50 protein-coding genes (2 of these 50 only partly in view) are annotated in these 57,671 nt (G+C 24.0%); 44 read left to right on the forward strand and 6 right to left on the reverse strand.

Annotation, left to right across the window (positions count from 1 at the left end; all coding sequences use genetic code 4):
- The 3 genes in view from SCULI_RS02175 to SCULI_RS02185 are tightly spaced (at most 11 nt apart) and all read left to right on the forward strand, a layout consistent with a single transcriptional unit that may run on beyond the window.
- A protein-coding gene (locus SCULI_RS02175; protein ID WP_025362998.1) for an ATP-binding protein crosses the window boundary here: on the forward strand, positions 1-477 show its 3' end. Its footprint begins 1,305 nt before the window's first position; 477 of the gene's 1,782 nt are visible here — the last part of the coding sequence; the start codon falls outside the window, past its left edge; its stop codon occupies positions 475-477.
- 1 nt (position 478) lies between these two features.
- The gene (locus tag SCULI_RS02180; RefSeq protein ID WP_025362999.1) at positions 479-1,888 is read left to right on the forward strand and encodes a Z1 domain-containing protein; all 1,410 of its coding nucleotides are present in this window, start codon (positions 479-481) and stop codon (positions 1,886-1,888) included.
- Between the two features lie 11 nt (positions 1,889-1,899).
- Entirely contained in the window at positions 1,900-2,862 is a 963-nt protein-coding gene (locus tag SCULI_RS02185) for a PD-(D/E)XK motif protein (protein WP_025363000.1), read from the forward strand.
- A 22-nt stretch (positions 2,863-2,884) separates the two neighbouring features.
- On the opposite strand, the gene SCULI_RS02190 is transcribed toward SCULI_RS02185, so the two are convergent.
- Positions 2,885-3,232 carry a hypothetical protein gene (locus tag SCULI_RS02190; protein WP_025363001.1) on the reverse strand — a complete coding sequence of 116 codons (348 nt, stop codon included), beginning with the start codon at positions 3,230-3,232 and terminating at the stop codon, positions 2,885-2,887.
- A gap of 158 nt (positions 3,233-3,390) precedes the next feature.
- On the opposite strand from SCULI_RS02190, the gene SCULI_RS02195 reads away from it, so the two are divergent.
- From SCULI_RS02195 to pgmB, 21 genes are all read left to right on the forward strand, one after another.
- Positions 3,391-4,257 carry a viperin family antiviral radical SAM protein gene (locus SCULI_RS02195; protein WP_025363002.1) on the forward strand — a complete coding sequence of 289 codons (867 nt, stop codon included), beginning with the start codon at positions 3,391-3,393 and terminating at the stop codon, positions 4,255-4,257.
- Positions 4,258-4,390: 133 nt separating this feature from the next.
- Positions 4,391-5,815 carry a hypothetical protein gene (locus tag SCULI_RS02200; protein ID WP_025363003.1) on the forward strand — a complete coding sequence of 475 codons (1,425 nt, stop codon included), beginning with the start codon at positions 4,391-4,393 and terminating at the stop codon, positions 5,813-5,815.
- Between the two features lie 494 nt (positions 5,816-6,309).
- Positions 6,310-7,371, forward strand: coding sequence for a TroA family protein (locus SCULI_RS02205; protein WP_025363004.1), 1,062 nt, complete (start codon positions 6,310-6,312; stop codon positions 7,369-7,371).
- Positions 7,371-8,390, forward strand: coding sequence for a FecCD family ABC transporter permease (locus SCULI_RS02210; RefSeq protein WP_038648310.1), 1,020 nt, complete (start codon positions 7,371-7,373; stop codon positions 8,388-8,390). The genes SCULI_RS02205 and SCULI_RS02210 overlap by 1 nt, the downstream gene beginning before the upstream one ends.
- The gene (locus tag SCULI_RS02215) at positions 8,383-9,147 is read left to right on the forward strand and encodes an ABC transporter ATP-binding protein (protein WP_025363006.1); all 765 of its coding nucleotides are present in this window, start codon (positions 8,383-8,385) and stop codon (positions 9,145-9,147) included. The genes SCULI_RS02210 and SCULI_RS02215 overlap by 8 nt, the downstream gene beginning before the upstream one ends.
- Complete coding sequence (locus tag SCULI_RS02220; RefSeq protein ID WP_158499957.1) at positions 9,125-9,865, forward strand: HAD-IIB family hydrolase; 741 nt, start codon at positions 9,125-9,127, stop codon at positions 9,863-9,865. Before SCULI_RS02215 ends, SCULI_RS02220 begins: the two co-directional genes overlap by 23 nt.
- A 283-nt stretch (positions 9,866-10,148) precedes the next feature.
- Positions 10,149-12,098 (forward strand): pentapeptide repeat-containing protein, encoded by a 1,950-nt coding sequence (locus SCULI_RS02225; RefSeq protein WP_025363008.1) that lies wholly within the window; start codon positions 10,149-10,151, stop codon positions 12,096-12,098.
- Between the two features lie 103 nt (positions 12,099-12,201).
- A complete protein-coding gene (locus tag SCULI_RS02230; RefSeq protein ID WP_025363009.1) occupies positions 12,202-12,972 on the forward strand; it encodes a hypothetical protein in 771 nt (256 codons plus the stop codon).
- A 13-nt stretch (positions 12,973-12,985) separates the two neighbouring features.
- The gene (locus SCULI_RS02235; RefSeq protein ID WP_025363010.1) at positions 12,986-15,310 is read left to right on the forward strand and encodes an ATP-dependent DNA helicase; all 2,325 of its coding nucleotides are present in this window, start codon (positions 12,986-12,988) and stop codon (positions 15,308-15,310) included.
- Between the two features lie 2 nt (positions 15,311-15,312).
- Complete coding sequence (locus SCULI_RS02240; protein WP_025363011.1) at positions 15,313-15,651, forward strand: hypothetical protein; 339 nt, start codon at positions 15,313-15,315, stop codon at positions 15,649-15,651.
- Complete coding sequence (locus tag SCULI_RS02245) at positions 15,636-16,130, forward strand: hypothetical protein (RefSeq protein ID WP_025363012.1); 495 nt, start codon at positions 15,636-15,638, stop codon at positions 16,128-16,130. The genes SCULI_RS02240 and SCULI_RS02245 overlap by 16 nt, the downstream gene beginning before the upstream one ends.
- Complete coding sequence (locus SCULI_RS02250; RefSeq protein WP_025363013.1) at positions 16,130-18,667, forward strand: Z1 domain-containing protein; 2,538 nt, start codon at positions 16,130-16,132, stop codon at positions 18,665-18,667. The genes SCULI_RS02245 and SCULI_RS02250 overlap by 1 nt, the downstream gene beginning before the upstream one ends.
- A 360-nt stretch (positions 18,668-19,027) precedes the next feature.
- Positions 19,028-19,705, forward strand: a complete 678-nt coding sequence (locus SCULI_RS02255) for a hypothetical protein (protein WP_025363014.1) — start codon at positions 19,028-19,030, stop codon at positions 19,703-19,705.
- A gap of 28 nt (positions 19,706-19,733) precedes the next feature.
- Positions 19,734-20,177: a dual specificity protein phosphatase family protein gene (locus SCULI_RS02260; RefSeq protein ID WP_025363015.1), complete on the forward strand. Its 444-nt coding sequence runs from the start codon at positions 19,734-19,736 to the stop codon at positions 20,175-20,177.
- Positions 20,178-20,331: 154 nt separating this feature from the next.
- Positions 20,332-22,458: a fructose-specific PTS transporter subunit EIIC gene (locus SCULI_RS02265; RefSeq protein ID WP_025363016.1), complete on the forward strand. Its 2,127-nt coding sequence runs from the start codon at positions 20,332-20,334 to the stop codon at positions 22,456-22,458.
- Entirely contained in the window at positions 22,448-25,162 is a 2,715-nt protein-coding gene (locus tag SCULI_RS02270; protein WP_025363017.1) for a glycoside hydrolase family 38 N-terminal domain-containing protein, read from the forward strand. The genes SCULI_RS02265 and SCULI_RS02270 overlap by 11 nt, the downstream gene beginning before the upstream one ends.
- Before the next feature lie 29 nt (positions 25,163-25,191).
- On the forward strand, positions 25,192-26,046 hold the full coding sequence (locus SCULI_RS02275; RefSeq protein WP_025363018.1) for a MurR/RpiR family transcriptional regulator: 855 nt from the start codon (positions 25,192-25,194) through the stop codon (positions 26,044-26,046).
- Between the two features lie 85 nt (positions 26,047-26,131).
- A complete protein-coding gene (locus tag SCULI_RS02280) occupies positions 26,132-26,698 on the forward strand; it encodes a lipoprotein (RefSeq protein WP_025363019.1) in 567 nt (188 codons plus the stop codon).
- A gap of 103 nt (positions 26,699-26,801) precedes the next feature.
- Positions 26,802-27,395, forward strand: coding sequence for a flavin reductase family protein (locus SCULI_RS02285; protein WP_025363020.1), 594 nt, complete (start codon positions 26,802-26,804; stop codon positions 27,393-27,395).
- A 103-nt stretch (positions 27,396-27,498) separates the two neighbouring features.
- Complete coding sequence (locus SCULI_RS02290; protein WP_025363021.1) at positions 27,499-29,763, forward strand: glycoside hydrolase family 65 protein; 2,265 nt, start codon at positions 27,499-27,501, stop codon at positions 29,761-29,763.
- Entirely contained in the window at positions 29,763-30,419 is a 657-nt protein-coding gene (pgmB, locus tag SCULI_RS02295; protein WP_025363022.1) for a beta-phosphoglucomutase, read from the forward strand. Before SCULI_RS02290 ends, pgmB begins: the two co-directional genes overlap by 1 nt.
- A 45-nt stretch (positions 30,420-30,464) precedes the next feature.
- On the opposite strand, the gene SCULI_RS02300 is transcribed toward pgmB, so the two are convergent.
- The 4 genes from SCULI_RS02300 to SCULI_RS02315 all read right to left on the reverse strand — a co-directional run bounded on the left by SCULI_RS02300 (position 30,465) and on the right by SCULI_RS02315 (position 33,855).
- On the reverse strand, positions 30,465-30,803 hold the full coding sequence (locus tag SCULI_RS02300) for a hypothetical protein (RefSeq protein WP_025363023.1): 339 nt from the start codon (positions 30,801-30,803) through the stop codon (positions 30,465-30,467).
- Between the two features lie 23 nt (positions 30,804-30,826).
- Positions 30,827-32,479 (reverse strand): PTS transporter subunit EIIC, encoded by a 1,653-nt coding sequence (locus SCULI_RS02305; protein ID WP_025363024.1) that lies wholly within the window; start codon positions 32,477-32,479, stop codon positions 30,827-30,829.
- Positions 32,479-32,979, reverse strand: coding sequence for a lipoprotein (locus tag SCULI_RS02310; protein WP_025363025.1), 501 nt, complete (start codon positions 32,977-32,979; stop codon positions 32,479-32,481). The genes SCULI_RS02305 and SCULI_RS02310 overlap by 1 nt, the downstream gene beginning before the upstream one ends.
- A gap of 180 nt (positions 32,980-33,159) precedes the next feature.
- Positions 33,160-33,855 (reverse strand): GntR family transcriptional regulator, encoded by a 696-nt coding sequence (locus SCULI_RS02315; protein ID WP_025363026.1) that lies wholly within the window; start codon positions 33,853-33,855, stop codon positions 33,160-33,162.
- Positions 33,856-34,000: 145 nt separating this feature from the next.
- On the opposite strand from SCULI_RS02315, the gene SCULI_RS02320 reads away from it, so the two are divergent.
- The 3 genes from SCULI_RS02320 to SCULI_RS02330 all read left to right on the forward strand — a co-directional run bounded on the left by SCULI_RS02320 (position 34,001) and on the right by SCULI_RS02330 (position 36,144).
- On the forward strand, positions 34,001-34,516 hold the full coding sequence (locus SCULI_RS02320; protein WP_025363027.1) for a hypothetical protein: 516 nt from the start codon (positions 34,001-34,003) through the stop codon (positions 34,514-34,516).
- Between the two features lie 24 nt (positions 34,517-34,540).
- A complete protein-coding gene (locus SCULI_RS02325; protein WP_025363028.1) occupies positions 34,541-35,308 on the forward strand; it encodes a hypothetical protein in 768 nt (255 codons plus the stop codon).
- 62 nt (positions 35,309-35,370) lie between these two features.
- Positions 35,371-36,144: a hypothetical protein gene (locus SCULI_RS02330; protein ID WP_025363029.1), complete on the forward strand. Its 774-nt coding sequence runs from the start codon at positions 35,371-35,373 to the stop codon at positions 36,142-36,144.
- 294 nt (positions 36,145-36,438) lie between these two features.
- Here SCULI_RS02330 and SCULI_RS02335 read toward each other — a convergent pair whose 3' ends face one another.
- A complete protein-coding gene (locus SCULI_RS02335) occupies positions 36,439-37,242 on the reverse strand; it encodes a phosphotransferase family protein (protein WP_025363030.1) in 804 nt (267 codons plus the stop codon).
- 54 nt (positions 37,243-37,296) lie between these two features.
- Between SCULI_RS02335 and rdgB the strand changes: the two genes are divergently transcribed.
- The 17 genes from rdgB to fib form a co-directional block, all read left to right on the forward strand.
- A complete protein-coding gene (gene rdgB, locus SCULI_RS02340; protein ID WP_025363031.1) occupies positions 37,297-37,893 on the forward strand; it encodes an RdgB/HAM1 family non-canonical purine NTP pyrophosphatase in 597 nt (198 codons plus the stop codon).
- 273 nt (positions 37,894-38,166) lie between these two features.
- A complete protein-coding gene (locus tag SCULI_RS02345; RefSeq protein ID WP_025363032.1) occupies positions 38,167-38,931 on the forward strand; it encodes a hypothetical protein in 765 nt (254 codons plus the stop codon).
- Between the two features lie 180 nt (positions 38,932-39,111).
- Positions 39,112-40,476, forward strand: a complete 1,365-nt coding sequence (locus SCULI_RS02350; RefSeq protein WP_025363033.1) for a glycoside hydrolase family 1 protein — start codon at positions 39,112-39,114, stop codon at positions 40,474-40,476.
- Positions 40,466-41,353, forward strand: a complete 888-nt coding sequence (locus SCULI_RS02355; protein ID WP_025363034.1) for an ROK family protein — start codon at positions 40,466-40,468, stop codon at positions 41,351-41,353. Before SCULI_RS02350 ends, SCULI_RS02355 begins: the two co-directional genes overlap by 11 nt.
- Before the next feature lie 11 nt (positions 41,354-41,364).
- Positions 41,365-44,013, forward strand: coding sequence for a PTS glucose transporter subunit IIABC (locus SCULI_RS02360; protein WP_025363035.1), 2,649 nt, complete (start codon positions 41,365-41,367; stop codon positions 44,011-44,013).
- Positions 44,014-44,457: 444 nt separating this feature from the next.
- The gene (locus SCULI_RS02365; RefSeq protein ID WP_025363036.1) at positions 44,458-45,342 is read left to right on the forward strand and encodes a hypothetical protein; all 885 of its coding nucleotides are present in this window, start codon (positions 44,458-44,460) and stop codon (positions 45,340-45,342) included.
- Between the two features lie 106 nt (positions 45,343-45,448).
- Positions 45,449-45,739, forward strand: a complete 291-nt coding sequence (locus tag SCULI_RS02370; protein WP_025363037.1) for a hypothetical protein — start codon at positions 45,449-45,451, stop codon at positions 45,737-45,739.
- Between the two features lie 46 nt (positions 45,740-45,785).
- Positions 45,786-46,301: a tRNA (cytidine(34)-2'-O)-methyltransferase gene (locus tag SCULI_RS02375; RefSeq protein WP_038648043.1), complete on the forward strand. Its 516-nt coding sequence runs from the start codon at positions 45,786-45,788 to the stop codon at positions 46,299-46,301.
- Positions 46,302-46,357: 56 nt separating this feature from the next.
- On the forward strand, positions 46,358-47,719 hold the full coding sequence (locus SCULI_RS02380; protein ID WP_025363039.1) for a DEAD/DEAH box helicase: 1,362 nt from the start codon (positions 46,358-46,360) through the stop codon (positions 47,717-47,719).
- 230 nt (positions 47,720-47,949) lie between these two features.
- On the forward strand, positions 47,950-48,807 hold the full coding sequence (locus tag SCULI_RS02385) for a hypothetical protein (protein ID WP_025363040.1): 858 nt from the start codon (positions 47,950-47,952) through the stop codon (positions 48,805-48,807).
- A gap of 135 nt (positions 48,808-48,942) precedes the next feature.
- Entirely contained in the window at positions 48,943-50,508 is a 1,566-nt protein-coding gene (locus SCULI_RS02390; RefSeq protein WP_025363041.1) for an AAA family ATPase, read from the forward strand.
- Positions 50,509-50,539: 31 nt separating this feature from the next.
- Positions 50,540-52,210: a vWA domain-containing protein gene (locus SCULI_RS02395; RefSeq protein ID WP_025363042.1), complete on the forward strand. Its 1,671-nt coding sequence runs from the start codon at positions 50,540-50,542 to the stop codon at positions 52,208-52,210.
- Positions 52,211-52,224: 14 nt separating this feature from the next.
- Positions 52,225-52,587: a hypothetical protein gene (locus tag SCULI_RS02400; protein ID WP_025363043.1), complete on the forward strand. Its 363-nt coding sequence runs from the start codon at positions 52,225-52,227 to the stop codon at positions 52,585-52,587.
- A gap of 137 nt (positions 52,588-52,724) precedes the next feature.
- Positions 52,725-53,675, forward strand: coding sequence for a hypothetical protein (locus tag SCULI_RS02405; protein WP_025363044.1), 951 nt, complete (start codon positions 52,725-52,727; stop codon positions 53,673-53,675).
- Positions 53,675-54,922, forward strand: coding sequence for an SGNH/GDSL hydrolase family protein (locus SCULI_RS02410; protein ID WP_025363045.1), 1,248 nt, complete (start codon positions 53,675-53,677; stop codon positions 54,920-54,922). The genes SCULI_RS02405 and SCULI_RS02410 overlap by 1 nt, the downstream gene beginning before the upstream one ends.
- A 1-nt stretch (position 54,923) precedes the next feature.
- Positions 54,924-56,801: a hypothetical protein gene (locus SCULI_RS02415; protein ID WP_025363046.1), complete on the forward strand. Its 1,878-nt coding sequence runs from the start codon at positions 54,924-54,926 to the stop codon at positions 56,799-56,801.
- 139 nt (positions 56,802-56,940) lie between these two features.
- On the forward strand, positions 56,941-57,671 hold the beginning of the coding sequence (fib, locus tag SCULI_RS02420) for a cytoskeletal motor fibril protein Fib (protein WP_025363047.1). Its footprint extends 808 nt past the window's final position; 731 of the gene's 1,539 nt are visible here — the first part of the coding sequence; it begins with the start codon at positions 56,941-56,943; its stop codon lies off the right edge, out of view.

Consider the following 57,671-nt stretch of genomic DNA (forward strand, 5'->3'; position numbering starts at 1 on the left):
ATTTTATATAAAGATGAACAACATGCATCTGATGAAGCTATAAGAATTGAAAATGAAAGATTTGCAAAAGAAATTAATAAACATAACATTTTAGAAAATTGTTCAGTTGAAACTGAAAATTTAAATGTACATGAAAATGATGGAGAAAGACCTGTTAATTCTTTTAAAGTATTAGATAAAGTAACAAATGAGTATAAATTTAATTTTATACATTATTTACAGGATTTAGATGATCAAAGAAGAATTTTTAGAGCAAATGTAGAAGTAGATAATACAGAAGGCAAATATTTATATATTTTATTTGTAAACAAGAAATTTGTTGGCTTTAAACCAACTATGAAAGATGAAGATTTTTCAGTATTAGTAAATCCGATTATTAAATTAATTATTCATAGTTTAAAAGATGTTAAAGATCATGAAGCAAGAGTTGAAAAATTTTATAATATAGTTGAAGTTATTCAAGGTGATGAAAAATAATATGTTTAAATTTATAAAAGATTTAACTATTGAATATAGAAATAACTTTGTTGAAAATGATCACTATAAAAAATTGAAAAATAATTTTTTAGAATCAAATCCCCATTATATGAAAGATGCATATCGTGATGTTTATGAAGTAAATGTTAAAAATACTTTAAGTGTTTTTAATGATGAATTAAAAAGAAGTAGTATCTTATTAGCTGGTGAAGTGCAATCGGGTAAAACAAATAATATGTTATTTATAACTGCAGCATTAATTGGTCTTGGTTTTAATAAAATTATTTATTTTACAGGTACAAAAAATAATTTAAACAAACAAAACATAAAAAGATTTAAAGATTTTTTTAAAGATGCAGAATTTAAAGATTTTTCAAATGCAAAATCTTTATTTAATAATTCAAATAAGGTTGAGATATTTTATGGAATTAAACAAAATCTTGGAAATATTAACTCGTTATTAAATGATATGGATATAAGTCAATATGAAAACTGAAATGTTTTAATTATTGATGATGAATGCGATGAAGCCTCATCTGAAAAAACTAAAGAAAATAGAACCGTTAATGCAAATATTTTAAAATTATATGAAACAAATTTTAAAAAAGTTGTTTATTTGCCAGTAACTGCAACACCTTATGCAAATTTAACTTCATTTACTGATGGTTTAGCACCAAATTATGTAATACCACTTGTTTCATCAACTTCATATTGTGGATTAAAAGTATTTTCTGATAATGACTTATATAAAATTATAGATAAAAGTATTGTAGATAAAATTTATGCTAGGAATTTTGATGTTCAAACTGAAGAAATTTTTATGAAATATATAATTGATTTTTTAATAGAATGTTATCGAGATGAAAAGAATTATCAATTCCTTATCAATATAACTGTAAACACAACTCCAATAAAAGACTATGATAAATATATTAGAAAAATCATTTCAAAATTAAAAGTTAAAAATAAAGCTTTTTATAATAATTTTATTGGAAATGATGAGTATATTAGTTTTAAGCAATGACTAGATAAATTAGAAGTTAAAATGATTATTGAAGGTTTTGAATATATAAGAACAACTAATCCAGAAATAATAATTGGGGGCAATTTATTGTCAAGAGGTATAACTTTTGATGATCTAATTTATGAAATAATGTTAAATCACTCTGAAAGTGGAATTTTTTCAAGTGATACTTTATTGCAACGTGCTCGATGGTTTGGATATAGACTTCGCTATATTTATAAGATGAGAATTTATACATCTAATATTGGCTATAACTTTTACAACAATATTTATGAAATTGATACACGTATAAGAAGTTTATATGAAAATGATTATTCAAATTCTAAAGATAAAATTATGCGAATAAAAGATATTTTTAAAGAATATTCATATAAATGAACAAATTAGGAGAATAAAATATGAGCATAAATGATACAGATATAAATATTATTGATCAAAAAAATGGATATATTTTTTTCACTACAACTGATGTTAAAAATTTTTATATTTTAAAACCAACTATGTATAATGCTTCTCTACCTAAATCAATTAAACCTTTGAAAAAACCTAATTTTTCTTATTATCCTTCTGTGAATTCAATAACTAGTTTTCAAAAAGAAGATGCTAGAATTAGAGTTTTACCCAATTATAAAGTTGCAATCGAATATAATGATAAAAAAATGGATGGAGAAGTTTTGGCATTTGAAAAAGGTATAAATATAAGAGTTGCTGAATTAATATATACAACATTTATAAATACTCATGAAATAGCAAATTCAATGTTTGAGATTGTAAAAGAATTTGAAAATATATTTGGTCTTATTTGAAAAATTGATAAAAAATTTCAAATAGGTTTAATTGGTGAATTACTTGTAATGCAAAAAAATGAAGATTATATAGACATTTTAATGGAAGGTTTTCATGGAGAAAATATAGCTGATAAAAATTTTGAATCAATTACAGATTTTGAACTAAAAACAAAAAAGGGAATAAAAAATATAGAAGTTAAAACTTCTATATCAAATGAAGGGCTATTTACATTAAAAAATAATCAATTAAATACAAGTATTAATGATTATTTTGCAGCTGTTACTATAGAAATAGTTAAAAAAGGGGGTCAAACATTAATTGATTTAATCGATTGATATTTAGAACTTCCTTCCTTAAAAAGTGAATTAAAAAATATGTTTTTAGATTTGAAAGAATCACATGATAGTAGAAATTTATTAAGATTCGATCCAAGAACTGTAAAATTAAAATTTATTGATATACACAAATTACCAAAAATTCAAAATACAGATGATAGAATTAAAAATATTAAATTTCAAATTGATCTAAACCATTTTGAAGATATCCAGTTAAAAAGCATTATTGCCTCTTAAAAGTCAATAATGCTTTTTAAAATTATTTTTCATAAAAATAGCTATGACTTTTTACAAAATCAATAACTTTTTTTATTTCAGATTTTGTTTCATTAAATATTGCAGCTTCAATAGCCATATCCAAAGTTTTAAGTAAATCGTTTAAACCGCTGTAAGAATCAAATTCAGGATCATATTTTTTAGCTGTGAAATCATATAATAAAAAATATGAATAATAAATTCTTGCTTCATCATCGATACTTTCATGATATTCTTCTGAACTATTATTCTTTTTTTCAGAAAGGTTGAATTGTTCATTATTATATCTGCTTTTTAATTCTTGAGCTTCATTATTATCTTTTGGAATAATTAATGTTTTTTTTACTGCCATTAAAATGCCTCCTATTCTATTTATATTATCTCCAACAAATTACTAAAAGTAAATAACTGGGTGTTTGTTTTGGTCATTTTTTATTAAAATATTAATTTCTACATTATAAATATATGAAGTTATTTTGATAAAATATCTTATATAGAAAGATAAAAGATATGTATACAATTGAACAATTAAATAGTATTAAATTGAATTTTCACTTTAGTATGTTTTGCAATATGAGATGTAAATTTTGCTTTTATGCTCCATTGATTGCAAAAGCAAAACGTGAAGATAATTTAAACAATTGATTAGAAATAATTAAAAAAGTTGCCTTTTTTAAAGCAATTAACTTTGCAGGTGGAGAACCTACACTTTATTGAAATCAATTAAAACAAATGGCTAAACTATGTAAAGAATTAGGTCTTAAAGTTACTTTAATAACAAATGGAACAGTAATTAAAAATAAATCTCAAAATGAAGTAAATGATCTATTACAGTATTTTAATAGTGTGGGAATTAGCATGGATTCAATTGATTTAAATATAAACCAAAATTCAGGTAGAGCGATTGGCAATAAATCTGCATTATCTGAAGATGATTATTTAGAGGTTGGAGCAAAAATAAAAAAAGCAGGGTGTCAACTTAAAATTAATTCTGTAGTTCATTCTTTAAATAAAAATACAAGGATGATAGATTTTATAGAAAAAATTGATCCATATAAATGAAAAATAATGCAAGTTAGTTCTGTTGGTCAAGAATTTCATAAGGATTTCATTATTTCTAAGTCTGATTTTGATAAATTTTTAGAAATAAATGATATTAAAAATAAACATAGTTTTGTAAAATCAATTGAAGATGAAACTACTGTTACATCAACTTATGTGATGATTGATGGAGAGGGATATTTCTATAATTCAGATCAAATATATAATAAGAATAATAAAAGTATTTTAAAAGAAAATGTAGATGTATTAGAAGAATTTAATAAATGTAATTTTGATATAAATTCTCAATTAGATAGATATAAAAATGAAAAATAAAATTTATGGTAAAGAACATTGGCAAAATTACTATTAACAAATAACATATTCAGTTTATTAATAAAAAAATATTAAGATAATAACAACATTAATTATTACTTTTAAATATTAGAAGTTTTAAAGTGAGGTAAAGATGAAACAACTTATAGTTAAGATGAAAACAATTATTAATGATGAATTATTGGCTTATGAGAAAAAATCAAAAATAACAAATAATAGAATAAAACAATCATTGTATAAAAAGAATGTAAATTTTTTAAATGAAAGAAGTATTGCATTTCAAATAACTAAAGCTTTAGAAAGTCACTTAAACTTGTTGAATTTAATTATTTACTCTGAATTTCATTTGAAATCACAAGTAACGCTGACTCAGAAAGCAAAAAAAGATATATCATTGGAAATACCTGAGTATAAAAAAGAGTCTAATAAATATGATTATTATCCTGATACATATCTATCTTTTAAAAATAATAAAGGAATTATTACTGACATTTTTATTGAATATAAAGTAGATAGTGCTTTTTCATTTAGAAAATTGGCGGGAGATTTTTTGAAATTTAAATATTATACTTGAAAGGGCAAAGGCAATAATAATTTTATATATATTCTTTTTGGTAAGAAAAATACTGCGGGAATTGAAATCCCATGTATGTATCAAGTTCATGACAATAATAATATTCAAGAAATTAATAAATATTTAATTGAGAAAGATTTAAACAAGAAAGCGAATATTTTTTATTACATTAATGATAAAGGCAATTCAGTTGAAATAAAAGAAAATACGCTTATTAATGCTAATAAACTATTGGATGAAATTATCAAACTTGAAGAGGAAAATTTATATAATGAAATTCATGATTATTCACAAAAAGATTATTTCTCAAATATAAATCAATTTATTTTTGGAGAGAAAGTTTTACTATCAAAGATAATTCAAAATAATTTTTATCAGATTAAACAACTTTATAAAGAAATAATAGAAAGAAAAAATATTAATCTACTATTACCTAAAAAAACATATTTATCAATTAAAGATTTTGTAAAAAATGATATTTCAAATATTAGTTTAACAGTTAAAGAAATAGCAAATCATTTCAATAAACAAATTATTAGAAAGTCTACTAGTTCAAAAAAAGGTATAAACCAAGCTGAATTTACTATTAGGCTAAAAAGATCACTTTGAATGTTAATAATATTAGATAAATTTTCAAAGGATAATGATTTTAAAACTAGAATTTTAAATGAAAATAGTTTTAGTCAAAGAGAATGAAATGAAATTGAATTATTGAAAGAACGTCTTGATGAAATATATAAAAGTAAAGAAAATTTTAATATTTTATCATTGGGATTAATTTATTATATTGTTAATTTATATGAAGAAGTTGGAGCACTTGAAGGTAATGAATATGTATTATCAAAAGAATTTAAAGCATTTAGAACTAATAAGAAAATTGAAAAATATATAAGAAATATATGTGAAGAATTAAATATAAAAAATGAATCTGAAGACATTTCTGATAAAGAAATAGGATTAAATATCATTAATGCGTTATTATAATAGTTATTTAGTTATCTATATTTATCATTTTTCAATATCATTATTTTAACGAAACCAGAAAAATATTGATAGGATAATACATTCAATATAAATAGAATATAATCAGTTATTAGAGGTTAATTTATCCAAGAAAGAATAACAAATATAATAAGATATTATCTTGACTATTTACAATATTATAAAAAAAATGAATCTCAAAATATAAAAGAACAGCAAGAAGTATTTAATAAAGATAATTTAATCAATATCCTTGGAGATAAAGAATGATTAATAGTAATAATATAAGTTGATTTAAACAATCTAAAAAAGAAAATAAATGACTTAAATAGATTTAAAAATCACATCAAATAAGAATAGTAACTTTAAGGGGAGTAGTTCAATATTGAGATAAATATTGAGTTTTTCGTGAAAAGTTGCTTTTTGTTTGTAAAAAATAATTGTGAATTTGATAAAATAAAAACAGTTTAAATTTTAAGTTAATAGGAGAAAAGAATATGAAAAAAATAATTATGTCTGTATTAATTTTATTAAATTGTTTTTTAATAACTACATTTGTATTGGGATGTAATCCATTAAGGGAAGGTAAAATTCTAATTACTGATATGGCAGGTGATGAAGTATATATTGATGAAAATCCCAAAAAAGTAGCTGCAGTGTCACCTTCTACGGGAGACTTAATGATTGCTTTTGGTATGGGTGAATATCTTGATGGTACTTATTATAGTGTTCTTGATAATTCATGAGCTAAAGAAATTTATCCAACCTCAATTGAATTATTTGGCTATGATTATGACACAAGTGTTGAAACATTTATTGTAAGAGATGTTGATTTAATTTTTATTCCAGAACCTACAACTGCAAGAAATCTTAGAAAACATGGCCTTAATGCTTTGTGTATTAGACAATTTGCTGAGACTGGCTATGATGAATATGTATTTACATTTTCAAATATAGTAAAACAAATATGGCCTGTTGAAACATCAGAAATTGTTGACTACTGACAAAATGATTTTTTAACAGCTGTTAGAGAAGTTAAAAAAGTTTTAGACGATCATGAAGTAGATATAAGAACATTATATTATATATGCGGTGATAAAGATCGCGGATTAGGTTATACAGATTTAGGAAAATCAATGTTAGAATATGTTTTTGATATTTTAAAAATTGATTTTATTTGTGATCGTTTTGAAACTAATAGACCTAGTGTAGAAGCAGTTGCAAAAGAAGATCCAGACTTGGTTGTAATTGGTGGAATTTATCAAAGAAGTTTGTTTGAAAGAATTCATAAAGAAAATGTATGGAAAGACTTAAGAGCAGTAAATGAAAATAATGTATACACAATTCCATTAAGTTTTGTAAGTTGAGAGCAAACTTCAGCTGAAAGTTCATTGTTTATTTATGATATAGCGAATAAACTTTATCCAAATCTATTTGATTTTGATATTGGAGAATTAACTAAACAAACTTTAAATAAATATTTTAATTATAAAATAAACGATCAAAATTTAAACTATATGTTACAAGGATTGGATAAAAACGGACAATGATTAATTTAATGGTTATAAAAAAGAAACCTAAAAAAATAAATATAATATTTTATTTTATACTTTTTTCATTGATATTTACTTTACTATTTTTTTCAAGTCTTTATTTTGGCAGATTCTCAATGAAAATTAATGTCTTTTTTGAAGCTCTATTCAATGCAAAAACAAAATATACGATTGAGAGAAGTATAATTATTAACTTGCGTTTACCTAGAACAATTGCTGCAAGTTTAATAGGAATATCTTTAGCATTATCTGGACTTGTATATCAAGAAATTTTTCAAAACAAATTAGTTTCACCTGATTTATTAGGTGTTTCAAGTGGTGCAAGTGTTGGTGCATGCTTTGCAATACTCGTTGGTTTAGGTGGGATATGAATTTGTACATTTTCTTTTGTTTTTGGAATTATTTCAATGATTTTAACGTTGTTTATTGCAAAGGTATTTAGAAATGATTCGCCAATAATTTTACTATTATCCGGAATTATAATTTCAGGATTTATGGGAGCAGTATTAAGTTTAATAAAATATTTAGCAGATTCAGACAGTCAACTAGGTGAAATTACTTTTTGATTATTGGGTTCATTTTCCAAAGTTATTATGAGTGATGTTTGAATAATTTTGCCAATAGTCAGTATTTGTTCAATTATACTCTTAATTTTGAGATGAAGAATTAATATCATTTCATTAGGTAGAGAAGAAGCTACAACTAGGGGATTAAATTATAAAATACATTTATTAGTACTGATCATTGTTGTTACAATTTTAACTTCTATTTCAGTTGCCTTTGCTGGAGTCATTGGTTGAGTAGGATTAGTGATACCACATATAACTAGAATTATTGTTGGAAGAAATAATGTATTTTCTATTCCAATATCAATATTTTTAGGTGCAATTTTTTTATTATTATGTGATATTATATCAAGATCGTTTACTAATTCTGAAATACCTTTATCTGCAATAACTGGCTTTATTGGAACACCAACATTTATTGTGATTTTAGCACTAAAAAAGGGGAATATATATGAATAATATAGTTTTAAAGGAATTAAATTTTTCTTATAAGAATAAGCAGGTATTAAATAATATAAGTGCTAATTTTGAAGAAAATGAAATATCAGTTATTTTAGGTTTAAATGGATGTGGCAAAACTACTATTCTAAAATTAATAACAGGTTTACTAAAAATAAAAGAAAATACAATTAGTTTAAATGAATTAAATATTAATGAAATTAAAAATCATCAATTATCAAAATTAGTTTCTTATGTGCCACAGTTAATAAATAATAACAATACTTTTCTAGTTCAAGATTTTTTAATGTTTAGCTTTGCAAATAGATTAAAATTTTATTCACAACCAAGTAAAGAACAACTTGGTATTGTTAAGGGCATAGCAAAAGAATTCTTAATTGAAGATTTATTAGATCAAAGTATTGCCCACTTAAGCGGAGGACAAAAACAAATGGTCTACATTTGTAGTGCAATTATTCAAGACACACCAATAATTGTATTAGATGAACCACTTTCAGCACTTGATTTGAAAAATCAATATAAAATAATTGAAATTCTAAAAAAATTAAAAGATAAAGGAAAAACGATTATTTTATCTTGTCATAATCCAAATATTTGTTTACATTTAGATGCAAAAGTATTTCTAATAAAAGAAGGAAAACTAATTAATCAAGGTCCAGCACGCAAAATTATAACTCCAGTAATTTTAAAAGAGATTTATGGCAATAATCTTAAATATAGTAAGGAATCAGATTATGATGAAATTACATTCAGATAATGATTATAAGTTTATAATTTTTGATATTGGAAAAACTCTATTTGATAAAAATGAGCAAAAACATATTTCAAAAAATATTATTTCTTCAATTTTAACCTTAAAATCTAAAGGAATAAAAGTAGGAGTATGTACTATGAGAACTTATGATTGATGTAAAAAAAATGTTAATATAAATTTTGATTTTTATATTTGTTTAAATGGATCATATATTGTATGCAATAATAAGGTGATATTTCAAAGTAGAGTAGAAAATGTTTTTTTGAATTTTGATCAGTTAACCTATGGGTCAAAAACAGCATTCTTTAAAAACTATTCATCCCAAAACCTTGCTGTTTCAAATGGTTTTGTAAATGATCAGATGGGAATTTTAAAATGGCCTTTTGTTATTGTATTATTTAATATCAATTCTTCTTCTATAAAAGATTTTGAGAATAAATATAATATATATCATTGAAATGAAACAAATTCTGTGGCTTTACAAAATAAAAAATGTTCAAGGGTAAATGGTATTTCTAAGGTTTTAAAATATTTTAACCATAATGAAAAATTTTTATATTTTGGTGATGGACCAAATGATTTAGAAATCTTTCAAAAATATGATTATTGTATTATGATGGGAGATGGATATCATAATTTAGAAAAATTTGCTTTTGCTAAAACTGATTCATGCTCTGAAGAAGGAGTATATAAATATTTAAAACAAATTTCAATTATTTAATAATACGTAAAAAGAATTATCTTTGATTTTAAATAATTTAGTTAAAAATAAGTCGAAATAACAACATTAAGGGGGACAATGATTATATAGATACTAATTAATTCGTGTATTTAAAGCTATAAATTCCATATTAAAACTACTATAATATACAGTAATCTTGTACAATTATAGTAGTTTTAATATTTATATTTAAATAGATTACTTTAAATTTTAAAAATAGCTAATAAAAAAATCAATAATTTAGTAAATAAAAATTGGTTTTTTTCTGTTGGGAGAATAAGATATGGTTTATAACGAAGGGAATATAAAATCATTTTATGAAATTTTAGACAATAATAAAGATGAATATATATCTTCTTTTGATTTAAAAGATGTAAAATTATTTAATCTTAATTTGTCAAATTTGCATTTAAAAAATATTACATTTTGTAATGTGTATTTTTGAAAAGTAAATTTTGTCAATATTATTTTTGAAGATTGTTTATTTGAAGACTGTATTTTTGAAGATACAACATTAAATTTTGTAACATTTGATAAAGATGAACTTATTAAAACCAAATTTTTAAACGCTAAGGGTAAGGTACTTAATATATTAGATACAATTTCTGAAGAATTGATTTTTGAATCTATTGGCATTGAAGAATTAAATATTGTAAATTCAAAATTAGATATTTTTAATATTATTAAAAGTAATATAATTGAGTTTAAATTATATAGAAATAAATTTAATGAATTGTATTTAGAAAATAGCGTAATAGATTTAAAAATAAAAGAGTGTACTTTTATTCAATTAATTGCTAAACAAAATATATTCAATTACTTACTATTGAATAAAATTGTATTTGATATTGTAGATATTATAAATAATACAGTGTATGATTTAAAAATATTTAATTCAAAATTTCTTAATAGTGAGTTTAGACAAAATTTAATTTTATTAACTAAAATAACAGAGTTACAAACTAGTAAAACGTTAGTTAAAAATAATATTATATTTTTAAATGAACTTAGAGATATTGATGAAAGAAAAGTATTACTTTTAAAATCTAATTATCAAGATTTTGATCATGTGGACTTGTATAAAACTGGGGATAGATATTTGAATATTTATTTATTTGATAATCAATCAATTACTAAAAGTCTATTTTATTTAAGAGCTATTAATATCTATTTTTATGAAATTAAATCTAATTTTCAAAAATATAAAATAGTAAATGATCAAAATTTTATAGGATTATGAAAGAAAATATTTCTAGAAATTATCAACATTAAATATAAAGAATTTAATGTTGAAATTGATTATTTTAATGAAGATATACAATATGATATTTTAAATTTATATGATTATTTAATTTTTGGAGACCTTGATTTGCATAAAAATTTAATGAAAAAAAGAAATAAATATATAATTGATGAAGATGTTGAAACAGACCAAAAAGTTCTAAAAGATGAATATGGATACAGGTCATCAATATACTATAAATATTCAAAAGGTTATGAAGATGATGAAGCTTTTGAAGAATATGAAGAAAAACAAATTCATTTTGATAAAGATAAAAAAGATATTCTAGAAGAGAAAACAAATAATTGTAAAAAAGAGATATTGTCTAGGGAATATGGCTTAAAAAATGTTAATAATATCTTTAGTAAAAGAATTATGGTATTAACAATTGATCTGCATGGAACCAAAAATGATGTAGATTCAATATATAAAATTAATATGAGTATATTCTCGAATAAAAAACTTGTAGAAACTAAATATATTGTTTTTAAGCCTAAAAACTATGATTTATATCCAAATTCATATTTAAAGAGTTCTTTTATTGAAAAAAATGATAATCTTTCAGGGTTTGAATCATATAAAAAGTTAGAACATCTCCCAAAACTTGAAGATTTTATCAATGATATTTTAATTATTTTTAAAGATATTGATTATGTAATCACATATAATTCTTCGTATCATTTAAGAATATTTTTAAAAGCAATTGAACCTTATTGTGAAGTGTATATTAACTATTTTGATATATATACAATTGCAAAGTATAAATATATGGACAAAGATATTTCTAAAAAAATGTTTGATATTGCTCAATATTTAAGTATTACTTCTGATGAATTTGAAGGTGATTTTGGTAGAAATTTTACAATATTTAAGATATTTATAAATTTATATTCTGAAAAAGAATATGAGGAAGTTTTTTATTTAAAAAAACATTATTTAAAAGAAACTTAGAAATATATAATATTTTTAAATTTTATAAACATTAAACCTACTATAATGTACATTATTAATGTACAATTATGGTAGTTTTTTATATTTGTGGGGGTATAAAGATATGCATGTAATTAAAAATGATAGTTATTTTTTTGCGTTTAATAAAAGAAGCGCCTATAACATTATAGAAAGATTTAAAAATAAAAGATTGGTGGTAATTGACTTTGAAGCTTTTCAGTTTCACATGAGAAATAAAAATAAATTTAAACAAATTACAATAAATGATATACCATATACAGTTTGTTTAAACACAATGACATTTAATTTTGATTTAAATCAATTTATTTCAACAAACGAAAAAGTTTATCAATTTAGAGATGAATGAAGAAGTGAAAATGAATTATTATTAGAACTTGAGAAAATGGCTATTTTTATTGCAAATTATGTTAAAACTAATGAAATTGACTATTTTTTATTTATGGCAGATTTTTTAGAAAAACGAGCATTAGAATTTTTTGTTACTAAATTTGGTGCTGAAATTAACTTGGATAAATACTTGAACATAAGGGGTTTTGATTTATATAGTGGTTTCTTTTTTAATGAATCAAATTTTAAAATTTTATCCTATAAACATAAAGTTCAAGACATGATAAAAACTTTTATGTATAAAAATGGTGATGAATATGAAAATTTTGAAATCGGAAGAGATGGGATGAAACATTTTGAAGAAATTTTAAAAGGTAGAAATTCTGATGTATTAAATTTTGAAAAAGTAAAGAAACATAGCTGAATTGATTTACAGAAGGGTACTGAGTTAATGAATTATATTTGTCAATTAGCAAATTGACCAGAGGAACTAATTTTAAATATAGATTTATTAAAAAATGAATAAAGAGGATAAAAATATGTATGTTAAAAAGTTTGAGAAAGCAAAATTTATTGAATTTCATAATGGATATGAATGAAAATGAAAATTTGAATTAAATTCTGGAAAACACATAATTGTAGAACAAGGGGTTTTAAAATTTATTCTTGGACGTGTTCCTATTAAAAATGAAGAACTTTTATTAGAATTTAAAGTTAATCATATTGAAAACCCAAATGAATTAATTAAAATAAAAAGTATTTATTTGGTTCATGAATATAAAATTAAAATTCTAACTGAAATGATAAGTGATATATTAAATCCAATTGGGATTAATCCATGAGATGTATATAACATATTAAAAAAAGTAGAACGAAAAATGTATGCAAGTAATAGTGAGAGTTCTACTTCTTATAACTATTTTGTTAAGCAATTAGAGAAATTTGCACAAAATATTGAAAGTGAAAATAGAGATATAAAAACGGGAATCGATAAATTAATACCTCTAAAAAATAAAATTGAATCTATTAAAAAATATGAAAAAATGATTTTATTTTATTTAGATAATTCAATTAAACCTTTATATATAAATCAATTATTGTTTTCTTTGAATTACCAAAAAATTGAATTTGATCTTTCTGATAATTTAATTAATTATATTACTAACTTTTTTTATGATCAACACAATTATGATCTAAAAAATGAATTTACATATATTAATGATTTGTTAATCAGTTTAGGTGTTTTGGTTAATGATAAACTTAGAATGGCTTATGAAATGCGATATCTTTGTACTTTGAAAGCATTTGATACTGGAAATACTTATTTAGAAAAAGATGAATTTAATTCATTATTCGAATATAAATTATTATTTGAAAATAGAAATGAAATAACTCAAACATTATTCAATAAAAAATGAATTATAGAAGAGAATAATGTAATTTTTGAAAAATTAATCTATATACAAGAAAAAAGTGTCTCTGAAAAATTGGTTCATTTTCTTATGGAAAATAATGAATTAACTAATAATTTAGATGAATTTTTATTTAATAAAACAATTGAAGAAATAAAATTGTCTGATGAACAAAAAGAAGCTTTAAAGTTATTTTCAAATAATAAAATACTTTTAATAAACGGTGGCGCTGGAACTGGAAAAACAACTGTTATAAAAGCTATGATTGAATTATTTTTAAAAGCTTATCCAATGTCTTCTAAAAAAATATTTGTTGCAGCTCCAACAGGGATGGCTGCAAATAATATTAAAGAAAAAATGAATGATGATATATTTAGGAACACTAAAATTGGTACAATTCATTCAATTCTTGAAGCAATTGATTTCCATACATTTATGAGAAATGAAAATAACAAAATTGAAGCTGACTTATTAATTGTTGATGAATCATCAATGATTAATTTATTTGCATTTTATAGTTTATTTAAAGCAATTCCAAATACTATTAAAAGAATTGTGTTCATTGGAGATAGCAATCAATTACCACCAATTGAAGTTGGTAATGTTTTTGAACAGATGGTTAATTTTGATTTCATACCAAAAGTAACTTTAAAACAAAATCATAGGCAATTAAATGGTAAAGGTATTATTGAGTTATCACAAAAAATATTAAGCAATGATCTTAATAGAACAAATGTTTATGAATTTATTGATTCATTAAAAAAATATTCAGATATTGAAATGATGTTTGATATCAAACCTGATGAATTATATGAAATGATGTATGAAAAATACAGTGTACCAAAAGAAGAATACATTCAACAAAAATTTCAAATAATTACTCCAGTCACATCTTCAGAAAAAGAATATTCTTATAATGATTCAAAATTAAATACAAAAATTTCAAATAAAATAAATACTGATAAAAAGTTTCATAAAAATATTAAATTAAATGATAAAATAATGATTTTAAAAAATGATAATAATATTGAAATTTATAATGGACAATTGGGATGAATCAATCCAAAAGAAAATAAAATAGATGATGTAATATTTTATAATATGAAAATGAAAAACAAAGATTTACCTATATTTGATAATTCAAATCAAATATATACTTTTGCTTCATCTTCAACAGTTCAAATGAAATTGGCCTATGCAATAACTGTTCATAAATCTCAAGGAGGAGAATTTGATGAGTTAATGTATTGTGTTGAAGGCAAAACAAGTAATGAAAGATTATTTCACAATAAAAGAATGGCATATACTGCAGTAACACGAGCAAAAAATAATCTAATTCTTTGTGGAAAAAAGGAAGTTTTTGTTGAACAAATATTGACAAATTTTAAAAATATAAAATCAATGATGATTTATTTTATCAATAATTGTTTAACAGTAAAAGAAGGAGAATAATAATGAATTTATTTATTGGGATTGGAAATATTTCAAATATATCTGAATTAAAAATAGCTAAAAATAATCAACCATTTGTAAATGCAACATTATGAACAACAAATATTGGTGCTGAAAAATTACAAAAACAAATCATGGTGATGTTTCAATCATTTGGAAATATTGCATATGAACTTGAACATATTAAAAATGATATTACTAAAACTGATGAATTCTTAGTAATTGGGTTTGCAAATATATCTTCAAATTTTAAAGGTATAAGTATAGAAAAAATTATAAAAATAAATGATAAAACTGATATTAACAATTTCTTTGAAAATGAATTATGGAAAATATTATAGATATAAATGTTTTATTTAATAAATATAAATTGAAATATCCTATTAGTGAGATTAACCAAAAAATTAATCAATTAGTATTGGATAAAAAAATATATTTATTAAATAATGCAAAATTTTCGTATTCTTTTATTAAAGAATACGAAAAAAATGAAGAAAAAATAAATGATTTTGTTAATAAAATCTTAGAATACAGTTACTTTGCTACATTTGTAGACGATAGTCTTTTAAGAAAATATTGTATAGATCTCTATGAGTTTATACATACAGTACAAAAAAAAGATTATAAATTTGAAATATATGGAAATATTATTACTAAAGGATGTAAAATACATATTTGAAAAGAAAATAAATTATCTTTTGAACAAGTTATGAAAATAATTGAAAACTATGATGAAGAAAAACAATGTGAAATACTAAAAAATGAGTATTTTTCATCAAAATTTGAATATTCAAAATATATAGAAGGAAGGTTTAAATAATGACAAATAATGCTGAAACAATATATAAACAGTATTTAGCTTTGGAAAATTTTAATATGTTTTCAAAAGCTGAAATTATTGATAAATTAGCTATTAAATTTGAATTACCAAAAGAGCAAATTTTAAAAATAGTATCTGAGGATCCAAATAGAAATATTTTTAATTTTAAAAATTCAAAAATATTAAAATATAAACCAATTGAGGAATTGGAATTAACAAATTTTACAAATTATTTACAAGGTTTAAATAGAAATTATATTGATTTAAAAAACCTTAAAGAAGAAACTGTTGATATTTTAAAACAAATTAGTGTTGCTGATGAGGTTGAAGAATTCAAAATTAAAGGATTAGTAATTGGAGATATTCAGTCAGGTAAAACTTCTTCAATGGTTGGTTTGATTAATGGAGCTTTTGATATAGGTTATAAATCAGTAATACTTTTATCTGGTTTAATTAATGATTTGCGTGAACAAACAAGTAAAAGGTTAAATCAAGGTTTTGGTGTTGAAAAAGATGAAATTAATTCTTGATTTGATTTAGAAAAACAAGACATTGTAAATCAAACAATAGATGGAGAAATTTCAAAATCAAATTCAACACGTTATATGTTAAACGAAACTAAAAAAACATATTGAGTAACTAAAAAAACAGTTCCTATTTTAAAAACACTAAATTCTTTATTTGATCAATATCATGAGTTTTCACTTAAACCTACAAGCGATGGCAAAGAATCTGATTTAACTAAAACATTAAACTCAAAAATATTAATAATTGATGATGAAGGGGATTTAGCATCTCAAGATGCTTCTTCTGCTTCTTCAGAAAATGTTACAAAAACAAATGCATTAATAATTGAATTGATGAAAAAATTCAAAAAAGTTTCTTATGTTTCTTATACAGCAACTCCGTTTGCTAATTTATTAACAGATAGAGATAAAACTCATGAGGGAGAAACATTATTTCCTGATAAATTTATTTCGTTAATTACACCAGGAATAAACTATACTGGTTTTTCTAAGTTTAATCGTTTATATTCAGAGTTTAATAGTGTTAAATTTCTTAATGAAGAAAAACTAAAAGAATTTAAAAATGATAATTTTATAGATTTTGATAAATACAATGATTTTATTGAGACCATTAAAGTATTTTTATTTACAACAAGTTTATTCAAATTAAACGAAAATTCAATGGTTGTAGAAAATGAATATTTTAAAACAATGTTAATAAACATTGACATAAAAAATGATAATCAAATTCTTTTTAGAAATCATGTTCAAAATATTTTAATGCAAATTAAAAAAGAATTTATGTTTAATACTGAAAGTTTTAAAAATGAATTAGAACAAATTATAAAAGATAAATATTTTAATTTATATTACTTATTTATTGAAAAATTTAATTTTGACTTTTGAAATACTTTTGAACATGTTTTAGATAATGCGGAAATTAAAATTGTTAATAAAGATAATATAGATTCAAAAGTATTTGAAATTGAAACTTCAAAGATTGAAAAGATACAAATAGTAATTGGGGGATTCAAATTATCAAGAGGACTTACAATTCCTGGACTATTCACAACTGTATTTTGAAGAAATACAAATACTTTTGACTCTGCAATGCAAATGTGTAGATGATTTGGTTATAGAGATAATTATTTGGAATACATAACTGTATTTACAACTAAAAAAGCTTGATCAGATTTCTACAGTATGTTTGAAACATATGATGACTTTAAAAAAGAAGTTACGTTCCAAGAAGAACAAGGCCTAAGTGCAGATGAATTTATAATAAAAATTAGTTCTGCTCACAGATTATTACCTACAAGTAAAAATAAAATGAAGGGTGCTGATAAAATATATGATAAATGATCAAAAACTGGAAGAAATCAAATCTATAATTATGATTTAGATGAAAAAATTTTGGAAAATAATTTAAATGTCTTGAGTGAATGAACAAAAGAGATAGAGTTTACAGAATATAAACATAACTTTATAGCACAAAACGTAAAATTTAATAATATTAAAAACTTACTTGAAAACCTAACTTTTGAAAATATGGCAAAACAAAAAATTGATAATCATTGTATGATTTTTGATAAAAATCAATCTGATAAATGAGATGTTGTAATTAAAAATATTCATAGTAAAGCAAATGGTATACATTATTTAAATGAAAATATATCAATCAATTTAAGTAAAAAAAGTTTTGTTTGAAAACATATTGATAATAAAAATATTGCTCATGTTAGAACAATTTTAACAACTGATTTTGAAAATTATTTTTTTGATTTAGAAGATAATAATGTTAACAATCAATATGAATTTAAAAGTAAGTTATTGGATTTAAATCATCCTGTGTTGTTTATTTCATTACTGAAATTTGTAAATGAAGTTGAGGATGAAAATAATCAATCACAATTGCCAGTAGTAGCAATTGCATTTTATAATCCGCATGAAAAGGAAATATATAAATCAAATAAAATTGTTTATATAAATACTTCAGGCCAAGAAATTACTGAGGAAGAAATTTTATCTTAAAACAATAATTCTTTAATTTTATTATTAAAAATATATAAGTAAAAACAAATTAATTTCTAAGATAATATTTTATGAATTATATGAGATATGATAATTAAATGCTTTTAGAATAAATAATGATAAAATTTAAATATCGACTAATTTAGAAAATTATTTGATATTCTATTTGATAATTATTTAAAGATAAATTCTTCAGGTTTTTTGAAGATAGTTTAAATGAGTGAACTGAATCAATTATATTTGCTTATTGGAAATGACTTGATTAACAAATATTAAATAAAGATTTGTTAGAAAATGAATAATGATTAATTCATTTAAATATTTTTATGTTTTAAAAAGTATAAATAGAAAAGAAAATATATGAATAATAGTAAAATAATTAAAATTGGGAATAAAATTAGTATAGAAATATTTTTAGATAAATATAAGGAAATAATTAAAAATATTAATAACTCAAGATCTGCAATTATTGATATTGAAGCTTTTTCTTGAAATGATGATTCAAAGAAAAATGTTAATGATAGAAATCCTTTTATGATTGGTATTGTATTTTTTGAAATCAAGAATTTCAAAATAAATAATGTGCAATATCAACAGCTAATAATTGAACAATTTAATGATAAAAATGATTATTCTGTAAAATTGCAAATTCTTAAAAATAAATTATATTCTTTTATAAAGGAACAAAATATTAATACAATCATTTATTTTGGTGGTCTTTTAGAAAGAAAAAATTTTAAATTTTCTTCAAATAATTATTTTGTTTACGATATATATGATATTTATAAACAAAATTCAGGAGTTGATATTTTAAATAATAAAAAAATTAAAATTAAAAAATTATTAGAAATAATTACTGAATTTAATTTTTCTAATAATATTTCAAGTGACTGAGTTCGTTTAAGTGCAAATAAAGTTTTTAGAGATAAACAAGAATTAGAATTAAAGGATAAAATCTTAAATTATAGTAGAGAAGAATTAGAAATTAATGTAAAGGTGATTGAGATTTTATTGTTAAAATATAATTGTTTAATATAATTGAAGAATAATTTAATTAGGAGAATATATGAAAAAAATTATTGATAATTTATACTTAGGAGATAGACATAGTGCACCAAATGATACACAATTGCGTATTAGTTGTGCTGAGGAAATCTTTTATAATGTAGCAGATGATACAAGTAAAGATATTTATTGAGATAGAGATGAACCTGCAGTTTATTATAAATTTGAAGATTATCCAGATTTTAATAATATGGATATAAATATAATTAAAGATGCTATTAATCAAATAGAAGAAAATATTGATACTAAAAAGATTTATGTTCATTGTTTGTGAGGAGTTAACAGAAGTGCTTCAATAGTATTTATGTATATGGTTCGCAATAACTTAATTGCTGGAAATACATATAAAGAATCACAAAAAGCATTTTGAAGCATTTATCCAGATCACAGTCCAAATCCAGGATGAAAAGAGTTTTTGATTAAAAATTATCCATATAATTTTTAATAGATACCTTTAGTTCTCGATATTAACTAAAATTATCATTATAGATATTATCCTTACAGTTAGTAAGGATTTTTTATTTGTATATAGAAAAAATTTTAAAATTATCTTAAAATTTGGAAAATATAAGATAAAATATCTATGAGGAGGGATGTTTATGGATAAATTATCTAAAAAACAAATTATATTAGATTTAGATGTAAAAAGTAAGGAAGAAGCTTTTACTCAAGTTTCTATTATAGCTAAGAAATTAGGTTTTATAAAAAATGAAAAAATTCTTGAAAAATTATTTTTAGAAAGAGAACTTGAAATTTCGACTGGATTAGAGGAAGGATTTTCAATTCCACATGCAAAGGGACCACAAATATTAAAAAGTGGTATATTTTTTGTAAAATATAAGAATAATTTAGAGTGAGAAACTTTTGATAATAAAGGTGTTAAATTTTCAATTTTTTTATTAATTTCAGAAAATGATTATAATAGCAACCATTTAAAAGTATTAAGTCAGATCTCTATGAAATTGGTTGACAAAGAATATAGACAAAAATTATCTACAACTAATAATGTTGATGAAATTATAAAGTTGTTAGAACATACATTTGAAGAGGAAAAAGAAGAAAAAAATACAAATGATTTAATAACTATATGTGCAATTGTAGCATGTCCAGCAGGATTAGCACATACATATATGGCAAAAAAGTCACTTGAACAAGCAGGTGAAGAATTAAATTTAAATATTATAGTTGAAGCGCATGGCGCAATGGGAATTGAAAATAAAATTAATAATGAAACTATTAATAATTCTCAAGGAGTTATATTAGCAACTGATGTGGGGGTTGATTTAGAAAAACGATTTGATGGTATATATAATTTAAAATCTTCAACAAAAGAAGTAATAAAAGATTCAAAGAAAGTAATTAATACTTTAATTGAAGACTCTAAAAATTTTACTAAAGGTGAAATTAAATTTGATTTAAAACAAAAAGAGGTTCCCAAAGGAAAAAATAAATTTACTAGGTCATTAAATTATGCAAAGAAAGATGTTACAAAACATTTAATGACTGGTATTAGTTATATAATCCCTTTGGCAATTGCAGCTTCAGTATTGATAGGGATATCAAGACTTTTGGCACTAGCAACAGGTTATAATGATTTATGGGCTGAATTTGGAGACAAAACACCTCAGGAAATCTGAGATAACCAAGGATGACTTGCATGATTATGGTCATTGGAATATATGGGGACAAAAATTGGATTAGGAACATTATTTGTACCATTTATTACTGGTTTTATTGCATTTTCAATAGCAGGAAAAGGTGGTTTGACTCCTGGATTCATCGTTGGTTTTATTTGTGTATTTAGAGAAATGGGATTTGTTGGTGGAATGGTTGGTGGACTTACAACTGGTTATATAATTCTGTTAATACAAAAATATGCAATTATTAAAGGCAGTTGATCTTCATTAACTCCAATATTATTTGTACCAGTTTTAGGAACATTACTTGGGGGAACAATTACTTGATTTGCTTATGGTTATCCATTCTACCAATTAAATGTTATATTGAGAGATTCATTAACTAGTTTGACTGATTCTAATGCTGGTGGTGCATTAGTTGCAATGATTTTTGCAGGAATGATTGCATTTGATTTAGGAGGACCAATTAATAAGGCAGCTTATGGAATTAGCGCAGGATTTTTAGCAGAAGCTACACAGCAGGATTTATCTAGTTTTATACCTAATACTGGAGTTCAAATTGCCATTATATTACCACCGTTAGGTTTAGGAATAAGTTCTATAATTGGTAAATGATATTATAGCGATGATTTAAAAGAAAGTGGAAAAGCTGCTTTCATAATGGGAATTGTTGGAGTAAGTGAAGGAGCAATTCCTTTTGCAATCAAAAATCCAATTAGAGTTACTTTATTAAATGTAATTGGATGTATGGTAGCTGCAGCTATGGCTATTACACTTGGAAGTATCAATACAGTAAATCTAAGTGCTGTTTACGCATGAGGATTTCCAATAAAACCCCATTTTTATATATTATCTATTATGGTAGGACTGTCAATTATTGTTATAGGAAATCTTTTCTTTCAAAAAATTTCTTGGCATAAAGAAAACCAAATAAAATTTAAATTATATAGCCCAATTCCAGAAATTACTAATTTTGGAATTAGTATACAAAATATTTTTAGAAAAAAAGATAATAAAAAAATAAAACATTTATCAAGTATTCAAATAGATTTAAATAAAAAAAAGGAGTCAATTGCTAATGAAAAATAAAAATTACTATATTGCCCATACTCATTGAGATAAAGAATGGTATAAAACTTATGAAGAATTTCGTGTTAAATTTTTAAAATATTTTAGAGAAATTTTAGATACTTTAGAAAAAGATAATAATTTTACATCTTTTATGTTTGATGGACAATCATCTGTTATAGAAGATTATCTTCAAATCAATCCAAATGAAATTGAACGAATTAAAAAATTAGTTAAAAGTAAAAGATTAAGATTAGGACCGTGATTTACGCTTCCTGACAATTATTTAACAAGTGGAGAGTCTCTCGGTAGAAATTTACTAATTGGTTCAAATATAGCAGAAGATTTTGGTTATAGCCAAGAAGTTTGTTATATTCCCGATTCTTTTGGACAATGTGCAAATATGCCACAATTAATAAAATCGATGGCATTAAAAGGAGCAATATTTTGAAGAGGAGTTGATTCAAAATCAACTGAAAAAGGATATTTTAAATGAAAAGGTTCTGATAGTACTGAAGTGATAGCTGTTCATTTACCATTAGGATATGGATATTCTAAAAAAATTCCTGAAGATGGTACTCATATTGAATATATTAATGAAATTGAATCAATGTTACAAAAAAAATATGTTGATAATAAACTTCTATTTATGGGTGGTTCAGATCATGAACCAATTCAAAAGAAATTACCTGAATTATTAAAAGAAATTAATTTATATTATAAAGAAAATGATATTGATTCAGAAATATTTATTTCAAATATTGATGACTATTTTGATGATTTAATAAAAGATATCGATGAAAGAACTTTGGAATACGTAGATGGAGAATTAAGAAGTGCTGGTGATCAAAGAATTCATTATGGAGATGCTTCAAGTAGAATGGATTTAAAACAGTTAAATCGAAATATAGAATTTAAATTATCTGAACTTCTTGAACCAATTTTGACAATTGGAAAAATATATTTTGATATAAAGTATGATAATAATTTAGTTAACTACATTTGAAAGTTATTATTTGCAAACCAAGCTCATGATTCTGCTTGTGCAACTTGTACTGATGAAGCTCATGAAGATATTAAAAATAGATATAATCGCGCAAATCAAATTATTGATGAATTAATTTTAACTACTAATAAGGAAATTTTTTCAAAAATAAATTTTAAAGACTTTGGGAAACCTATTATTTTATATAATACAAATGTTGCAAAGAGATTATCTGAAATTGTAAATATTGAAATTATTTCTAAAACAAGTGATTTTAGAATACTTGATGAAATTGGAAATTTAATTAATTTTGATTTAGTAGAACAAGTTGAAATTGATATGGTTCAAGAAAATATTGATTATTGTAACTATTTAAGCATGGTTTCTGCTGCAGAAGATTATAAAAATGAAAATAAGGGAGAAAATTTTTCAAATTTTTCAAACGTTATGTATAAGAGTTTAATAGCAATTGACTCAAATAAAATTTCGGGATTATCTTTTAAAATAGTCTATATAAATGAACAACCTTCAAATAGCAAAATAATTCAAACAATTGATGCAGATACTACATTTGAAAATAATTTTGCAAAGTATTTAATTCAAAAAAATGGAACTCTTAAGATTATTACAAAAGATATGACTTATGATAATTTACTTTATTTTGAATCTGTTGGAGATGATGGCGATTCATATGATTATTCTCCACCATTAAAAGATACAAAATTCAATACTTTAAATAGTGAACCAAAAATTGAAGTTATTAAATCAAATGATTTTCTAAAAAAAATATCTATTAAACATGAAATGTTATTACCAAAATCATTAAATAAGGATAGGATTTCAAGATCAAATGATTTAATAAAAAATGAATATGAATTAATAGTTACTTTTTGAAAGAAAAAAGAAACTGTTGATGTTGAAGTTAATATTAAAAATAATTCAATTGAGCACATGTTATCTTTAAATTTAGGAATTAATGAGAAAGTCTTAACAAATATTGCAGGACAACAATTTGGAAATATTAAAAGAATAAATACACTTGAGATAAAAAAAGACTGAAAAGAATCACAAAGGAATATAGATTATGGTCTTTACCCATTTCAAAAATTTGTTTCATTACAGAGTGAAAAGAATGGATTGATAATTGGTACTCATGATTCAAGTGAATATAATATATATGATGATCAAACATTAAGAATAATATTATTTAGATCTTATGAATATATGGGTAAACCAAATTTAGAATTCCGCCCAGGAAGACCATCTGGAATATTTTGAAAAACTCCAGAGTCAAAAATGTTAAAACCTTTAAACTATAAAATTAAATTACTATCTTTTAACGGTAATAAAGAAAGTAATAAAGCAATAACATTAATAAAAGAAGAAATTAGACAACCAGTAAATTTTGAAGTTATTGAAGATATATTTTTCAAAAAAGCTGAAGAATCAATTAATATTTTTTCAGAGACATTAATTTCTACAAATGAAAGTGGCATTAATATGTCAGCTTTAAAAATATCTGAAAAAAAAGATAAAGAAATTATTTTTAGATTTTATAATCATTCAAATGCAGATATTAATGATGTAAATTTTAATTTAGATAAAAAGATTAAGAAAATATCATTCTCAAACTTTAAAGAACAAAGTTTTAAAAATAGAGAACTTTCTTTAGAAGAAAATAAAATTGTTATTCCAAAAATTCGTAAAAATGAGTTTTTAACTTTAAAATTAGAATTCTAAAAAATGATATAATATCAAAGGTGAAATAAATGAAAAATAATTTTAGTAGTCTTATAAAGAAAAATACAGATAAATTTTCAAAAAAAGAAAATAAAATTATTGAATATATAAATAATAATTTAGATAAGATAGATTTTATTTTATTAAATGATATTATAGAAAATTGTGATATTGGTTATTCGACATTCTATGGATTTTTAAAAAAAATTAAATTAGATAATTTTAAAGCATTGATTTTAAGTGTAAAAAAAGATCTTATTGATAATGAAATAGCTTCAAATTTTATTAAAAATGGAGCAGAAGAATCACTTATTTTAGTTCACTATTTTAAATTACTAAAATTAAATTCTGAAAAATTTAATCATGATTTAATAGAAGCAATAATAAAGAATATTTTTAAAGCAAATCATATATATTTTATAGGTCTTGGAGAAAGTTACCTTACAGCAATGCTTTTTTCAAATAGACTCTCAAGATTTGGTTTTAAAACTTCAGTTATTGATAGAGAAAGTGGTCAGATGCTTGTTAAAGCAATGACAATGGATAAAAATGATTTGTTATTTGCAATATCAATGAGTGGAGAAACAAAAATAATCTTAAATGCAATTGAAATTGCAAAAGAAAATGGAACAACTATAATTGGTTTAAGCGAAAGAGGAGGTCATATGGAAAAACTATGTGATATATCTGCTCTTTTACAATTTATAGTTTCTGATAAGATGCTAGATGAAGCATATATAAGTAATATGCTTCCAATGATTTATTTTATAGATGTAATATCAAAATTTATTGTTGAAAAAGATGAAAAGTTTATAAAACATAGACAAAAAACATCTGATGTAATTTCATTGAAAACAAAATTTTCAAATAATAAAAATAACTAATAAGTAAGAATTGAGTATAAATTTATACTTATAACTTGCTTTTTTTTTTTTTTTTCTAAAATTAGTCTTATATTTAGGAGGAAATATGAAAAGAATATTAAATTTATTAGCAATTACAGGTTTGCTTGCAACAACCAGTGCAACAGTAATTTCATGTAAACCAAATGAACCTATCAATAGTGATCCATATGAAAATATGTCAGTTGACCAATTAGAATTAATTTTAGAGCAAAAACAAGACCAAGAAAATGATTTTGATTTTGAATCTTATTTTAAAGAACAATATAATTATTTAATTGAAATTGGTTATGAAGGTAAAATAATATGAAATGAAGAAAATGGGATTTGAGAACAAAGTGATGATTGAGAAGAAACACCAGAAGAATGATCTATTTTTATTAAGCAAATTGGAACTTTTGAAAAAAATAGTAAAACTTTAGCAAATTTACAAAAAATTCAATTAGATATTGACGAAGTAAATTATAGAATCTATTTATTGGATGATTCTCATGAAACTAATATGGTATCAGCAGAAGTCTTAATTAATTATATTTCAGATTGAAAAACAGCAGAAACTGAAGATAATTATGAAGTTCTTTTATCTGAATATGCTTATTCATATGCAGATAAAATTATTGAAAGATATTCATAGAAAATTATTTAAATAAATCAAAGTTTTTTTAATAAAACCACTTTATAAAGTGGTTTTATTTTTATATAATATAGAAACAAATAGAGAGCATTGGTGAAGTTTTATGTCCAATTCATTTAAAAGAATTAAAAATCAAACATTATTTGTAGGTTTTCCATTAGCTTTAATTTCAAGTTTTGATAATAAATACCAAGAAAATATTACTCCAATTTCAAGTTTTTTTTCTTTAAATAATACAATAGTTTTTGCAATTGGAAAGAAATCACAATGTTATGAAAACATTAAATTTTCTTCAAATGTTATTGTAAATATTCCTGACTTTTCAAGTTGAGAAAAAGTTGAAAAAATGGCAGAGATCTATTATCGTTTTTCAAAAGAAGAATCAAAAAATAATGATCATTTTAAAAAAATTAATGATGAATTTGATAAACTTGGTTTTACAAAGTTAGAGTCACCATTTCAAGGATTATCAAGAATTGAAGAATGTCCAATTTCAATTGATTTAAGGATTAAAAAAATTATTCCAGATAATGAATTCATGTTAGTAACTGGAGACATTTATGGAGTTCATGTTCATCAAGAACTATTAGATGAAAATGATAATATTGATTCAAAAAAATGAGAACCTTTAATTTATAAATTAAAAGAATATACAAAAACAGATCCTAATCCTTTAGGAAAACATATTGCAAAATAAACTTCTAAGAAAGTTTATTTTTTATTTTGTATATACAACTTAAATTTATTAAACTAATCTAATTATTTATATAAATATAAAATTATAAATAGGAGGAAAGTATATGAATTTAAAAGTCGAATATACAAATTTTAATCCAAATAATCGTCGTGTTGAAGAATCAAATTTAACAATAGCTAACGGTTATATTGGAATGAGAGGCTCATTTGAAGAGGGTACTGCTTTAAATATTGATTCAGTTGAAGGAACTTACTTAAATGCTTTTTATGATTTTTTTGATATTACTTATGCTGCAAAGTATACTGGATATCCAGATTTATATCAAAGAATGGTTCCTTTAGTAAATATGCAAAATCTTGAATTATTGATTGACAATCAACGTTATTTATTTGATGGTAAAAATATTGAAAACTATAATTTAAGATTGGATATGACAAATGGACAATTAATTAGAACTTATAAATTAAATTTAAATAATAATGAATACATTGAATTTGAGTTTAAAAAGATGTTAAGTCAAGTAAACTATGAATTATTTTTACAAAATATTAATATTAATTTTTGTTTTAATAATCCAAAATCAGTGCAAATTAATTTTCCAGTTATTTTTAAAGAATTAGATGTTGATAAAGGAATTCCAAATGACCCAAGAAATAAAGTAAAGGGTGATGATGCTTTTAAACAATTGAACAAAATTGTAGAAAAATCATATCAAGCAATTGAATATCAAACAATTAATAGTGATTTAAAAATGGTATATGCTACAAAAATTAAAGGTTTAGAAGATTTTGAATATAGTGAAACTGTAGAAGGAATGAGTTTTTCAAAAACTATTGAAAAACAATCAATAAATATTGAAAAAACTTCAATCATGTATGATCAAAGATTTGAAGAAACTAACTTAAAGAATGCTTTAACTAAATTAGAAGAATATTGTCAACAAAACTATTCATTTTATGTTGCAAAAAATGAACTATTCTTTAATGAATTTTGATTAAAAGCAAATTCATTTTTTGGAACTAAAAATGATAAATTACATACTGCCAATAACTTTAATATGTTTCAGTTATATACAAATATTGGAAAATTACCTTGAACAAATGTAGCTGCTAAAGGATTAAGCGGAGAAGGATATGCAGGTCATTATTTTTGAGATTCAGAAATTTATATCATTACTGCTTTAACTTTATTTGATCCACAACTTGCAAGAGCCATGTTAATGTTTCGATACAATACTTTAGATGGAGCTCGCAATATTGCTCGCCTATTAAATCATCCAAAAGGAGCTTTATATCCTTGAAGAACAATTAATGGAAATGAAACAAGTACTTATTATCCAGCAGGAACTGCTCAATATCATATTAATGGTGATATTTCATATACTATTATCAATTACTTTAAAGCAACTAAAGATGAAGAATTCTTATTCAATTATGGAATTGATGTTTTAGTAGAAACTGCACGAGTTTGAGCAGATAAAATTGTAGTTTATAATGGACAAGCTCATATTAACTCTGTAACTGGGCCTGATGAATATCAAATTATTGTCAATGATGATTATTGAACCAATTGTGTAGCTCAATTTAACTTAAATTGAGCTGTCAAAGTATTGGAAATGTTAAAAGAAAGTAATCAAAATTTATATGAACAAAAAATTAAAGATTTAAAGATTGATATAGGAGAAGTAAATCTGTGAAAATCATTGGCACCATTAATTTACTTTAATTATGACCAAGATTTAGATTTAAATCCTCAACATGATAATTTTATGAAACGAAAACCAGTTACAAAAGAAATTATTGAAAAACATAAACCATTTTTAAGAAAATTACATCCTTTATCAATTAATAGTTATCGAGTTACTAAACAAGCTGACGTTGTTCTTGCCAATTTATTTTTCTATGATAAAAATAAACTTAAAACTATGGAAAACAACTGACATTTTTATGATTCAACAGATACAGCAGATAGTAGTTTATCAAAATGTATTTATGCAATAATGGCTGCTAGATTAAAAATTGATGATTTTGGCTTTGAATATTTTAAAGAATCAATCAACTTAGATTTATATGATACTCATAAAAATACTGATAGAGGATTGCATATGGCCAATATGGCAGGAGTTAGAATGTTTATCATTTATGGACTGTTGGGAATTAATATTGAAAAAGAATATTTAGAAATTGATCCACGATATAATGACATTATTGATGAATACAACATTAATGTAGTTTATCAAAATGTACTTTTAAATTTTAGTGTTAAAAATAAAAAAATAATGATTACTACAAATGAAAAACAATCAATAAATATTAAGTTTAAATCACAAATATATACTTTAGAAAAAGAACTTGAATTGACAATTTAATGAAATTGCCCAAGTTAGCGATTTTTGATTGTGATGGAGTTATTACAAAAACAGCTCACCTTCATTATTTCGCTTGAAAACAAATTGCACTTGAAAAATTAGGTATAGATTTAGATGAAACTTATTTAGATATTTTTAGAGGTCTTTCAAGAATTGATAGTTTAAAAAAAATATTAGCAGCTTTTCCAGAGATTAAATTAACTAAAAAAGAAGAACAAGAATTTATTAATCTTAAAAATGATTATTATAAAGAATTAATTAAAGATAAAAATAATATTGAATTATTGACAAATACAGTTGAATTTATAAAGCAATTAAAAAAACAAAAAGTTTTAATTGCTTTAGCTTCAACAAGTCGCAATTCAAAAACTTTGTTAGAATTGTTTGAAATTGACAATTTGTTTGACTATATTGTTGATCCTGATGATATTGCCACTCACAAACCAAACCCTGAAATCTTTTTAAATGCTGCACAACATTTTAACATTAATCCCAGTGATTGTTGAGGGATTGAAGATGCCAATGTTGGAGTTGAAGCAATTAAAAGAGCAAATATGTTTTGTATTGGAATTGGTAGTAAGAGTGAAGTAGGTAATGCCGATATTGTATTTGACAATTGTGATCAATTAAATTTAGATGAAATTTTAAATCAATAATAAAAAAATCAAACTGTTTAATAAACAGTTTGATTTTTTATATTTTTATAATGTATAGAAAGATTTTTTATAAAATATGGTTCCAATATAGCCATAGGCAAATAGGGGGAAGTTTAAGGTTAACAGTTGGATAAAAGATAATCATTGCAAAACTGTAATGTTATGTTCTTGATCAATATTGTGTAGAATTCTTTGAGTCAATATTATATGAATAATAAATAATATTAAACTCACAAGTGAAATGATAATTAAAATTCATCAAAAATCAAATGGTTTTGTAACTGCCACAAATATTGTTCCCAAGATTAAACTTCCAGTTCATATACCCCCAAGTGCATAACCACCTTTAGTTACTTGTTCTGATTTATCAACTAATCTTGCCATATTTTACTTCCATTCTATATTTATTATAATGTAGCTGTTTTTAATTTAGATTTTTTTTCTTTTTTTGCTTCAAGTTTTTTTAAGTCTGCTTCTGTTGGAATATAGTTTGGATCGTATTTTTTAAATACAGGCATTTTTCCAAAGATAATTGATAAAATAATTGCCACAGAAGCATTAATAATATTGGCAATAAAGAACCACAAGTAACCTGTACCAGGTCAAGTTGTAACCCCATCAGCTTTAGAAGTGATTTGCACACTTAAGAATCCCAATCAACTACCATTTCCAATTGATTGAGCAGTAACTCCAGAGATTACAAGCAATTCTAATGAAATTGCTGCTGAAATTGATCCTGCCAAGAATGGGAATAAGTATTTTAGATTTACTCCATATAAAGCAGGTTCAGTAACTCCTAAATAAGCTGCTACAACTGATGATGAGCCAATTTCTTTAGCTTTTGGATCTTTACGATTTAAGATCATTCACCCAATTACAGCACTACCTTGACCAATTGCTTGGGCACAAACTGACATAAAGATGAAATCTCCTCCGTTATTGGCAACATTTTGAATCATTACTGCATTTAGTAAGTGATGCATTCCCGTAATTACAAGACCTGCATGCAATCCCCCAATTATAACAGCAAAGAAATATTTGGCAATTGAGTTTGTTAATGCTCATTTGAAAGCTAAACCAATTGCACTACCAACAATATAACCTGCTGGACCAATTAAGAATAATCCAATAGTGTAAGTGGCCAAAACTGTTACAGTTGGTACAGAAATTTGATTGATAACATTTGGACTAACTCTTTTAATCCAATTATTAATATAGGCTCCAATGACCCCAATTCCAATTGCTGGAATTACTTGAGACGTATAGGCTATTTTTCAAGGATATTTCATAAATCCTCAATCAAAACTAACATCTTTTCCAGCATTTTCAAGTTCTTTTACAATATCTCAAATCCATAAACTCTTAATATTGGTATCATTAAAGACGTCATAAACGTTTAACATTGGTGAAATTAACAGAGTTAATCCAACAATGATTCCCAGGATTTCGTCTGCTCCCATTTTTTTGAAGATACTTCAACAAATATGAACGGGTAGCCATCAAAAACAGGCTTGGGCTGGTATTCATAAAAATCCATTTAATCCATTCATAAATTGTGACATTGCAACCATACTTCATCCAACTAAAGGATTTCCATTTTCATCAAATCCTCTAAAGAATGTTTCACTAAAGGTTGCTTCAAAAATATTTCTTATTCCAAGTATAATACCCCCAGATACAAGGACTGGTACTATTGGAATAAAGATATCTGACATGTAATTTAAAAATCTTTTAAAGAAATTTTCTTTTTGATTTAGAATACCTTTTACATCACTTTTTGTAGATTTTTCTAAACCAAATCTTGCAATAAATTTATCATAAATTTTTGCAACATCAGTTCCAAAGACAATTTGATATTGACCTGAAGCTGTAAAAGCACCTTTTACTCCTTCAAGGTTTTTAATAATATCTTCTTTAATTAATGTACTGTCTTTTGGAACAATTCTAAGTCGAGTTAAACAGTGAGTTGAATATGATATGTTGTCTTTTCCTCCAAGTGATTGCATTAAAGTATCTAGATATTTATCATCAACAATATCTAATAATTTAACTTTAGCCATTATTTATTGATCATTGCAAAACTTGCAAAATCCTCATCTAATGTTTCAATCACTTTTGAGTCTTCTTCAAATGAAGTTCCATTTTCATTTAAAATTCCTACAACTTTTGTTTTTAAATATTCAACTTTAAGATACATTCTATCTCCTGACTCACCTCAAAGGATAACTCCATCCTTATCTACTGCAGGTTTTCCACTAGAATTTAGTACTGAGATGGAATAAGTTTCAACTATGTAAATAGCTTCTCGTTCTATATACTCATTACTATTTGCGGGTATTATTGAATTTTGATCTTTAATTTCTTTATAAACATCATCATATAAATCTTTTATATTGTCATATGCTTTTAGATCTTCTAAATTAATGTTTATAATTTCTTGTAATTTACCATCATCTTGCTTATATTTGACACTATAAACATCTCCCGTACAAGCAACTACAATTGCTGAACTGCTTGAAATTAGTGAAAAACTTGCCAATAATGTTAACAACTTTTTCAAAATATTTTTTTCCTTTCCTTGGTAACTTATACCTAATATTATTGTAAGAAACTAGGGGGTTTTTACAACAAGTAGTGTTTAAGGGGTTTTAATAAAAAAAAAAAAAAAATACCAATAAATAGGGTATTTTTGGAAAAACATTTTATTTATGAAATATAAATTTGTTGTATATACAAGCATTTAAACTATTTTTGAAAAACTTAATTCAAAATATTCTTGACGATAATGGCGTTCAAAGATTTCAATAATATCATTGTCCTTACTACATACAATTCCATAAACAACTGGAACTTTTTGAATATCATTATAGTTTAAGATAGTTTTATCAACTTCATTTGGAATTTCTAATTTAATATTGTTTATTTGATTATCCAATTCAATATTATTAAAATCAATGAAATCAATTAAACTATTTTTTATATGATCTAAGTTAATAGTTTTGAATTTTGATTTTAAAATAAAAGAATTGATATATAGAATAGATTCGTTTATATCATTATAAAAAATTTTTCGATAGCCATAATAATCTTCAATGTTATCAATTAAAATATAGTTATTTTTTTCAATAATGTTTTTTAAAATACTTAAGTCAATTTCACTAACTTCTTTTTGATTATGTTTATATTTTTTACCAATACTTGTCATTGTCACTCAATTAATATGTGGATTGATATAATAGCCACTACCTTTTTTTGCTTTAATAAATCCCTTGTGAAGTAATTTTGAAAGTTCAATTCTGGCTGTTTGACGTGAAGTTTTAAATTTAGTTGCCAAAAAGTTTTCACTTGGAAGTGGTTTTGAAAGATCTACTTTCTCATTTTGAATAATTTCCAATAGATATTGTTCAATAGTTTTATTTATATGTTGATCACTCATCTCATTTTTCACACTTTCTTTAATCATTACTTTTAGTTTAACATTGACTTAATAATAACCAAGTAGTTAAATGTTTTTTATTTAATAATGTTTAAGTAAATTAAAGGTTTATAATGTTAAAATAAACATAGAGAGGGTGATCTAGATGGAGATTAGTAATTATTTAAAATCAATTTATAAAGTCTTAAATGAATCTGGATGTACTCAAATAGAATTTTATGAATCTCAAGATGCCAAGTTTAATGCTAAAAATGGTTTTCGTGTCATTAAAGATGTATATAAAATTAGATATATGAATTCAAACTACAAATTTATTAATTTTTATTTAACTTTTAATAATAACAATCTAATATATCGCGCAAGTAACAGACAAACTGTTTCATTTGCAATTAATGCTGAAAACAAAACTAACCAAGAAATAAATGAAATTATTGAAATGTATTTAGAAAGAGATAGTCATTTAGGTTTTGATCCAATGGAGTTTTCACTACAATCCAGTCCTGTAAGATTTCTTGACAGTTTAGATCCCAAAGAAATAAATATCTATGTCGAAATCTTACGTTATAAAAACACCACACCACAATCTTCATCGATTAGTGATTTTATGTTTTTTGACAATTTCTTAACTTTTGAAACTGAATTTTTACCACTATTTCTGTAATAACAACTATGAGGAGTGATAAAAATGTATTATGAAAAAACTTGTTGTGTATGTAACGAACAAATTGATCCCAGAGAAGCTTGAAGTATTATTAAAATAAAATGATTGCTTCCAAGAAGAGAAATTCACCACAATGTTTATGTGCAATTAAAATGTATTGTAAATGACTTAGACACTGAGGACTTTAGAATGAGCCATCCTTTATTTGATATAACAATGTTTGTTAGAACCAAATGAAAAGGAGAATTTGAAACAACGTTAAATATTAACTATAACCAACCAATTTATGTTGAGGGTAAAAATTTAAATGAAAAAGTAGACCACCATGAAGTTGATCCAACTTTAAATAACCATAAAATCCAGCTAAATTTCTTTATGTATTTTGCAAAATTGACCAATTTTAAAGAATGATATCGAAATATGTTGTATTTTATGATGCCAATTTTAAATAAAATGTTAAAACTAAAAGAAGGCAAAAAAGCAATTGAAAGTAAATTCAAAAAAATCACTAAATACTTTGATTTTGATCACGTTTATGAAAATGTAACAGGATTAAAACGAATTAAATATAATTACAGTGTTTTTGAAAGATTAAATGATGAAGAATTTCAAAAATGTTATACCAATAAAGAAGTTGATTGTTTTACATTTAAGTTGTCTTCAATTGAAGCAATTTATACTAAAGTGGCACGAAAAGTGACAGATGATTATAAAACAATTGTAGCTCCTTACTTAGAAGCACGCAAAAATGCCAAATTTAAGCCAACTCGTGTAAGAGCATTTGAAATGTAATAGTAATTACATTTTTTTATTTATAAGATTTAATCTTATTTAACCAAAAGGGGCATAAAATTATGAAAAAATTATTATTAACTTTAACAACTGCAATTGTACCAATTACAACAATTACAACAGTAGTTTCTTGTTCTCCAGATGCAGAAGATTTATTTTTCAGAAATGCTGAAGTTATAGAAGAAGTGACAGATTTATTAAAATCAATTCCAAAATCTCAAACTTTAAAGGAATTTAAAAATGATATTGAAGATACTTTAAATCAATATCTTGAAACTAAAAATTTAACTAATAAAATGAAAGAATTTTATGTTGATGATTTATATTGAGTCTATACAAATAATTCAAAAAATAAAATAACACAAGATTCGTTTGTTCAGCAAGATTTTTCAACTGTCAATTATGTAGTTAAAGTTGATTTTGAAGAAAAAGATGGTTTAGAATGAGAAAGTGAAACTGAAGAATTTAGTATTTATAATACATCAATAAAATATGAAGAAAATAGACTACATTTTGATAATGCTTTAAATACTGTTGATCAGCGTTATGAATATGAAACTAATGAAAGTCTATTTGAATTAAAACAAGAAATCGTTGAAGAATTTAGTGAACAATTGGCAACAGAATTTAAAGACTCAAATGAAACTGCATATAATTTAATGTCAGGTGATTTTATTGCCGATTATCATCTTAAAGTTGAAATTGAAGGAATTGAATCTGTAAAAGATATTGATACTTCAAAAAGATATGATGTAAAATTTTTATCAGGAACAGCTGTTGATTTTGGTGATAACGATTTTATTTTAGAGGAAGTTAAATTTAAAAAAGATAATTAAAATAGAAAATAAGCACAAAAAAACATTCCATGGCTAAAAGGAATGTTTTTTATTATTTAAAATATCTATAACTTAATTGATCGCATCATATTTTAAAAAGTATTAATACGTTATTTAATATGATTTATCTGCAAAGTAATTAAGAGTATATCTATCTATATTATTTACTACGTCATTATAAACATTGGGAGGGCTTACAATAACTGCGTCTGCTAGATAACTAACAGACATATATAATATATCAAATAATAGTAAGAATAGCAATCATAATAAAAATATAAAATAATTTTTATGCTATAAAAAATGTTTTATAGCTTGGCGTGAATTAATTCTTGAGTATTTTTCTTGATAAATTACGTGATAAATATTTTCATTGGTAGTTATAAACATATAATTGGCTCATAATGTTCATAGCAAATCTTGATAATTAATACATAAATCCAATAAATCTAGTTCATTTTCATTTAAATAATTGATTTCAATTAACTTTTTAATAAATAATTGAATGGCATTTTGATCATCATTGCAAGTTTCTGTAATAAAACTTGCAATATCAAAGAATTTATCATTTAGCATTACATAATCATAATCAATAAACATAATTTTGTCATTGTTATGTAAGATATTGCCAGGAACTAAATCATTGTGACTAATAGTTTTTGCTAAACTTTGTAGTTGATCCAATTGACTACTAATCATTTGATATTTTTCTAACAATAATTTGTCTTTAACTTCTTGATTATGAAAGAAAAAATCTAAAAATTGTTGATAACTAAATGTTTTGATATTATTTTGATTTATTTTGATATTGTGAAAATCAACTATTGCTTGAACAATTAAATTGATTAATTTTTCATCAAGTTGGCAGTTTTCGATATTTTCAAAACCAATTAAAATTTTAAATTTTGAGACTAAATGATCATTTTCAAAATGAAAAGCTCTCGGTTTAACCATAATTGTTTGACTATTAAGTAAAAATTCTAATAAAACATTGGCTTCATTTTGTTTGTCTAAATACATTTCAGTATGACTTAAAGATTGTTTAATAACATCAAGACCTTCGACTTTAATATCATTTGTTAATCCTTTAAATTCCATATTTATCACCTCTATTTTAAGTTATTATATATTAATAAAGGGTGAAAAGAATTTATGAAAACAATTTGAATAGCAACTAATAATCCTTCAAAAGTTAAGGAATTTAAATATTTATTACCAGAATATGAAATTAAAACTTTAAATGATATTGATCCCAATATCGATATTCCTGAAGATGGAGCAACTTTTGAAGAAAATGCTTTAATTAAAGCAAGATATTTAAAAGATAAAGTTAAAGGAATCATCCTTGCAGATGATTCAGGCTTGTGTATTGAAAGTTTAAATAATTTTCCAGGAATCTATAGTGCTCGTTGAGCAAAACCAGAAACTGATTGAATTAAAATTGTTGACTTATTACTTGCAAAAATGAAAGAAGAAGGTTTAACAGATATTGATCAAAGAAAAGCGTATTTTAATTCAACAATTGCTTTAATTGATACAAAAAATAACATTGAAAAGTTATTTAGTTTTCAAGTTCATGGCCATATTTTAGATAAACAATATATTCAAAATGGCTTTGCATATGACACAATTTTTCGTCCACTAGGAAAAGAAATTACTTTTTCACAAATGAATTTTGAAGAAAAACAAACAATGTCTCACCGATTTGGTGTTATTAAACAAGTTAAAGAATATCTTGATAAAATGTAATTATTAAATGCTTTAGTATGAAAAAAAAGATTAATTAAGTTTTTATAAATATAACAATTATTTTTAGAAAAAAAGAAATAAAACTTTCTTTTTTTTTTTTTTTTTTATGATTTTCTTGTAATGTAACTTTACTTAGTTTATATCTACTTTAGTTTTAAGTTTTTAAAAAGGTTACATTATAGATTTTTTAGCATTTTTAAGAAAAATTTACTGGTTATTCTATTAAAAAAAATATTTTAAAATATAATGATTTAGAAAAGGAAAGATGTGAGAATGAAAGCTATTAAGGAATTTTTATTAAATACATTAAAATTTGATAATTCAGATATCAATAAAAAAATTGCAAAAAATTTACTTGAATCATACAATACTGATAAGTATTTAAGTCTCAAAGAATTATCTTTAAAATCATATTGTTCAGAATCAGCAATTACAAAATTTTGTAAAAAAATAGAGCTTAGTGGTTATAAAGAATTAATTATTTGTTTACAAATTGAAAAAGAAAAGTATTTAAGAAATAATGTTGAAAATATATCATTTGGTCAAAATTATATTTTTGATTATCTTGATTTTATTAAATCAGAAATTACATTAAATAGACAGTGAATTGAAAACTTTAAAATTTCTTTACAAGAAAAAAAGAAATTGTATATTTTTTCGTGCTATCAGTTAATGGATATTGCTAATTTTTTTAGAGAGTATAGTGAATTTAAAGGCACTAGGACTATTTTTTCAGCTATTAGACATTTTGAAGGTAGAAGTATACAAAATGCTATTAGTGAAAACAATTCAATAATTCTTATTTTTTTAAGTGGACAAGATAATAATTGATTAATTGATGAAATATATAGTGTTATTAAAAAAAATAGAAACAGTAAAGATATTTATATTATTTCTTCTAAGTCTCAAAGTAATAAAATAGAGCAAAAAAATTTATATCAATTAAATTCTTATAAAATGTATTCTGGATATGAGTATAGAAGAATATATTTGGATATATTGTGTTTAACAATATTTGAAGACTATAAAAGAATTTAATTTCCAAATTGGAAAGTAGAATACTATTTTAAAATACCTATAAATACTATGTTTTTTAATAGTATTTTTTTTATGCCTTATTTACTAGCTCTTATTTAAATAATAAAATTTGCTAATTTTCTATTGAAACTAAATAATAAATTTGAACTATAGTTTTATAGTCAAATAGAGAGGGAAAAAATGAAATTTTCAAAGAAGTTTACATTTGGTGCAGCTATAAGTACAATTCAAACTGAGGGTTTAGGTATCACAAATAGAGGACTAACTACATTTGATAAATATTATAGTGAGCATCCAGAAAAATTTTTTAATAATGATGGTCCAGATATTACAGTTGATATCACTAGACATTATGAAGAAGATATAAAAAAGTGAGCTGAGTTAAAATTGGAATCAATACGTTTTGGTTTTTCATGATCCAGATTATTTCCTGATGGAGATAATTTAGATTATGATGCAGTAGCTTATTATAAAGATTTTTTAGTTAAGTTAAAGCAAAATAATATTGAAGCTTTTATGACACTATTTCACTTTGATATGCCGTTATGAGCTCATGAGTTAGGTGGATGATCTTCTAGAATAGTTATAGATAAGTTTGTAAAATTTGCAAAATTTGTATTTGAAGAATATCACACTCTTGTTGCAAAGTTTGTTACATTTAATGAACCTTTAGTTCCTATAATGGGAGGATATTTATATGATGGTCATTATCCTGGAATCGTTGATTTTAAAGAGGCAATTTCTCAATTTTATGGTTTAACACTGGCCCATGCAAAAACAACAGAATTATTTTATTCTTTAAATATTAAGGATTCAGAAATTGGAATTGTTTTTGATTGAAATATTACAATTCCAAAAAATGAAGATGAAAATAATTTATATGCAGCAAAAGTACATGATGCATTTACAAATAGAGGGCCTTTAAATATTTTAGTAAAAGGAAAAATTGATGATTTTTTAATTAAAATCCTTAAAGATGAAAAAGTTTTACCAGATGTTCAAGAGGGAGACTTAAAAATAATTGAAGAAACTAAAATTGATTTTTTGGGTATAAATTATTATTTTCCAAAAAGAGTTGAATTTGATCATACAAGTAATTCAAAATATACGTTATTTAAAATTAAACCATATTTACCAAGTGATGCTCGAATGAATGTACATAGAGGATGAGAAATTTATCCAGAATCACTATATTTAATTGGACAATATATTAAAGAAGAATTTAATAATATTCCTTGATATATTGCAGAAAATGGTATGGGTGTTGAAAATGAAACGCGTTTTAAAGACAAAAATGGTTTAATTGAAGATGATTATCGTATTGAATTTTATACTGAACACTTAGAATCTTTAAGTAAAACAATTCAAGAAGGTTCAAATTGTTTTGGTTATCATGTTTGATCTGCTATTGATTGTTGAAGTTTTAGAAATGGATTTAAAAATAGATATGGTTTAATAGGAGTTGATATTGAAACTCAAGAAAGATATTTTAAAAAATCTTCTTGATGATTCAGAGACTTAATTTTGGAGAAAAATGGAAAATAATCATAAATTCGTTTTTGATGTTGGTGGTTCATCAATAAAATATATTCATTTTGATGATATGGATATTGAAATAGAAAAACAAGAAATTGAGTATGAAGGATTTAAAAAAGAAGAGAAGAAAGAATTAAGATATATTTTAAATTTAATTTTAAATAAAATTAAAAATATTGAATTTAAATTTGATCTTGGTATTGCATTACCTGGAATAATTGATAATACAAATTATTTGATTAAAACTGATTCAACAATTATAGATGTAAATATTAAAATTAATGATTTTTTTTCTAATATTAAAAATATTAATAAATTAATAATTGAAAATGATGCAAAGGCAGCTGCCTTTGCTGAATTTAAAGTGAGAAACTTAAAAGACCAAAGTTTGTCTAATCTAGTACATGTTACCATTGGTACTGCAATAGGCGGAGGCATTATTATTAATAAAAAAATATATTCAGGTACTAAAAAATATGCAGGAGAATTATCAAAATTATTTTCAACTATTTATGATGATAATTCAACCGTATATGAGGATATTTCAACTACTCAAAATTGTCTTAGATATAAGAGAAAAGAAATTAATGGTATAGAATTAATGAATTTATATATTGATAATGAACCAGCTGCTATTGAAATAGTAAATGAATGAATTAATAAATTATCCAAGTTTCTTCTAAATTTAGACTACTTGTATGCCCCTGATTTAATAACTATTGGGGGTGGAATTTGTAATAATGAATTATTCATTAGTACATTATTTAAAAAGTATTATGAAAATAGAATTGAAAAAAATATATTTAGTTCTAAAGTAGAAAAAGCACATTTTTTTAATGATGCAGGATGTTATGGAATTAAATATTTATTGGATAATGAGTTATAGAAAGGATTTAAATGAATTTAAAAGTATATGCTCCAGTTGATGGAGAAATTGATTTAATTGATAAATTAAATGATGGCGTATTTAGTGAAAAAATGTTAGGTGATGGTTTTTATATAAAGCCAGATAATGACGAATTTTATTCACCTTTGGATAATTCAAAAGTTAAATTAATCTTTGATACTAAACATGCAATATTTTTTGAAGGACCAAGTGGCTCATCGTTATTAATGCATATAGGTTTAGATACAGTAAAATTAAATGGTGAACCTTTTGAAATAGCTGTAAAAGTTGATCAAAAAATTAATTTAGATACTAAAATTGTTCAAGTTAATAGAGAACAAATTGAAAGTAATGGTTTAAGTGTATTGACTCCAATAGTTATTGACTATCAAGGAGAAGAAAAATGTGTTTTTAAATTAACAACAAAAAATAAAAAAGTTAAGCGTGGAGAATTAATTGGAGAATTTGTTTTAACTGATAATAAAACTGAAAAAAAAGAGATTTCTGATATTAAAAATTTATTTTTAGGTGAAAATAGTTATGTAAGTAATTCAAGAGAAATTAATAAATTAGTTGGTGGAAATAGCAATTATAGTGAAGTCTATAATTGTATGACAAGACTAAGATTTAAAGTATATGATAAGAACCTTGTAGATGAAAAGAAAATTAGTAAATTAGATTTTGTTAAAGGGTTAATATGAAGTGATAATGAATTACAAATTGTAATTGGTCAAGATGTTTATAGATATAAAGACCAAATTATTTTGTTAAATTCATCATCTGCTGAATTTGATTTTGAAAATAATAGTATAAAAAAACAAACAGTAGGGAAAAGAATTCTACAATGTTTATCTGGAATTATGGTACCAAATTTACCAGTCTTGATTGTAGGGGGGCTATATTTGGGAATTGTATCTCTATTTAAACAGTTTGGTTGAATGCCAAATATTTCTTTTGGTGTTCCTGGAGAAGGACAAATAAGTATATGAGATGCGGGACCATTATGAGGAACACTGCAAGTAACTTCAGAATTAACATTAAAATTTTTAGCTATATTTGTGGCAATTAATACTGCAAAATATTTTAATTGAAATATTCATCTAGCATTATTAATTTCAATAATGGTTGCAAATCCATTTTTATTTGATGGAGGAAATACAGATGGAGGTAATAGTTTTGGAGTTCAATGAATATTATTTGCAACTGGTATTAATCCAGATCATGAAATTTTAGGAGGATTGGCTTATATTTCAGTTTTTGCCTATACAGCCAAGTTTTTTCCACACATATTTGGAATAATAATTGCTGTAAAATGAGATGCTTGATTAAAAACAAAAATTAATCCTAAGGTAGATTTAATATTTAGGCCATTTCTAGTAGTTGTACCAACTGTATTTTTAATACTATTTATTATAGGACCATTATGATATATTTTAGAACAATTATTAGGATTACTATTTATTTATACAGTAGGTACATTACCATTTGGAATTGGTGCAGGTTTCTTTGCAGCACTCTGACAAATTGCAGTTGCATTTGGTTTACATTTAGCATTAGGAAATATTAATGGTTTAATGGCTGAAAGACAAGCTGGGTATGGTTACTTAGGGCCAGGAAGTTCATTATCAGTTTGAGCACAAGTTGGAGCTATAATTATTGTGGCTATTATGTCTAAAAACGCGAAGTTAAAAAGACAAGCAATTAGTACAATTCCAGGGGGTATCCTAGGAATTACAGAACCAATTGTATATGGTATTAATCTACCAAAATTTAGACCATTTCTTGCCGGTATATTTGGGGCTTTCATAGCAGGTAGTTTTGCTGGAGCAGTTGGTGTAACTTCAAGAGTTTGATCTGGAATGGGAATATTTGAAATTATAGGTTTTATGTCAGATCCAGTATATATTGGAAATTCAAAACCACCAGAATTCTTATTATCAAATACAACTAATGGTATTTTATATATTGTTGCTTGTTTAGTTGCATTAGGAAGTTCAATGTTAATATGTATGTTTATGTATCGTGATAGAATTTCTGAAATAAGAATGACAAAATCAATTAATAATAAAATTTATAAAATAATTATTGCAAATAATCCAAAAATGGATAAAGAACAAAAATTAAAATTAAAAGTTCAATTAGCTGAAATTGCTAATATGATTGATAAAGAAATTTTGACAGAAATTAAGAATTTAGAGAAAAATTTAATATCAAGAATTAAAATAGTTGATAAGATTGATTATTTAAATGAATTAAAAACTAAAAAGACTGAAATTCTAAAAGTAAAGGGTAAAAAATTTGCTTTAAAAAATAATGAGCTTAAAATAACTCAAATTTATAAACAAATTGAAAATTTAAAATATATAACTCAAATTGAAGTAATGGAAAATAAATTAGTTGAATTAGAAAAAACAATTAAGTTAGAAACTTTAAATAAATATCAAGATAACTTTATTAAAAAGGCAGATGAAATTTATAAAAAAATATTCAATATTTACAATGTAAAAAAATCAATTGATTTAGAACCACAATTGTATAATGCAGTTCACTCTTTAGATATTTCATTTAACATAATTACAGCAAAAAATGAAACTATCGATTTAAATAAGACATTGAAAAAAACTAAATTAGAGAATAATAATAAATTGAAAATGTTATAAAAATTAGATAAGTCCTAGCAAAATAGGAAGAATAAACAAAGCATGACAATGATTAAATAGTTAATCATTGTCCTTTTTAATATATAATTTAAATTTTGCATATAAAAACTTGATTTTGATATTAGAATAGTAAAATTTATTTTGTTTTTTCATATTTAGCATTATCAAAAGCTCTTTCAAGAGCTTTTTTATAGTTTCATAATATTTTTGACCTTAAAAAACAACCTTCTTTTTTGAAATTTTATAATAACGAATTGATAATATGAATATTATATTAGGGTTATTCTTTTTCCTATTTTTTTATATAGTTATAGTTTATAGTAGAAGAAAAATGAGTTTACTAAATTTTTAAAAGTTAATTAAATAAAAAATTGTTATTATATTTTTGTTAAGAAATATTTTGTATTTCTTCAATATATTAAAAATTAGAAAGGCAATTTTTAAATGAAAAAAAATCAAAATAAAAATAACACTAAAAATTTACTTAAAAAACATAATAAAATAATTAAAACATTTTTTAAAACTAATTTTCTTACTTTATTATCATTTCTAATAGATCAAATTATTTTTGCAACAACTTTAGTTTTATTTATTTTAAATTTAGTATTAAAAGAAAGCAATGACATAATATCATTCTCAGTTGTTGGGGGAAGTATTTTTCTTCTTCTAAAATTTACTTATACTAATTGATTTGCAAAAAATCAATATTTTAAAGCAATTTATATTTTTGATTACAATTTAAAATTAGAAAATCATAAATTTAAAAATCAAAGATGTACATCATTTACACCAATTTGATTTTGAATATATATTATTGCAGCTAACTTTACTACAGTTGTATTTATAAATTTTGAATTGAGTAATGTATTATCATCAAGTCCAGTAATGGCTGCAATTTTAGAATCAATGTTAAATGTTTTACTATTGCCTTCATTCTTAAATTCTTTCCAAAAATTAGCACAATCTAATCAAGATGTTGAAGCCAACTATAAAAATTTAATCAAAACTCAATATTTTTCAAATGAGTCATTATTTGAAGATGCAAAATTTGCAGATCATTATTTAAATGTTGGTTTTCCAAAAAATAACTTAGTATCTAAAAATGGATTATTTATTTTTACTAATAAAAAAGATTTAACTGAAAAAGAAATTAGTGAAATAAAAAAAGTTAATGAAAAAGTATTAGATGATTATAAGAAAATTTGGGCAAACTATTATGAATTATTAGAACAAAGCTCAATGCTTGAATTTTCAAAATTTAAGTCAAAATCTTTATTTTGAATTGAAAGAATATATGATCATATATTCTTAGATTTCTTTAATATTTAATTTAATGGAAAAAACAAAAATTATTTAAACCCCTTATTTATTGGGGTTTATTTTTATCTCTATTTTTGATATAATAAATTTATATTTTTTTGGGGGATAACAAATTATGGCAATTAAAAGATTTGAAAAATCACCATTGTATGTAGAAATAATGTCAAATGGACAAGTAGTCTATGAACCATATTATAACTATTTATTAGATGTTTTTGAAAAAGAACCAGAAAACAGAAAATACTTTTATGATGCAAAAATTGCAGATAAAGCAACAGAAGAAATGTTGCCAAGAACTAAAATTAGTGTCGAACAAGCACATACAGTTATGAATCAATTAAATGCTCTTGATTGAGAGAAAAATTTAATTGAAATTGGTTTTTTATCAAATAAAGAAGAAAATTAATGGAGGGTTATGGCTCTCTTTTTATTTGAAAGGATGAATTAAAGTTATGAGAAAAATAAATATTATTTTATTTGAACCAGAAATTGCAGATAATGTTGGAGCTATTATGCGTACATGTGCTTTAACTAATGCAAAATTACATTTGATTGAACCATTTGGTTTTATTTTTGATAAAAGAAATTTTGCACGCAGTAGTGCAAATAACTTTGAAGGTTGTGAATATGTTCGCTATGATGATTGACAAGATTTTGTTGATCAAAATCCAAATGCTAATATTTTTTGTATGACTCGTTATGGTAAAAAACCAATTAGTGATTTTAATTTTGCACCAATTAATGAAGAAGTTTTTATTATGTTTGGTAAAGAATCAACTGGAATTCCAAAAGAGATTTTAAAAGCAAATCTTGAAAAATGCTTTAGAATTCCAATGGTAGCCTCTGGAAGAAGTTTAAATATTGCCAATAGTGTAGGAATTGCAACATACGAAGTTTTACGTCAATGAGATTATTTAGATTTAAGTCAAGTTGAAGTTGAAAAGGGTCAAGACTATTTAGATAAATAAAATGTTTATAAGACATTTGTCTATATAATAAATTAAGGAAATGAGGTACAGATTTTATGAAATTTAGTGATTTTGGATTTAAAAAGTTTTTAAATGATGCATTAGATAAAATTGGTTTTTCAAAACCAACAGGAATTCAACAAAAAGTTATTCCCTTATTAAAAAAACACAAATCAGTAATTGCTCAATCTCATACTGGAACTGGAAAAACTCATGCCTTTTTATTACCAATTTTAAATAATTTAGATTATTCAAGTAATAAAGTTCAATGTTTAATAATCACACCAACAAGAGAATTGGCACGTCAAATTTATGCCAATATTAAAGAACTTTTAGCATTTAATCCAGAGGCTACAAGTGCAATTTATGTTGGAGGAGATGATGTTGAAAAACATCAAGATGGTTTAAAAAATAAACAACCAATGATTGTTGTAGGAACACCAACAAGATTAAGAGGTTTATATGATACCAATTATTTACAATTAACAACGACCAATTATGTTGTAATTGATGAATGTGACATGATTTTTGATTTAGGTTTTATTGATGATGTAGACTTTATGATTTCAAAAATTAATAAACAAGCAAATATCTCTTTATTTTCTGCCACAATTAATAATGCTATTAAACCTTTTCTAACAAAATATTTATCTGGAAGTGTCTTTATTGAAAATATGGCCGATAAACCAAGTAATAAAAATATTGAACATATTTTAGTATGGACAAAAAATCGTCAAAATAAAGAACTTATTAATTTAATTATTAGAAAAATAAATCCATATGTTGCTATGATTTTTGTTAATAGAAAAGATCAAATTAAAGAAATAATTGGTTGATTAAATGAAGCTGGTATTAAAAATGTTGGTGAATTGCATGGAGATTTAGATCCAAGACAAAGAACAAACATGCAAAAAAGAATTCAAAATATGGAATTCAAATGAATTGTTGCCAGTGATGTTGCTGCAAGAGGAATTGATATTGATGGAGTAAGTCATATTATTTCAATTGATTTACCACGAGAATTGGACTATTACATTCACAGAAGTGGACGAACTGGAAGAAATAATTATACTGGGCAAAGTTATGTCTTATTTAATTCAACAAATCAACATCAAATTGATGAATTAAAATCAATGGGAATTGAGTTTTCAAATAAAAAGTTAGCCAATAATGATTTGGTAGATATTAATCCAAAAGTTAAGAAAAAAATTATTGATCCCAATAATCCTGTTGCTGTAGAAGAACAAAAAATAATTAGTAAATATAAAAAACAACCTGTAAAACCAGGATATAAAAAGAAAAGAAAAGCAGAAATTGATAAGCTTAAAAAAGATGTTAGAAGAAAACATATTAAAGAATCAATTGCAAAAATTAAAAAAGAAAAATATAAAAAACGTAGAGAAGAACTATTTGATTAAAAATGAACTTTTTTAAAAGTTCATTTTTAAATTTATAAGTTTATTTTAGTAGTATTTATTGTATTAATTTCTATATTAATTAAATATAAAATTTCTAAATATATAAATAATTTTTGGAAAAAATTACCATTTAAGATAAAATTTAAATAGGGTTTGTCAGATTCTCAAAATATTTTTAATTATAATATTTTGGCTGGCAGGGCGGGTATGTTGAAAGAAAGGTAAAAAATATGTTCAAATTATTAAGTTTAATTGGAGCTTTAGGACTTAGTGCAAGTTCAGGAGTTATTTTAACTCAAGGAGTTATGAATAATCAAAATTATATGGAAACTGATTTCTATTGAGAAGAAGGACCATATGGAATAACAGAAGATGAAGAAATTGAAACTAATTTAATTGCAAATTTTGTAAAAGAATTAGCAATCTTTTTAGAAGAAAATAATCAAGAATTACAAAATATAACTGATGCAAAAATAAGATTAATGTCAACAGCAGAATCAACAGGACAAACTGGTAACATTGTAAGAATGCTAGTTGACTTAATTGAAAATGGTGGAGAAATTGTTTCAGAGACATATCAAGCAAAACATGTAGAAGCAGGAAATTATTCAGTTAAATATTTATTAAACTATGTTTTACCAGATGGTTCTGAAAGACAAGTTAATTTAAATACTTATCCTACTTTATTTAATCAATATCAATTAGAAAATGGTGCTTGAAGACTTACTTTGGAATTTGAATATGTTGAGAAAGATATTAATGAAACTGAAGATCAATTTATTTCAAATATTGAATTACCAGATTTTGGAGTTCACTTCTATACACATCAAATTATAGATATGTTTAATAATCATGAACCATTTAATAATTCAGTAAAAGCAGTAATTGAAAAGCAAAAAGAAGTTAAATTAAAAGATATTCATTCAGTTAATGCATATAAAGCTATAAAAACTGAAGATTCATTTGCAATTGGTGATCAATATGATGTAATGGATTTAATTGAAGATGAATATTTATATATTTCATTTGAATCAAATAGTATTAGTGGAACATATAATATGTTAATTAAAAATGTTGATTTAAAATAATTTAATGTTTTAAAAAAATATTGAAAATAACTCTTACTTGGGAGTTATTTTTTTTATTTAATTGATATATCACTTGGTTATATCAACTTATTGTTTTATAATCATAATGATTTTTTTAAAGGGGAATAACAAAACATGGATATTACAGAAAGAATTAAAAAACTTATTGAAGCCATTTCATACCAAGTTTATGAAAAAGAAACTATTTTTAGATTAGCAATGTTGGCATTACTAGGAGAAGAGTCAATTTTCTTATTAGGAAAACCAGGAATTGCCAAGTCATTGATTTCACGTAGGATGAAATTTGCCATTAAAAACGGAACAAATTTTGAATATTTAATGTCAAAATTCTCAACACCAGAAGAAATTTATGGCCCAATTGACTTAAGACTTTTAAAAGATGGTAAATATGTGCGTGTGGTTGATGGTTATCTTCCAGCTTCAAATATTGGTTTTTTAGATGAAATTTGAAAAGCTGGACCAAGTATTCAAAATACATTACTAACAATTATTAACGAAAAAATCTTTAGAAATGGTGGAAAAGATATTAAAGTTCCATTAAAACTTTTAATATCTGCTTCCAATGAATTACCTGCAGAAGGTGAAGGATTAGAAGCCTTATTTGACCGTTTTATTATTAGATACATTGCAGAAGGTTTAAAAGAAAATGATAATTTTGAACAATTGTTAGATGGAGAATCATCACTTGATGTTGAAGTAGATCCACGTCTTCAAATTTCAATTGAAGAACTTGAAGCATGAAAAAAACAAGTTCGTCAAGTAAGAATTAGTCGTAAATCACTTGATTTTATTCATTATTTTAGAAAAAAAATGAATGCAGAAACTCATGGTGAAGCTTATATTTCTGACCGTAGATGAAAGAAAATTTCAGGTTTAATGAAAACAAGTGCTTTTTATAATGGACGTGCAGAAACAGATATTCCCGATTTATTTGTAATTCCTTATTGTATTTGAGATAACGAAGAACAAGATGAACAGTATACACAAATTTTTTATTCTGCCTTTTTAGAACAATTTGGATTAGAATGAAGAAATGAAAAAAGAAATCTATTAAATCAACTTGATGCTATGAATGGCCAAATTGGACAAGTTGAAGCTCAATTTTTAAGATTAACTCCGTATGATTCACCATTTAAAGGAAATTTAAAAGGAACATATTATTTAATTAACTTCACTGATGGGGGAGACGAATACAGAGTTTGCTTTATATCAGCAGCTGATTGAAACAAAATCTCAAATCTTCCAAGTGAATCATTTGAAATTGATTTACATTTTGGACCAAATTTAAATAAGTATGTTGGAAGTCAAAAAATGCAAGTTAAAGCTTACAAATCAGATCAAATCTTATTTGTAGCTGAAAACAAACGTTATCAAATTCAAAATGATAATCCTACAGAATTTAATAACCAAATGGTTGGATTAAGTCAACAAGTGGCAGAAATTGAAAAACAAGTTAAAGAAGTTTCTGCAAAAATGTTTAAAGAATATAAAAAATATACAAATATGAATTGTGTTTTCTTTGAAGATATTTATGATGAAAAAATTGCAGAAGCATTTGATACAGTATCTAAAAAGAAAAAAGCAAAAAATGATGCATTAGATGCAGATGCAGAAAGTTTTAATCAACAAGAACAAGAACGTAATGCTTTAGCTGAAGCAGATCTTGAATTTGGAATTTAATAACTAAATATTTTAAAAGAAGGTGATTATTATGCAATTTGATATGGACAAACCGGTCAATGAAATTAAAAAAGAAATTGAACGTTTAAGACAAAAAGATTTACATAATAGTGCCTTTTTAGCATTTAAAAAGGATCACGAATATGCAGCAGAACAGTTGGATGACAAAATCAACAATTTTTATAGTGCTTCAAGTATGTCAACAATTTCTCAAATTAAATTGCCAGAACCCATTAGAAAAGAAATCATTTACTATAACTATGTTTCAGATAACTTTGATGAAGTTGAATTTGCCAAAAAATTAAACTTTATTCAAGAAAAACTTGTTGAATTTGATTCACCATTTTCAACTTACATTGATACAATGCGTTGAAAAATTGAAAATGGTTATTTTGAATTAAAGGGAAGAGATTGATTAACAGAGTTTTTTAGAACTTGAACCTTTATGTTAACTAAAAGAATCCTTGATTTTCGTTTAAAAACAGTTGAAGATTTGCGATATAACTATTTAGTTGAAATTTATGCCATTATTAAAAACTATGGTAAATATGCCAAAATTTATAAAACAATGTATGATGTTTTTGGCAAGATTGCCAATGTTGAAGATGAATTAAAAAACCAAAATATTGAATCAATTTCAAGATTTGCAGAATTTTTATATAAAGATCCCAGTATTTTAAGAATTGCTGAACTTTTAGGACGACTAAATGGTGAAGATGATATTATGGAAGTCAATATTACAGAGCAAATTACAACTTATCCTACTCAAGTAAAGTTACCTTACAACCCTGAAGAATTAGTAGGGGTTACCATGTCAAAAGACATCGAAAGATTATTACCAATGGAATTGGCAAATTTATTTGATCCTGAATTAGAAATTGTGTTTTATAAAAAGTTTGTTGAATCACAATTACAAGCATTCTTATTTGAATCAAATGAAACTATTATTGAACATGAAATTGAAGAAGTTGAATATGAAGCACCAATTCCTTTAGAACAAGGTAAATTTATTATTTGTATTGATACTTCAAGTTCAATGGAGGGCGCAGGAGAATATATTGCTAAATCTTTGGCAATCGCTGTTGCCAAAGTGGCGTTAAAAGAAAATCGAGATTTAGTCTTTGTAAACTTTGCCAATCAACATGTTGATGAATTTGAAGTCAATGGAAGAACTGTAAATATTCAAAAAATGTTAGAGTTTTTAGCAAAATCTTTCTACGGAAGAACAAATTCAAAACCAGCTTTTCAAAAAGTAATTGATAAAATGAATTCAGAAAATTATCGTCGTGCAGATTTATTAATGATTTCTGACTTTATGATGGACTCATTGCCAAATTCAACTAGAGTAAAGATTGCAGATTTAAAAGATAACTACAATCGTTTCCATTCATTGGTTGTAGGAACAATGCCCAATGTTGAAACTCAGGATGTCTTTGATAATGTTATGTATTATGATCCAAATGATCCTTATTCAACTCAACAAATTGTTAAATCTTTAAATGAAACATTACGTGATTTACGTGAATTAAAAGATGAAGAAGCAGCTTATCGAGATGAGCAAATTTCTGAATTAAATAAGATTCGTGATAAAAAACGTATGCGTGATGTTCACAAAGATAGTCCTAAATCTAAAAAATTGGAAAAAGCAAAACAAAAAGCCAAAGATCTTGAAAAGAAACGTCAGAATTTATATGGAAATTAAGGAGAATTATACTTATGGAAGTTAGAGAAAAAGCCAATATATTAATGGTTTATTTAAATAAAGATGAAGAACTAATTACATCACTTCAAGAAGTTATTAGAAAATATATGTTAATTGATGCAAAAGTTTCGGGGCATGGTTTTTTTAATAGAATTGAATATGGTATTTTAACTCAATCAGATCCAATTTTCTTTTCAAAAAATTTAGTTGAAAAATTTGTAACTTCAACAATTTTATATGGAGTAATTGATAATCGTGAATTATCTTTAAATATCAATGCAATTGATGAAGATAAAACAGCTCATTTAGGTAAGCTAATTTCAGCCCATTGTGAATTAGAAACAATTATTATTTTAGATATTTGAAAAACTGAATAGTATAAAAAGCATAACTTTATTTCAAAGTTATGCTTTTTTTATAATTTAATATTTTTTTTATTATATAAAACAACTTTTATATAAAAGTGAAATTTGATTATCTTCTATATCATTTTAATATAAGGAGAATAAGAAGTATGTTTAAGAAATTAGACGATAAAAAGAAAAAGATTTCATTTTATACCACTCTTGGAATAATACTTAGCTATATACTTTTAAATTTTGGACTTTTAATTCCTGGACCTGGAGTTGAAAGTTTAAAATTTATTAATAGTGTTGAAAAAAACATGAAAAAAGTTATGCCAAAAGGTAAGTTTGTTCTAGATGGAGAAGACAAATTATATTCAGCAATTATGAATGTTTCGATTAGAAGTTCATATATTTCAGATATTAAATCAACAATTAATTATAATGATATATCTGCAAATGTTGAAAAACAAGTTGAAGAATATACAGATTTTGCAAATCAATGATTTGATAATAAATGGGGTCAAGCTATTGAACAAAAACAAAATATCGATTTATATGATGTGGGTATGGATATTATTGAATATGATATGGCAATTGCAGAAAAATATCACAACTATGGATTAGTAAATCCAGGAATCACTTGATTATTTAAAGGCGGATTTAAAGATGCCTTTAGTAAAGATTTTTATAGTTATGTATTAAAAATGCAAACTTTTATTGACCAAGAAACATATGAACAGTTGTTATCATGAACTGGTCCAGGATTAACTGGAATGGATGTGCAACATTCAACTTCATGATATATCGTAAATAATAAAGTTTGATTCTTTAATCAACAAATTGAATCAATCAAATATGCTCTTACAGCAGTACCAACTCATTCACCATTTATTAATAAAGATTTAACAGTTGACAATATTAGTGAACATTTAGATGTTGATGATTTCTATCATCCCAATTTTACTTCAGGAGTAAATCAAATGAGAGCTGCAATTGTCTTTCTATTTTGACAACCATTTTTAATTGCAGGTGCAATTATTATTATGTGAAATACTAAACCAGCTAAAAAAGTAAAAGAAACAAAAGTAAAAACAGTTAAAAAGGAGGTTAAAAAATAATGAAAAAATTATTAGCATTTTTATCTTCAGTAAGTATTGCAACTCCAATTGCAATTAATGTTGTGGCATGTGTTCCTCAAGATAAAAATCTATTAGATCCTCTTGCCTTAAAAAATATTGGAACTGATATTGATACATCAAAAGCAGTTGATACAAGTATTAAGGGCCAAAAGATTACAAACTTCTTTAATTTAGGAGATAGTTTAAGTGATACTGGTGGAAAAGAATTAGTAGATTTTGAAAAAAGTGGAGGTAAATCTAAAACTGTTTTGGCAGGTCTTTATGATCAAACCTATAAATCATTTTCAAATGGAGCTCCAGCGGGTGCTGTTTTAAATGACTTATTGGGATTTGAGCAAATGAATGCAGGAACAGAATGAACTCAAACAATTACAAGAGAAGCACAACAAAGAAACTTCTCAATTGGGGGAGCAACTGTTTCAAATCCATTACTTTTAAGTTCAAAAACTGGCTATGTTAGTCTTGAAAAGCAAGCAAGAGCTCTTGTTGCTAAACAAAAATTAAATAAAGATGATTTAGTTTATATTGATATTGGGGGAAATGACTTGTTTGTAATTGCGATTACAATGATTGCACAAGAAGCAGGGATTCCAATTCAATTAGTTCAATCAGCAGAAGAAATTTTAAAAGCAGCACAAGAGAATTTTAGAGAAGCTATTTTTACATTATTAAATAATGGTGCTAGAAAAATTGTCTTTTTATATCCCCCAGATGTTACTTCAACACCAATGTTATATAAATTAACACATGATTTTAGTGACCCTACTAAGTCTTGATCTGAAATGCTTTTAAATGATATTGGTACCAAGATTAAAGATATTGGTTTTTCATTAATTGATCGCTTTACAACAGAAATTAATCGAGCACAAGCCATTTATCCAAATACTATTGCAACATATTATTTATACGACACAGGTTTTGAAACTGTAATGAAAGCATTTGAACAAAATTTAATAGCTCAAAATCCAGAATGAATTGAAGGAGAAGACTACTTTATGACAGTTGGATGAACTGGGGGAGCAAAAACTACAAAAGATACAGATGAAAATGGTGTAGAAATTACAACAATGACAGCTGTTTATGAAATTGATGAAAACCACCCAGAAGAATTTGAAAATCAACCAGAAAGATATTTTTTCTTTGATAATGTTCATCCAACTAAATGAGTTCATGAATATATGGGAAATGAATTGTATAATGCAATTCAAAAGGCGGGGTGAATTTAAGATGAAAAAATTATTATTAAGTTTAAGTGCCTTATCAATTTCGACTGGATCAGTATTTAGTGTAATTTCATGTGGAAATGATAATTTTCAAAAACAACAAAAATATATTAGTATTGATAATTTAGATATTATTTTAAATCAAGTTTCTAAAGCAGTTTATTTAAATGAAACAAAAGATTATGATTCAAATTATTTGATGAATACTTATGTTCAACCTAAACAAATTAAAGATATAACAGACAAACCATTAGATATAAATGATGAATTTACAAGAAATTTCTATTTTAATGAGATGTTTAATAAATACTTTAAAACTGATTATTTACCAGAAGCATATCTTGATGGTATAAAGCCTCAATCAAAAGGGCTGCTAGATGTAATTGCAAATTTATTTAAATTGATGTTTGGTTTTATCGATAACGATGGTTTAAAAACTCTTTATGATTTATTTAATAAATTAGGATTGTCAAAGATGTTGCCAGAAGAATTACTTACATTTGCAAATGGTCTATTATCTAAAGAAGACATTGCCGCTTTTGCAAATGCCTTTGATGATAGTATTTATGAAGGTTTAACATATCAAGAAACTTTAGATAGTTCAATTATTGGGTTAGTAAATGCTTTTAATAAATTGACTCAAAATGAAGAAATGTTTGATTATTCTTCAAAAGAAAACGTTGAAAAAAATATTACCCCAGCATTAGAAAGTTTACAATCTAATTTTAAAGATATTAAAAATCTTAAATTAGATATTTTAGAAGATATGGGAGTATTTGCAGAAATCTTGAGATTTGCAAGAACAATGATTATTTATGTGAATCAGTTTGACTATACTCAAGAATTAAAATGAGATCAAATACAAACAATCAGAAATAAAACATTTGCTGCAACAGAAGTTGATTTAAAGAAATTTCTTTCTCAAGTAAATACAGCTATGAGTGATGAAACTGGAGAAACAACTAGAAGAGTTGTTGCTTCAATGTTTCAAACTCATGAAGAATCAAGAATATGAAATAAAAATCCGTTATTTCCTTCTACAATTAAAAGTCTTGCTGATAATACAATTTATAATGAAGGATTTGGTGGGTTATTTAAGTCAATTATTAATGGTTTAATAGAACCAATTAATTTAATTGGCTTAAACATTAATGTTGGTTCAGCAATTATGGATTTTATTGATTTATCAAATTCTAATATAAAAATTGGAACATTATGAAAAACATTATTATCAACTATTGCTAGTTCAATGCCAGAAAAATTAGGTAAAACAATTCAATCTGAAGAATTTATGAATGATTTCTTTGCATCAATTTATAATGGACAAGTTTTTAAAGACAATATGGGCTTTAATTTAAACAGTTTATTTGATAAAAAAACAATTGGTTATAAGGAAACAAAATTATCAATTCGAGAAATGATTAAGGAAATGAATGATTCATTAGTAAATTCAACACTTGCAATCGATAATCAAACACTTGCAAATATTTTTGAAGCATTAAATTTTGAGATAGAATACAATGGTGTAACTTCAACTGTCTTTGATCATGCTACAAAAAATAAGGATAATTTTTTAGAAATTTTAAATACAAAAGTAATTGATAACCAATCAACACTTAATTTTGTAGATAAAACATTAAAAGATTTAGCTGGATTTAAAGATATTTTCTCATTTACTCAAATTTGAGAAGCAGAACTTGAAAAAGATATAGAAGATTCAAAAAAAGCATTTGAAATTGATTTTAATTCTTTAAATTCAACACAAATAAAAGTTGAAGACTATAATTTTGAATACCAAATAAATGACTCAAAAATTTTAATGAACTTAATTTTGAAAAATGATTATTTTGAAATTAAAAATATTCAAATTTCTAACTTATAATATGAATACTGTAAAAAAATGCAATAAATAGTAAAAAACTATTCTAAATGTGTTTTTTTAGTATAATAAAATTAATCTTTATATATGCAAAAGAACACATATTATAGAGGTAGAAAACGGAAAATATGAGGTGACTAGAATGATCGGAATAATTTCGACAGCGTACTTTACAGTTAAGGACCGTGCAGGTGTAAGAACTGTAAGAAAATATTGATGAAGAAACATGGTTATTCAACACGTTAAGTTCAGAGGAAAATTCTTTGTAATCGCAACAATCGGTTATGGTAAAGCAAATGCTGCTATGGCAATTACCTACTTAATGGAAGAATATCCAGGATTAGAAACAGTATTAAACGTTGACTTAGCTTTATCAACAAATGACAAATTTGATACAACTGATACAGTAATGTCAACAAAATTTATCTACAGAGATGCAGATTTAACAGTATTTAAAGACATTAAATATGGACAAATCGTTCACGAACCAGAAGCATTCGCTTTTAACACTGAGTTTGTAAACCAAGTTAAAAACTTCAAATTAGGAGTTTCTGATGGGATTGTTGGAACAGCAGATATGTTGATCTACAACTCAAAACAATTTAAAGAAATGGTTGACAAATATGGTCAAACTATCGATGTAATTGATACAGAAGCTGGAGCATTAGCTCAAGTTGCTAAAAAATCAAGTGTTAACTTTGTTGCAATGAAAATTATGTACAACAATGCATTATCACCATGAGATAACGATCCATTACACAAATTTAAAATCTATGAAACAACTAATACATTAAAATACTTAGTTGCAAGATTATTTAACTTATTATCATCAAGATATGTTTTAGACTTTACAAAAAACACAAATGATGAATT

Source organism: Spiroplasma culicicola AES-1, from assembly GCF_000565175.1.
GTDB lineage: Bacteria > Bacillota_I > Bacilli_A > Mycoplasmatales > Mycoplasmataceae > Spiroplasma_A > Spiroplasma_A culicicola.